A 55920-nucleotide genomic window follows, 5' to 3' on the forward strand; every position below is an offset into this window, starting at 1 on the left:
CGGTTCAGTTCACGCATAAACTGGCGGGTCGAATTGATCTGGTGTTCCAGCGGCAGGCTTGGCCCTTTGGCTAAAGTGGCGTAAAGCAGCATGGCGTTGGGTTTGGCGATCAGCATGCCGGTGGGGTTGCCGTTGCTGTCACGCTGAATTTCTCCTCCCGGAGGGTTTGGCGTGTCTTTGGTGTAACCCACCACTTTCAGCGCTGCGCGATTCAGCAGGGCGCGATCGTACAGATGCAGAACAAACACCGGGGTGTCCGGGGCGGCGGCGTTGATCTCATCCAGCGTCGGCATGCGGCGTTCGGCAAACTGGAACTCGCTCCAGCCGCCGACCACTCTGATCCACTGCGGGCTTGGCGTGCGTAACGCCTGCTCTTTCAGCATCTGCAGGGCGTCGGCCAGTGAGGGAACCCCCTCCCAACGTAATTCCAGGTTGTAGTTCAATCCACCACGGATCAGGTGCAGGTGAGAGTCGTTCAGGCCTGGCACCGCCGTGTGGCCGTGCAGGTCGATTACCTGTGTTTCTGGCCCGGCATGTTGCATAACGTCGTTTTCGCTGCCGACGGCAACAAATTTGCCGTCTTTGATCGCCACGGCCTGAGCGGTGGGGTTTTCGCGATCGACCGTATGAAATTTACCGTTGATGATGATCAATGATGCTGTGTGACTCATAACGTTTTCCTTTAATGGCGGGTGAGCCATTGATGAAACTGGCGCGTGACGAGCGGCATCCACAGGAATACCACCAGGGCAACCACGCTGGCATCGTTCAGTAAATGCCCGGCCAGGGAGCCGCTTAACCCAGGTAAGAGTTGGCTCCAAAACCAGGGCACCAGATTGGTTGAAGGGAAAATCACTAGCAGAGTGATTAAAAACTGCTTCCACTTGGCGGGGGTGCGCACGTTGGCACTGGGGGGCGTGAACCAGAACTCGGCACCAGGGCGGATTTCGATATGATCGCTGCCCAACAGCAATGGCGTGACTTGCTCGATGTACTGCACGCGCTGCGGGGAGTGGATCCAACGGTATAAGTTATCCAGATTATCGAAGCGCACCAGCACCGTATAAGCCTGCTCGCTGCCGGAAGGGCGGATGACGTTGACCCCCAGATGGCCGGTAAAGGTGGCCGCATCGGGCATGATGCGTTTTAACCAGGCTTCATAGGCTTGTTCCTGGCCTGGCGCCAGATGGTGAGTCACAACCAGCGTAACGTGTTGCTGATGAGGCATGGAACTGGCTCCTTAAAAATCCCGGCCGCGTGGGCCGGGCAAGGTTTTATTTCACACTGCGCGCCGGGGCGTGATGTACCATGGTATAGGCATAGTCAACGCCCATGCCGTAGGCACCGCTGTGTTCACGCACCAGATCCATCACGGCGTCATAGGTCTCTTTACGTGCCCAGTCGCGTTGGTACTCAAGCAATACCTGTTGCCAGGTTACCGGGATCGCGCCAGCCTGTACCATACGATCGATGGCACGTTCATGAGCATCGACGGAAGTGCCGCCAGACGTGTCGGTGACCACATAAACTTCATAACCGGCTTCCAGCGCCATTAAGGCTGGAAAGGTCAGGCAGACTTCGGTCCACAGGGCAGAGATCACCAGCTTTTTGCGGCCAGTGGCTTCTACCGCTTTGACGAACGCCGCGTCTTCCCAGGAGTTCATCGAGGAGCGCTCAATCGGGGTGATTTCAGGGTGAGTCGCCAACAGTTCCGGCCAGATATAGCCGCTGAAGCTTTCGGTTTCGACAGAGGTGAAAATCGTAGGCACATTAAAAATTTTGCCCGCCTTTGCCAGCGCAACCACGTTGTTTTTCAGCTGCTGGCGATCAATATTGACAACGCCAAAAGCCATCTGTGGTTGATGATCGATAAAAAGCAGTGCGGAATTTTTCGGATCAAGCAATTGAAACTTAGACATAATTTACCTTCCAAATCGGATTTTCGTGAATAAGACAGACAAGCTGTATCAGTGAAATGAATGGTAGGGAGATGCCGTTTTCAAAGAAAGCGTAGAATTTTTGTCTTCTTGTTAAGTTTTTTTATACACAGGGGTATGAGGTGAGAATAAATCTGGACGCATTACTGATCCTGGACGCTTTGGAACGTCACGGCTCATTTGCCGCCGCCGCTGCTGCGCTGTTTAAAACGCCGTCGGCTCTGAGCTATATGGTGCAGAAGCTGGAGAGCGATCTGGATATTACCTTGCTCGATCGTTCTGGACACCGGGCAAAATTCACTGATACTGGCAAACTGATGCTGGACAAGGGGCGGATCTTGCTGCGTGCTGCGCAAGATCTGGAGCAACAGGCGCGCTATGTGGAAAGCGGTTGGGAGAGCGATCTCAGTCTGGCCGTGGACGCGTCGTTTCCCTTTGAGCGTTTATTGCCGCTGATTGATGAGTTTTACCGCCATCATCATCACACTCGGTTGCGTTTCAGCCACGAGGTGCTGGCCGGTTCCTGGGAGGCGCTGGTTTATGGCTGTGCCGATATCATTATTGGTGCGATCTGCGAGCCGCCTTCCCGCGCGGGCTTTTCTTTCAGCCCGTTGGGGCGCCTGGAGTACATTTTTACCGTTGCCCCGCATCATCCGCTGGCGACGTTGCCGGAACCGTTATTAAAAACGACTATCCGCCAGCATCGCGCCGTGGTGGTACATGACACTTCACGCGTGAAGACGCCGCAAAGTCTGCACGTGCTTGATGAACAGGATCAACTGACGGTATTCAGCTTTGAAGCCAAGTTGCAGGCGCAACTGGCCGGGTTGGGCTGTGGCTATCTGCCGCGTTATCTGGCGGAACCCTATCTGAATACGGGCCAACTGGTCGCGAAAAATGTCGAGGCAGAACGCTACAGTGATACTGCGTATTTTGGCTGGCGCGAAAGTGCAACCGGCCTGGCGGCAGCCTGGTGGCGCGAGCGTTTGCAGGCTTATGTCGATGCAGGTTCTATTTACTCCAGCTTGTAAGACAGGCAAACCAGGGAGCAATGCGCTGATCCGCAGCCATCCAAGGCGCTGGCCGTGGCGCTTGTTATCCCTTAATCTGAACTATCATTTAATACACCATGATTTACCCCACCTGCGGTGGTACGGATTGTGCCAGGTGTATCTGGCAGAGCAACGGGCTTACCGGCAGCGCAGCCATGGGGTTATGGTTGCGGGATACGGCGCGTGGTTGGCTGGCTATGTTGTCACGCTGATTGCGGTTGAGGTACACCCGTTTGCCGCTGCGGATTTGACGAGTGATACACAGAATGACTGGCCGACGCTAGCGCTGACGCGTTGGGTTGGCGCTGCTCAGCATTTTCCAACCGATCCGGCGCCATAGCCGGAAAGCCTAATATGAAGAGGAACAAGCATGGCGATTAGCTCATTACGTGGACGTTTTCTGGCTTTGGCGCTGACCACACTGACGGTGGGTGCAGCACAGGCGGCGGATACGGTGCGCGTTGGTTCCAAGATTGATACCGAAGGATCGCTGCTCGGCAACATCATTGTGCAGGTGCTGGAAGCCAACGGCATCAAGACCACCAATAAACTGCAGTTGGGCACCACCCAGGTGCTGCGCGGTGCCATTACCTCTGGCGAAATTGATATCTACCCGGAATACACCGGCAATGGGGCGTTCTTCTTCTCCGATGAAAAAGATCCGGCATGGAAAGAAGCCAGCGCTGGGTTTGAGAAGGTGAAGAAACTCGATTACGACAATAACCATATCGTCTGGCTAGATGCCGCCCCGGCGAATAACACCTGGACCATCGCCGTCCGTCAGGATCTGGCGCAGGCTCATCATCTGCAAACCCTGGCGGATCTCAGCCAGTGGATTAACAGCGGGGGCAAATTCAAACTGGCCGCGTCGGCAGAGTTTATTGAGCGCCCGGATGCCTTACCGGCTTTCCAGAATGCTTACGGCTTTAAGCTCAATCAGGATCAGTTGCTGTCGCTGGCCGGTGGCGATACGGCGGTGACCATCAAGGCGGCGGCAGAGCAGACTTCAGGCGTCAATGCGGCGATGGCGTATGGCACCGACGGCCCGGTGGCGGCATTGGGGCTGCAAACGCTGCAAGATCCGAAGGGCGTGCAGCCTATTTATGCACCGGCACCGATTATTCGCGAAGCCACGCTGAAAGAGCACGCCAATATTGCTGAACTGTTGAAGCCGGTTTTCGCGACGCTGGATGGCCCGACCTTGCAGAAACTGAACGCGCAGATCGCTGTGGAAGGGCGGGATGCCAAACAGGTCGCAACAAGTTACCTTAAAGAGCAAGGGCTGATTAAATAGCCTTATACCCGTCATACTTCAAGTTGCATGTGCGTTGGCTTTCCTGCGGCTCGAATTATTTAGGGTATATACTCTAGGAATTGGGCCGCTAAAACGGCCCAATTGCGCCAATGGAGCGGGGATCTGCTTTGATTATTGCTTTAAAAAACCGCGTACTGCTGACCTTATTCATCATGCTGCTGGCGGCCTTTAGCCTGCCGTTTCTCAGCTATGCCCCTAATCGTTTGTTATCCGGCAAAGGTATTTCCCTGATATCCCTGTTACACGGCCCGGCGTTATGGCTGCTGTTGCCCCTGTCGGCACTGGCCGTTCTCAGTCTGCTGGCCCCGTTGCGGCGCTGGGCGCTGTTCACGGCGCTGACGGCCAGCATCCTGCTGGCCATGATCTTTTGGCTGAGTGGCGATGCGGCGCAGCAGTTGGCATTGCAGGGGGCGCCGCTGGCGCGCACCTCGTGGGGCAGCGGCTGTTGGCTGATGGCGGCGCTCTGCGGATTGATTGCCGCCGACGCCATAACGCGCATCACCCCTTCACACCTGTGGCGCATGTTGGGCAATCTGTTGGTGATGCTACCGGCACTGTTGCTGCTGTTCAGCGGCCAGTTGGATCAGCTTTCGCTGCTCAAGGAGTACCACAACCGGCAGGAGGTGTTCGACGCGGCGCTGTTGCAGCATCTGAGCATTCTGTTGGCCACCATGCTGCCCGCATTGCTGATCGGTGTGCCGCTGGGCGTGCTGTGTTACCGCTCTGAACGCTGGCAAACGCCGATCTTCTCTACGCTGAATATTATCCAGACCGTGCCTTCTATCGCGTTGTTTGGCCTGCTGATTGCCCCGCTGGCCGGGCTGGCGGCGGCATGGCCGTGGCTGGCGAAGTTGGGCATCAGCGGTATTGGGATGGCACCGGCGATCGTCGCCCTGGTGCTGTATGCCTTGCTGCCGCTGGTACGCAGCGTGGTGGCGGGCCTGCAAAGCGTTCCGGCCAGCGTGATCGAGTCGGCCAGCGGGATGGGCATGACGCGTGGGCAACTGTTTTTGCGCGTACAACTGCCGTTGGCTTTGCCGCTGTTTCTCACCGGTGTGCGCATTCTGGCGGTGCAAACCCTGGGGATGGCGGTGGTGGCTGCGCTGATCGGTGCCGGGGGTTTTGGTGCCATCGTGTTTCAAGGGTTGCTCAGCAGCGCACTGGATCTGGTGTTGCTCGGGGTGTTGCCGGTGATCGCCATGGCGGTGATCGTTGATTCGTTGTTCAAATGCATAATTTCACTGCTGGAAGTGACACACTGATGATTCGCTTTGATCGGGTAAGCAAGGTTTTTCAAGGTAAACCGGTGGTTGACGATCTCTCGCTGCAGATTGCCGAGGGGGAGTTTACCGTGCTGATCGGCACCTCTGGCTCCGGTAAGTCCACCACGTTAAAGATGATCAATCGGCTGATTGAACACGACGAGGGCAAAATCTATTTTGCCGGTGAAGAGATCCATAAATTCAAACCGCAGGATCTGCGCCGCCGCATGGGGTATGCCATTCAATCGATCGGCCTGTTCCCGCATTGGACGGTGGAGGAGAATATCGCCACCGTGCCGCAGCTGCTGAAGTGGCCACGGGCACGCATCCGCGATCGGGTCACCGAGCTGATGACGTTGCTGCATCTGGAGCCGGAACGCTTTCGCCGCCGCTATCCGCATCAGCTTTCAGGCGGGCAGCAGCAGCGGGTTGGCGTGGCGCGTGCGCTGGCCGCCGATCCTGAGGTATTGCTGATGGATGAACCCTTTGGTGCGCTCGATCCGGTCACCCGAGTGACCTTGCAGAAAGAGATTGCGCGGATTCATCAGCTTTCTGGCCGCACCATTGTGCTGGTAACCCATGACATCGACGAGGCGCTGGGGTTGGCGAACCGCATTGTGCTGCTTGAGCAGGGGCGGGTAGTGCAGCAGGGCACGCCGTTGGCGCTGTTGACCGAACCGGTGAATGACTTTGTGCGCGACTTTTTTGGCCGCAGCGATCGCGGCATCAAGCTGTTGGCGCTGGGCACGGTCGCTGAACGCCTGCGCCCGGGCAGCGCCGAGGGGGAACCGATTCAGGCGGCGATGAGCCTGCGCGATGCGCTGTCGGTATTCGTGGCCCGTGGCAGCGAACGCCTGCCGGTAGTCGGGGAGCAGGGGGAAGCGCTGGGTGTGCTGCATTTCAGCGATCTGATCGCGCAAAAGGCCCTGTCATGAAAATCTACTCCAGTTGGTGGCGCGATCCGCTGCCTTGGGCTGTCGCCTTGCTGCTGGCGCTGGTGTTCGGCATGAACCATTTGCGCTGGCTGTTTGTCGCCTGGTTCCCAGAGCTGGACAGGCCGGTGTACCAGCAGGACAGCTTTTTCTCGCTGGTGGAAGCGCATTTGCTGCTGGTGGGGGTATCGAGTTTGATTGCGGTGCTGATTGGCGTCAGCGCCGGAGTCGCGGTAACGCGTGGGGCGGGGCGTGAGTTCCGCTCGCTGGTAGAGACGGTGGTGGCCGTCGGCCAGACCTTTCCGCCGGTGGCGGTGCTGGCGGTGGCGGTGCCGGTGATGGGCTTTAGCGAACAGCCGGCGATTATTGCGCTGGTGCTGTATGGCCTGTTGCCGATCCTGCAGGGGACGCTGACCGGGATCGAGTCCGTGCCAGCCGCCACGCGCGAGGTGGCGCAGGGCGTCGGCATGAACCGCTGGCAGATCCTGTGGCGCGTTGAGCTGCCGCTGGCAGCGCCGGTGATTGTGGCGGGCATTCGAACTTCGGTGATTATCAACATCGGCACGGCGGCGATCGCCTCCACGGTGGGCACTAAAACGCTGGGATCGCCGATCATCATTGGGTTAAGCGGTTTTAATACCGCTTACGTGATCCAGGGGGCGGTGGTGGTGGCGTTGTTGGCGATCATCACCGACATGCTGTTCGAGCGCTGGGTGCGTTACCTGACGGCCTGGCGCGCGCTGTCATCTTCCGCGGGGTAAAAAATGCTGACTGTGTCATTGCCCATGTATGGCGTCAGCCATCAACAGGTTGAACCCTTCTGGCAGGCGTTGCGCGATAAACTGCGGCAGCTTGGGATGGCCGAGGTGCCGCAGGCCTTGAGCTGGCCGCAGGATCTGCTGGCGCACTGGCAGAGCCCGGATCTGCTGCTGAGCCAGACCTGTGGTTACCCGTCAGCGGCGTTGCTGCCGCAGGTTCAACTGGTGGGTACCTATCATTATCGCGTAGAAGGGTGCAGCGGTGCGCATTACAGCAGTTGGCTGGTGGTGCGGGATAACGAACCGGGGGAGCGGCTGGCGGACTTTCGTGGCCGGGTGGCGGCCTATAACAGCCGGGATTCGCAATCCGGCTACAACAGCCTGTTGACGCTGGTTGCGCCGCTGGCGCAGCAAGGGCGGTTCTTCCGCCAGGCGATTGCCTCCGGTGCTCACTATGAGTCAATGAAGATGATCCTGCGCGGGCAGGCCGATATTGCGGCTATCGATTGCGTCAGCTTTGCTTTGCTCAAACGCGCGCAGCCGCAGGCGGTGGCTGGGCTGAAGATTATTGGCCGCACCGCCGCGGTGCCAGGGTTACCGTTGATCACCGCGGCGGGTACAACGCCACGGCAGTTGGCGCTGCTGCGCGCGGCGGCCAGCGCGATGGTCAACGATCCGGCCAGTGAAAACCTGCTGATTGGTGATTTCAGCCTGGTGCCGCGCGAGGCCTATCGGGTGATTACTGAACATGAGCAGCAAGCGGTGGCACGGGGCGTGACGGCGCTATAGCGCTGCATTATTTAGTCTGCAGCGTGGTGGCCGGTGCCTCGCTGGTGGCCGGGGCTGCTTCATGTGGCGTGGTGGAGCGGGTGTAGATATTCAGCCCGGCAAGGAAGACACCGCCCAGAGAACCCAAGGCGCATAGGGCGATGATGATGACGAACGCTTTTTTCAGCATGAGTTATATTTCGCAGGTGAGTCAGAACAGCGGGAATTATAGCCCCTTCACCGGGTGAAACAATCATCATTTATCTTACTCGGGCGCTTTCACTGCTGGCGCACGTTGCACCTTCGCCGTGTGGCCGAACAGGTACTTACCCAGCGTTACCAGCACCACCGCAGAGACGATCACCACCAGCGCCAGCCATTCACGCGTCGCCAGCGTTTCACCGGCAAAACCGACGCCGAGCAGCACCGCCACCACCGGGTTCACGTAGGCATAACTGGTTGCTACTGCCGGGCGCACATTCTTCAGCAGGAACATATAGGCGCTGATCGCCAGCATTGAACCGAAGACAATCAGATAACCGAGGGCCAGAAAGCTGCTGAGGCTGGGCATACGATCAAGATGTTCACCGCTCAGTTGGCTGGCAACCATCAATACCACACCGGCCACCAGCATTTCTGCCGCACCGGCCATTGGCCCGGTGGGCAATGAAATGCGTGAACTGAGCACTGAGCCAAAGGCCCAACTGGCGGAGGCCAGCAGGATCAGCAGCGCACCCATTGGGTTACCCACCAGGTTGTTACCGGTATTCAGCAGCACGATGCCTAACAGGCCGAGCGCGATGCCGGTCCACTCCAGCCAGGTATTGCGCATTCCCCATAACATGCTGAAACACAGGGTAAACAGCGGCACCGTTGCCACCATCACGGCGGCAATGCCGGAAGGGACGTTCTGATGTTCTGCCACCGTCACCAGGCCGTTACCGACCGCCAGCAACAGGATGCCGATAGTACCGGCGGCCACCCACTGTTTTAGCGTTGGCAGAGCGTGGCCGCGCAGCACCAGGAAAGCGAACAGGGCGATCCCTGCTACCAGAAAGCGGATACCGGCCATCATCAGCGGCGGCCAGCTTTCTACCCCAACGCGGATAGCAAAGTAGGTCGATCCCCAGACAATATATAACGTGAACAGCGCGCCAACTAATGGCAGGACATGACGGTTTTGTTGGCTCAGCATGGGTTCTTTATTCGGCAGGGTGAGATTTCGTTAGGACACTCAGTAAACCCTAACGGGGGGAGAATAAGCAATGCATTTTTGTGCCTGCGGCAGGAGTGGGGATTGGGTAGTCATGCCACATAAGGCGGCCCTCTCCAGTGGGAGAGGGCTGGGAGTGACTATTGTTTTTCGAAAAATAGCGTCACTTTAGCGACTTCTAGCCCAAACTTGCGCAGCGATGTCACGTTAAATAGACGCTTTTCATCCTGGCGAAACAGCCAGTCGTCAAAGTGCAGCTTTATTTTGCCGTTATCGGTTTTCACGTCCATATCGTAGCGCCAGTTGAAGGCGTTGCCTGCGGTATTGCCGTGCGCCACACCGATGATATCGCCTGCCGTCCCCTGATAGCTGCCATCTTCATTTCTGATGATGTGCCAGACGCGAGTTTGACGCTCGCCGTCGTCATATACGAACTTTTCGTTTAACGTCAGGGTATTACCGACGACATCACCCTGGATCACCACTTCAAAACGGCGGATCTGCTTGTTCTGGTAATCCTGTACCATCCCCCAGGCGCGGGTTTCACCGCTGAAGTAGCCGAACAGATCGAAGGTGGGTTTGCTGTGCTGATAGTCACTGACCTCCGCGCTGCATCCGGCCAGCAAAAACAGTAACGCCAGTAACAGATTTCTGATATTCATCATGAAGCTCCCGTCAGTTGTTGGCGTAGGGTGGGGTATTGAGTAGCGGGTGACAGCCATATTGCGAGAAAAGCATCGCGAAAAGCGCCGTCGAAGCGTTCGCCGATCGGTTTAACCGGCTGGCCCGGCCGCGGGCGATAATAGAAGCGGCCTCCGTCATGGTCGCCGACAAAGGTGAGTTGGCTACCGGGTTGCACAGAGGGCCAGATGGCACTCATCTGGCTGAGCCAGCGCTGCTGCTGCGCAACTGGCACCGTGATTTGCATTGCCTGCCACTGTTCCTGCGTGGCTTTCACCAGTTCATCGGTGCTGATGTTGCGCTGGTAATTAATGCTCAGCGCCTGCGGCCAGTTGCCGGCCTGATAGCGCCCGTCTGGCGTGCGTAATACCGAAAAATAGATATCAAACGGCCCCCAGCGCAGCGTGGCACTGCCTACCGTCGGCCAGGCGGCCCATTCGCTGGCCTGTGCTGCCAGGCTGCTCAGGCAGAGCAGCAGGGTTAACAGCATCTTCATGATGGCGTCCTCCCACGTAACATCAGCCAACTGATGGCTGGTAGATAAATTGCCCAAGCGCATGCCAGGGCGAGCAGCATCACTTCCGGTGCAAGCTGCGGTACCATTGCGTTGAGTTGCCAACCGATCGCGTATGCCAGTGGACCACTCACTGCGCCCAACAGCACCAAGATTGGCAGCGTCAGCCTGATCCGGCTCAGCAACCAGCACCACCAGCAAGCGAACGTGAGCCACAATGCGCACATCCACAGCGGTACGCCGTTTTGGCCGCTGAATGCGAACAGGCCGACGTAGCACCACAGGGCATCCATGGCAATGCCGAGCAGCGCCGCCAGCAGCACCCATTTACGCTGCTTGGCCGGGGTGAAGGCCAGCGCCAGCGCCGCACCCACCAGTAGTAGCGGAAACCCGCGTTCGCGCCAGAGAACGGCCAGCGTCCAGTAGGCATTGAAGCCGAGGCTGGTCAGCCAGAATCCCGCACCTAATTTCATCGGCGTTCCGCGCTGAGCTGTACCGTGCTGATGGTGCGTGCCAGGAAACCGGCTTCGCAATAGCACAGGTAAAAACGCCATAGCCGCTGAAAACGCTCGTCAAACCCCTGGCTGTGCAGTGAAGGCCAGTGGTGCTCAAAACGCTGGCGCCACTCTTGCAGCGTGCGCGCATAGTCGCGGCCAATGTCGAACAGATCGCACATCACCAGATCGCTGTGGCGCGTCAGGGTTTCGCATAAGGCGGTGACCGAGGGCAGAAAACCGCCGGGGAACACGTAACGCTGGATAAAATCCACGCTGCGGCTGTATTGCTGGTAACGCTGATCGGTAATGGTGATCGCTTGTAGCACCATTTTGCCCTTGGGTTTGAGCAACTGCTGGCAGCGCTTTACAAACAGCGGCAAAAAGCGTTTGCCTACCGCTTCGATCATTTCAACCGACACCAGCTTGTCATACTGGCCGCTGAGCTGGCGGTAATCCTCAAACAGCAAAGTGACGCGATCCCCAAGCCCAGCTTGCTCGATGCGCTGGCAGGCATAATCGTACTGCTCCTGTGAGATGGTGGTGGTGGTGACCCGGCAGCCGTATTCGCGCGCGGCAAACTCTGCCAGCGCCCCCCAACCGGTGCCGATCTCCAGCAGGTGATCTTCCGGTTGCAGATCCAACTGCTCACACAGGCGGCGCATTTTGGCCTGCTGTGCCTGCTCCAGCGTCATTTCACTTTCGTGGTATAACGCGCTGGAGTAGAGCATTTCACGATCGAGAAACTGTTGGTAAAAATCGTTGCCCAGATCGTAGTGCGCCGCGATGTTACGCCGTGCCTGCCGCTGGCTGTTGCGGCGCAGCAGGTGTACTAACCCGTGCCAAGGGGCGGTCAGCCAGCTTAAGCGTGCTTCCAGTTTATCCACTAATCGCATGTTGCTGGCTAACAGCTGCAGGAGGCCGGTGAGATTGGGGCTGCTCCAGTCACCGTCGATATAGCTTTCTCCGGCAGCAATGCTGCCCCCAAGCAGGAGCCGCCGGTAAACGCGCAGGTCATACACTTCCACTTCGGCCTGTAACGGCGCATTGGCATCACCAAACTGGGTTTCACCAATGCCCGGCTCACGCAGTAACAGGCCGCCGCCCTGCAACTGCTGCAGTAAAGTAAAAATTATACGCCGCGCGCCTTTACTGCGGCCGGCAATAGCTGTGCTGCGGCTCAAAGAGTATTCCTGTGAACTCATAGTTTATCCTTGCCGCCAGAGGCGGGGTGAGGGTAGATAGGGGCGCGTTTCAGCCATAATTTCAGGGCTTGCCAGTAAATCGCCGCGGCGGTTTTCAGCGTCATCAGCGGCAGACGCCACAGTTGTTGCCGCAGTGTAGCCCGCGTCAGCGGCTGCCGGTAAAGCAGCAGGGTGGCGTCGAATTCGCGGCTGGCACGATGATTTTCGATGTGTACGCGCAGCCGCTGCGCAGGGGGAGAAAGCCGCCAGCGGTAGGTCATGTCCATTGGGTTGAACGGCGAAACGTGAAAGATTTTGTCTACCGGCAGCGTGCCGTCTGGCTTTACCGCGTAGGTGTGGCGTTCATTCCACGGGGTATTGCGCACCTCAGCCAGCAGCCAGCGCAGTTCGCCGTCGTCGTTATACAGGTAATAAAAATTGACCGGGTTGAAGTAGCAACCCAGATAGCGCAGCTGGCACAGCAGCATCACGCGGCCGTTTGGCCTTTCGCCGGTCAGTTCGGCAATGCGTTGCTGTGCTTTGGCTTTAATGTCGCCGCCGCCCAGATAGTCGCGGCGGTAAAACGCCGCTGGAGCAAAGCGTTCCAGCGCAATTCCTTGAGCGGGCAGTTGCGCCAGCTCGTCGAGATCGATCAGCGGCATGAAAATGCGGTAATCGAAACTGTGCTGTACCGGGCTAAAGCGGCGGTGACGCACGTGGCCGACGTACAGGGCGCTGTTCATGCGGCTTGCCCCTGCAGCAGCGCCTGCGTGACGTCCAGCGCGCTGCGCACGCCATCTTCATGAAAGCCGTTGTACCAGTATGCGCCGCAGAACCAGGTATTCTGCTGCCCGTTAATCAGCGCACGCTGCTGCTGTGCCAGCGCGCTGGCCTGATTGAACACCGGGTGGTGGTAGCTGAAGCGGCGCAAGACGTGCGCAGGGTCGATCGGTTGCTGCGGATTGAGCGTCACACAGAAGGTATGCGGCGCGTGCAAGCCTTGCAGGATGTTCATATTGTAGGTCACGCTGGCACGCTGGGCTTCTGCCTGCTCGCTGGCGGGCAGCAGGTAGTTCCAACTGGCCCAGGCACGGCGCTGACGCGGCAGCAGCCGCACATCGGTATGCAGCACTACCTCATTGGCCTGATAGGGCAACTGAGCCAGAATGCGTTGCTCCAGCGGATTGGCATCGGCCAGCAACTGCAGGGCCTGATCGGCATGGCAGGCAAAGATCACCTGATCAAAATGCTGTTCACCCTGAGCGCTGTGGATCACCACCCGCTGGGGCTGGCGCTCCACCCGCTGAACCGGCGTGTTCAGGTACAGGGTCAGGCGCTCTGCCAGCGCCGCCAGCATGCGGCGTACATATTCACGCGAGCCGCCGGGCACGACAAACCATTGTGGACGGTTGGCGATGTCTAACAGGCCGTGGTGATCGAAAAAGCGCAGGAACAGCGCCAGCGGGAACTGGCGCATATCCGCCATGGACGAGGACCAGATGGCCGCCCCCATCGGCAGCAGATAATGTTGGGCAAAATAGGGTGAGAATCCGGCCTGTTGCAGGAAGTCATTCAACGTTTCGCTACCTATGCCGCCTGCGGCCAGGCGTTTTTTACACTGGCGGTTGAAGCGCACAATCTCCGCCAGCAGGCGATAAAAACGCGGGTTAAGCAGGTTACGGCGCTGGGCGAATAGCGTATTGAGCGTATGACCATTGTATTCCAACCCGCTACGCGGATGGGTGACCGAGAAACTCATTTCCGTTGGCTGGCCGCTGATGCCGAGCTCTGCCAGCAGCGCAATAAATTGCGGATAAGTCCGCTCGTTGTAAACAATGAATCCGGTGTCGATGGCATAGCTGCGGCCTTCCAGCGTGACGTCCACGGTAGCGGTGTGGCCGCCGGGATAGTCGTTGGCTTCAAACAGCGTAACCTGATGTTCAGAGGCCAGTTTCCAGGCACAGGTCAGGCCGGAAATTCCGCTGCCAATAATGGCGATTTTCATTAAGTTACCTCACTAGGCGCGTGGCGAACCAGCGTTGCACGGCCTGTGGTAGTAAGGCTGTCACCCGTAATAGTGCGGCGAACAGCGGAGGAAAGGCGATCTCAGCAGCCCCTTTTGCCAGGCCACGGCGGATATAGCCGGAAGCCTGCTGCGGGGTGATGATCATCGGCATAGCAAAATCGTTGCGATCGGTGAGCGGCGTGGCGACAAAGCCGGGTAGCACCAGCGAAATAGCGATACCGCGTTTCGTTAAGTCTACGGCGAGGCTGCGGGCAAAATAGGCCAGGGCGGCTTTTGAGGCACCGTAGGCTTCGGCGCGCGGCAGAGGCACCAGGCTGGCGGTTGAGCCCACCAGGGCAACCCGCGCACCGGCTGCCAGTTGCGGCAGCAGGGCATCCAGGCAATTGACCGGCCCCAGCAGGTTGGTGCTGAGCACGCGGGCCACCTTTTCTGCCTCTACCACGCCGTTATCCAGATATTCACAGGTTCCGGCGCACAGGATCGCTAACTCGACCGGGCATTGCGCCAGTGCCTCACGGGTGGCGGCGAGATCGGTAATGTCAAAACGACGCGAGGCGATGTTGGGATTCTGCACGCAGAGCGCTTCAAGCCGCGTGGCATCGCGCCCGCAGGCGATCACCTGCCACCCCTCTGCGGCGTAGTCGAGCGCTAGTTGTTGCCCGATGCCGGAACTGGCTCCGGTGATCAGTACGCGTTTCATTATTGCAACCTTTGTTTCAGGTGAAGCACGGCCGGGCCGATCAGTGGTATATGTTCATACAGCATAGCCCCCAGATCGTAATAGTCGCGCTGATAAATGATGCGCTGCTCGGCAAAGCGCAACTGACTGACGCCTTCCAGAGTGAGGACGCGGCCTCGGTGCAGGCGTGGATGGGCATAAGTCATATTCCAAGAAGCGTAAGCTTGCCGATCGTTATGCTGAAGATCGGTGATAACAAAATAGCAGTAGCTCATTGTACTGAGTGACTGGCGAAAATAGGCATCCAGCGCCTTCAAGCCCTGGTGTTCCTTAACTGGGTCGATAAAGCGGATCTCGCTGTGATACACCTCGGGTAATTCGGCCAGCCTGCTCTCATCCAGCGAGCTATAGAAGCGCTCAAAACGCGCTAAAAGTGCTTCAGGGGTACTCATGGCTATGCTCCAAGGGTAGGGGTAACAGATCGTTATTGTTGATCAGTGTGATATCCAACTTGGCATCACGCCAGGCGGCCAACTGCCTGCGTTTGGCCGTGTTGAGCACACCTTCGCTATAGATAAAATAGCGCTCGGCCTTGAACAGGGTTAGCTGCGGATTTTCCAGGGGGGCCGGCAAGATATCGACGCGCATGTCGTTTGCGGCCAGAATGATGGCAGCCATCCATAGTTCAGTGCGATCGGTGTTGCCCCAGCTCAGCAGCAGCACGTTAGTGCCGGGTTTTTTGCGGGCCACGAGCAGGCAAAAAGCGGCGTATTCGATGATCACACCGTCCAGCAGGTTGAGGAGCATGTGCAACAGTTCGTGATGATTTTTGAGCTGTGAGCGCAGTGGGCGCAACACATACTCGATCAGTGCCTGAGGGGGATATTCGCGGCCTAATTCAAAGATCCGGCTGCGCAGCTTGGTTGGGGCAGGGATTTGCAGGAGGGCTAGCAACTGCCGTTGCAGCATTGCCCAGTTGGTGCTGTGATCCGGCACGGCGCAACCGTCTAGCAAAGGTTTGATCTGGCTGACCGGTACACCGCGCTCGATCCAACGCAGAATATTGCGGATGCGGGCAACATCGTCATCATCGAATTGCCGATGGCCACCTTCGCTGCGTTGCGGTTTCAGCAGGCCATAACGCCGCTGCCAAGCGCGCAAGGTGACCGGGTTGATGCCGCATAGCTGTGCGACTTCACCAATACTGTATAACGCCATGCCATTTTCCTTACCTGCAACACCAGTACATTAACCATAGTGGGTTAATGCAAAGTTGTACAAAAAAATAATTATTGTACAACTTCAGGCAAGGGGGAATGACGGCTACTGCGCTAAAATCCGGTAGGCGCAGCGGCGTGCGCCGGTGAGAATATGTTCATAACGTTCAACCCGTGCCTGTAGCACCTCGCTGAACACGTTCAGTTCCGCCCGACAGAACGCCTGGCAAACCCGGGCGGCGGTGCAAATCGGGCAATGGTTTTCCACCAATAGAAACGTTCCGTCTTGCTGTTCACTCCATTCGGCCATATAGCCTTCATGGCAGCGAATGTTTGCCAGCCGCGCAACGCGTTCGCGTAGATCGGTGGCACCCATCATTGCCTGCTGGTAGCTGAGGCGGGTTTCCTGCTCGCGGCTGTCGATCAGTAATTCTATCGCCTGTTCACCCAGCTTGTTGCGCACGGTGCGCAGCAGTTGGGCCGTTAGCTCGGCATGGGCATCGGGAAAATGGGCATTGCCTGCCGGGGTCAGATGCCAGAGTTGCACCGGGCGGCCAACGCCACGGGTTTCGGCTTTGGCCTCAACTAGCCCATCTTTCGCCAGTTTGACGAACTGCTGGCGTGCGGCTTCGCCGGTGGTGCCCAGCACCTTCCCGGCCTCTGAAGCCTGCTGCGGGCCGCAGGTTTTCAACAGCTTTAGCAGACGATCGCTGACCGAATGTGCGGTGCACTCGCCATTTTCCAAGCTAATTCTTGACATATTACCTCACCTCGGGTCTTACTTATTCCAAGATATTACTTGTTAAATTTAACGTAATACTGCAACTAACTCAACGTCATTACTCTCACAACAGGACGATAACTGTGATAACCGATGATAAAAGCCGTTGGAGCGATCTCTTTTCTGGCAAAAATAGCGCTATTGCCATTGCTCTGTCACTGGGCGTCGCGCTGCATGCGATCAATATTCTGGTAGCAAGCACCATCCTACCCTCTGTGGTGCAAGATATCGGTGGCCTGGATCTCTATGCTTGGAATACCACACTATTTGTAGTGACATCAATCTTAGGATCTGTGCTGTCGGCACGTTTACTGCATCGTAACGGGGCGCGTGGTGCTTATCTGGTGGCATCGCTGTTTTTCATTCTGGGCGCCATGCTGTGTGCGCTGGCCCCCTCCATGCCGGTGATGCTGGTTGGCCGCACCGTGCAGGGCTTTGGCGGCGGGCTGATTTTTGCTTTGTCTTACGCGATGGTGAGTCTGGCGTTTGAGCAGCGGCTTTGGCCGCGAGCCATGGCGTTGATCTCCGCGATGTGGGGAATCGCCACGCTGGTGGGGCCTGCCGTCGGGGGGATTTTTGCTGAACTTCACATCTGGCGTTGGGCCTTCGGGATTCTGTTGCCGATTATGGTGCTGTACGCCGCGTTTACTTTCTACATTCTGCCGCCAGGAAAACCACAGCAGCAGGGCGCTCCGTTACCCGTGCTGCAGTTGTTGCTGCTGGCCGCCGCCGTGCTGATCGTGTCGGCGGGTAGCCTGGCGGCCCGCGGCTGGATCAATGTGGGCGGCATTGCTCTGGCTCTGCTGCTGATGGTTTGGCTGATCCGGCGTGAAGGGCATGCCTATGCTCGCCTGTTACCTTATGCTGCGTTGCGCCGGGGTTCTGCAATGGTTTCGCTGTATGCCACCCTATCATTGCTGGTGGTCGGCATGACCAGCGAGATTTTTGTCCCTTACTTTCTGCAAACGTTGCATGGCCAGTCACCGCTGATTTCTGGCTATATTGCGGCCACGATGGCTGCAGGTTGGACATTAGCGGAGGTTCTCAGCTCTGGCTGGCGTGGGGTGGGGATCCGCCGGGCTATCGTCAGCGGCCCAATACTGTTGTTAATCGGGCTGTTAGCGCTGGCGATGCTGATGCCAATACCCTCTGGCGGTGATTGGCAGACGTTAGCGTCGATAGTGGCAGCCTTAACGTTGGTCGGCTTTGGTATCGGCTTCGGCTGGCCGCACCTGCTGACACGTATCCTGCAGGTGGCTCCTCAGGCAGATAAAGGCATCGCTGGTGCTTCCATCACCACGGTGCAGTTATTTGCCACGGCGTTTGGTGCAGCGCTGGCGGGGATGGTGACTAATCTTGCCGGTTTCACTGCGCCAGGCGGGGTTGCCGGTGCGGCTTCTGCGGCCTATTGGCTGTTCCTGTTGTTTGCACTGGCCCCGCTGTTGGCAATTTACACCGCCTGGTGCAGCAACGAGGTGGGGCATGTTGAGCAAATACCTGATACCGGGGCGCGCCAGGAGCAAGCATGATTTATGTTGAGTCACGGGTATAAATGCGCAAACAGATGCAATACTCGTGGCCCTTCCTGCGTTATTCTGTTCCTTCGTTCGAAGGAGAATATGAATGAGTTACCAATCAACGCTCGCAGAGCCACCCATGTTGCGTCTGCGCCCGGCATTGCAGGGGGCGGTGGCGATCTTACCACTCTGCCTGGCGGTCTTGCCTTGGGGGATTCTGGCGGGCTCAATGGCTATCCAAAGCGGCCTGACCGGGGCTGAAGGGCTGGGCATGTCGGCGATAGTTTTTGCCGGTGCCTCACAGTTGGTCGCGATGGGGATGATCAAAAGCGGAGCGGGCTTACTGGCAATTTTAGTTACCACCTTTTTTGTGACCGCGCAGCACTTTCTGTATGGGTTACGCCTGCGTGAATGCATTGCCCCACTGCCATTGCGGTGGCGCATCCTGCTGGCTTTCCTGCTGACCGATGAACTGTTTGCCCTGACCGGTAATCACAGCCCGGCGCGCTTCAACCGTTGGTATGCGCTGGGGGCCGGGCTGGCGTTTTATCTGTGCTGGTTCTTTGCCACGCTGCTGGGAGTGGTTGCCGCCAGCAGCGCCAGCAATCTCGATAGCTACGGGCTGGATTTTTCGATCGCCGCCACCTTTATTGCCATTGTGGTGCCGATGATCCGTAATCTGCCGGTGCTGGCCTGCGTGCTGACGGCGCTGGTGTTGTCGATCGGCCTGCACCATTACCAGGTGCCGGGAGCCTTGATTATCACGACCGTGGCAGCCATGTTGGTCGGGCTGCTGTGCAGCAGGGGGCACAGATGATTTGGCTGACTATTGTGCTGATGGGAGCGATCGTCTTCTTCAACCGCTACTGTTTTTTGGCCCCGAGCCTGCCGGTGCGTTTATCGCAGCGCATGAAAACTTTGCTGAGTTTCTCTGTACCAGCGGTGCTGACGGCGATTTGCGGGCCGATCATAGCCTTTAACGGTGATGAGTGGCGGGCTTTGCCCGAGAACCCTTATCTGTGGGGAGCGGTGTTCGCGGTGGTTCTGGCTTTCTTCCTGCGCAATATGCTGGCGGTGGTGGTGCTGAGCATGCTGATGTTTATACTGTTGCGCAGCTGGTTGTAAAAAACCGGTTGATTGAAGGCACGCTCGACGTTGGCGCGGTGATTCTCTACGACGCGCCCTCCGTGCCAGGTTTAGAGCATCACTTATGGATGCTCGGTGGGGCGCTTGAGCTGACGCTGGAACAGCGGATCTTCAAGCTTGAGCCCGGCGACTGCCTGCGTTACCGTCTGCTTGGCAGTTCAAGATTTTACGCGTCTGGCCCCGAGCCAGCCCATTACACCCTTGTGATCTGCAGGCCATAACCATGATTGAGATACAGCAACTGGATGCTAACGCGGCGCAAATCGCCATCCCTGAACTGGCCGAGATCTTACATGCCAGTGTATTACAGGGGGCCAGTATCGGCTTTGTACAACCTTTTACTATCGAGCAGGCGGCAGATTTCTGGCTGCGCCTGCTCCCGGCGATCGAGCGTGGCGAGCGCCTGCTACTGGTGGCGCGCGAAGCCGGCCGGGTGACGGGCACAGTCCAACTGCTGCTGGATATGCCAGATAATGGTCGCCACCGGGCGGAAATCGTCAAACTGATGGTACACCCGCATGCCCGGCGTAAAGGGATCGCCCGCCAGCTCATGCAGCAGGTTGAGCTGCTGGCAATGGCTCATCAGCGGCAACTGTTAGTGCTGGATACCTTGAGCGGCGATACGGCGGAAGGCATTTACCGTTCACTGGGATACCAACTGGCTGGAATGATCCCGAGCTACGCCCGCGCCAGCAACGGCGCTTCGCTGGATTCAACCAGCTATATGTATAAATTGCTGTGATGCTGACGATTCAGGAGCAGGGAATGAACATTGAGGTGATCAGGGCCGATTACGGCAACCCGCAGCATGCCGAATCGATCGTCGAATTGCTGGATCATTATGCCCGCGATCCGATGGGGGGCGCGGAGCCGTTGAGCGATTATGCCCGCACCCATCTGGTCGCCGAGCTGGCAAAACGGCCGTTTGCCCTCACGTTGCTGGCCTTGGCTGATGGCCAGGCCGCCGGGTTGGCCAACTGTTTTGAGGGTTTTTCCACCTTCAGTTGCCTGCCGTTGCTGAATATCCACGATCTGGCGGTTTCTTCTGCGTTTCGTGGGTTGGGGATCAGCCAGCATTTGCTGGCGGCGATAGAGGCAGAGGCGCGTCAGCGTGGCTGCTGCAAAATCACCCTGGAAGTGCTGGAAGGGAATGCCGTGGCGCAGGCCAGCTATCGTAAATTTGGCTTTGCCGGTTATCAGTTACAGGAAACTACCGGGCGAGCGTTGTTCTGGCAGAAAACATTGTCATGAAAAAGCCGGGCGCAGCAGGGCCCGGCGAAGTCATTCAATAAGCAAATTTATACCCGTTATACTTCAAGTTGCTTGGGTGTTGGCTGCGCACCATCGCCCCAGTCACATAGTTGACTATGCTCCTGGGGTCTCCGTTGCTGGCCGCCTACAAGCAACTCGAATTATTTTGGGTATACAGTGGTGGTTATCTGACCAATTAAAACTGGTAGGTTAAAGCCACGGCAACCACGTTGTCCGTTTTCAACCCCAGCTTATTATCACTGTTGAGCCGATTGATTTTATAATCGACATAGGTAGACATATTTTTGTTGAAGTAATAATAGGTTCCGATATCAAAATATTTCACCAGATCGGTATCGCCGATATTTTCAATGTCTTTAGCTTTGGACTGCACGTAAGCCAGTGATGGGCGCAGGCCAAAGTCAAATTGATATTGGGCAACCAACTCCACATTCTGGGTTTTATTGGCAAAACCGCTGACTTTGCTGGCCGCATTATTAATGGTTGCAGTGCCTGAAATAGGCGTCAGGTTATGGGTTTCGGCATAGTTGGCCGCCAGATAAACGCTGTTGGCATCGTATTTCAGGCCGGTGGCCCAGATTTCAGCCTTATCGCCCTTGCCGTAGTTGCTCAATTTCTGGTCTTTGGTTCGATTGGAAGCCGCATAGGCGGCGGCAAAAGTCAGGCCATCAATGATTTCATAGCTGGAAGAGAGGCCGAAACCATCGCCATTGGCTTTGCTGAGGTTGTCGCTGCGATCGTTCTCGTTTTTACCCTGATATTGCAGAGCAAACTTCAGGCCATCGACCAGGCCAAAGAAGTTGGTGTTACGGTAGGTCGCTAGGCCTGTGGCACGGCCGGTCATAAAGTTGTCGGTCTTGATAAAGGAGTCTGCACCAAACTCTGGTAGCACGTCGGTGAATGCTCCAACATCATAAATGACACCGTAATTACGGCCATAATCAAATGAGCCAACGTCTTTCATTTTTAAACCGGCAAAACCGAGACGGGTTCTGGTATCTCTGGTACCGTCGGCTTCACTGTGGTTGGCTGCGATCTGATATTCCCACTGGCCATAGCCGGTCAGCAGATCGTTAACCTGTGTTGCACCTTTGAACCCGATACGGGCGTAGGTTTTATCACCATCACTCGCGTTATCATCAGAAAAATAATGCAGTGCCTTTACGCGGCCATAAAAATCAAGCTTATTACCGTCTTTATTGTAGATTTCTGCCGCCTGTGCAGTTTGAGCAATTAAAAGTGCCGGAATAATAACGGCAAGAAGATTAGGCTTCATGGTTTTCCCTGCTTTATACGATTGAAAGACGCTTATCATCAGTTTTATTACTGCTTGAATGTATTGCCTGAATTTTCGCAACGCAGAATTTTTACCGCAGTTGTGTGATGTATTTATGACAGATTATTGATATCTGTGTGGCAGGGGAAAAATAGCGTTATTGTCTGCACCACTCGGCAGTGGTGCAGTGTGTTATCACGGCAGTGGGTTAAAGCTGTTTTAACAGTGCCTCGGCGGTGGCATCTGAAGAGGCTGGGTTTTGCCCGGTGATCAACAGGCCATCCACCACGACGTGGCTCTGCCAGTTTTCGGCACGGCTGTAGTGGCCACCGTTCCCTTTGAGCATCTCTTCCACCAGGAAAGGCACGACCTGCGTCAGCTGTACGGCTTCTTCTTCGCTATTGCTGAAGCCCGTGACCTGTTTTCCCATCACCAGGGGGGTACCCGCAGCATTCTTGGTATGACGCAGGACCGCAGGCGCGTGGCATACCGCCGCAACCGGCTTGCCCTGTGCCTGGAATTGCTCTATCAGCGCGATAGAGTGGGTATCTTCTGCCAAATCCCACAGCGGGCCATGGCCGCCTGGGTAAAACAGAGCATCAAAGTCATCGGCGTTAACATCCTGCAGCTTCAGGGTATTGGCCAGCGCTTGTTGTGCGCTGGCGTCCTGGGCGAAGCGCTGGGTTGATGCTGTCTGCGCATCTGGCTGGCTGCTTTTCGGATCAAGAGGTGGCTGGCCCCCTTTTGGCGATGCCAGAGTGATATCTGCACCCGCATCGCGGAAAACATAATAAGGCGAAGCAAATTCTTCCAGCCAAAAACCGGTTTTTTCACCCGTGTTACCCAGCTTATCGTGAGAGGTCAGTACCATCAGGATTTTCATTATTTATCTCCGTTGAATGCGATAGTGCGTGAAGCAGCGAACTGGATATCAGCTTAGAAGACTGACTATAATTCTAAAAATGAAAAGTGTTTATCTCAGGTATTCAAAAAATGAATATTGCTAATAAAGACCTCAACCTGCTGCTGTTCTTCCATGTGTTATATCAGGAACGTAACGCCTCGCAGGCGGCGGTGCGGATGTCGCTGAGTCAGCCTGCAATGAGTCATAAGCTTAGCAAGTTACGCCATGATTTTGGCGATCCTCTGTTTGTCAGAGCGCCACGGGGCCTTGCCCCCACGCCACGCGCCCATCAGCTGGCGCCTCAGGTGCAAAAGTTGGTTGAAGATATAGAGACGTTTTACGATCAATGTGAAGGACGTGATTTTCTTGCCCGGGCTGAGCGGATCCATATCTATACGACCGACTATATGGAGCAGATCCTCCTGCCGGGGTTGTTGCCAATCTTGCGGCAGGAGGCCCCCAATCTGGTGCTGATAACCCATAACACGCGTGGCATGCTGCCGCGTGAAGAGCTTGAAAAAGGAACCTGCGATCTGGCGATTGCCGGTTTTTATGAGCAGCTACCAGAGACTTTCCATCAGCAGCGTTTGCTGAGCGAGGATTTTGTGGTGCTGGCCGCGGCAGACCACCCTCTGCTGCTACAGGGGCTGGATCTGAATGGCTATCTGGCTTGCGAGCATGTGCTTACCACATTGACCGGCGATCTGAACGGGTTGGTTGATCGCGATCTTCAACGCCAGGGGCTGGCGCGCAAAGTCGTTGCAGGGTTATCCAGTTTTCTTGCACCAAGCCGCCTCATCCGAGGCAGTGATTTATTACTTACCTGTTTGCGCTCGGTGGGTGAAGAGGCGGTTGCCCGCGATCCTGAACTGCGCCTTTACCCGTTGCCTTTGGCGCTGCCGCGTATCGATGTGATGCAGATCTGGCATGAGCGAACACATAGCGATCGGCTACGCCGCTGGCTGCGTTTAAAAATTCATCAGCATGCTCAGGCCGTAGCTGGAGGCCATACTATGCTTGATACAGCGCATGATTGAATGCGGTTCTCACATCGTTGTTGGCAGGGGAGATATGACAGAACTCAGGCTCATTTTAGGCGATCAGCTCAATCCCGAGCACTCCTGGTTCAGGCAGCAGTCAGATCACGTTGTTTATGTGATGCTTGAGCTGCAGCAGGAAACGCGATACGTCCGCCATCATGCGCAGAAGATTATTGCCATCTTTGCTGCTATGCGCGAATTTGCCCGTCAGTTGCGTGAGCAAGGCCACCGGGTGCGCTATGTCCAGCTTGACGATCCTTCGAATCGCGGGTCGCTGACGGATAACCTTGATGCGCTCATTGCCTATTACCAGGCGGTAACATTCAGTTGGCAACTCCCCGATGAATGGCGTTTGGACGAGCAGCTAAAACGCTGGTCTGCAACCTGCGCGATAAAGACCATCACCGTGGACAGCGAGCACTTCTTTTGTGAGCGCCATGAGGTATCAGCGTTTTTTGGCCAGCGTAAATCTTGGCGCATGGAACATTTTTATCGCGAGATGCGCCGCCGCGAACGGGTGCTGATGCGCCCGGACGCTACGCCAGAGGGGGGAGAATGGAACTACGACGCCGAAAATCGCAAACCATGGAAAGGCCACCCTGCGCCGCCGGACGATCATCGGCCGATGCACAACCATACTGCACTCTGGCATACCCTCACCGCGCTTGAGGTGCCGAGTTTCGGTGAGGCGCATGCCGGTGATTTCCGCTGGCCATTGGATCGAAAAGAGGCATTGGGGGGGCTGGAACGCTTTGTCCGCGATGATCTTCGCCACTTTGGCGATTGGCAGGATGCAATGCACACGGACTCCTGGCATCTGTTTCATTCCCTGATCTCCTTTGCACTGAATACTAAAATGCTCTCTCCACGGGAAGTGGTTGCCAACGTGCAGGCGGCTTGGCAACGCGGCGAGGTGCCCCTGGCCTGTGCAGAGGGGTTTATCCGGCAGGTGTTAGGCTGGCGTGAGTATGTGAGAGGCGTCTATTGGGCAAAAATGCCCGGCTATCGCGATAACAATTTCTTCCACCACCAGCGCCCGCTTCCTGACTGGTTCTGGAACGGCAACACGAAAATGAACTGCATGGCACAGGTTATCGGGCAGTCGCTGGATCATGCCTATGCGCACCATATCCAGCGGCTGATGATCGTCGGGAATTTTGCATTACTTGCCGGGCTTGCGCCTGCGCAGGTTCACGAATGGTATTTAGGCATTTATATCGATGCCTTTGAATGGGTTGAATTACCCAATACGCTTGGGATGAGCCAGTTTACCGATGGTGGTTTGCTGGCGAGTAAACCCTATGTTTCCAGCGCAGCCTACATTAATAAGATGGGCAATTACTGCTCACAGTGTAAATATAACCCACGAGAGCGCACCGGGGAAAATGCCTGCCCATTCAATGCGCTTTACTGGCATTTTTTTATTCAGCATCAGTCGGCGTTGGGGCACAACCCACGTCTGTCGATGGTCTATCATCAGATTAAAAAATTCTCACCGCAGGAGCATGAAAATATTACCCAGCACGTGAAAAACCTGCTGATAGATATAGAAAAATTATAATCACCTCCCCATCTGGCGTGAGCCTATGCCGATCACAGCGAAACGCGAGACTTATTGCGCGGCACTGCGCATTGTTGGCGCGCCTTGCGTAACTCGGGCTGACGCCGCGGGCAGTCTGTGGGACAATAGCGCCATCATTTCGTTTAGATAAGAGTTGAATGGCGCTCTCCTCCGCAGTTAAAGATCAGATCGGCCAGTGGTACAAAGCCCTGCAACAACAAATTCCGGACTTTATTTCCCGCGCTCCGCAGCGGCAGATGATCGCCGAAGTGGCGAAAACCCTTGCGGGGGATTATGAGCGCCATCTGGCGATCGAAGCCCCGACCGGCGTGGGCAAAACGCTCTCGTACCTGATCCCGGGCATTGCCGTCGGGCGTGCCGAGAGCAAACCGCTGGTGGTCAGCACCGCCAACGTGGCGCTGCAGGATCAGATCTACAGTAAAGATTTGCCGCTGTTGAAGAAGATCATTCCGGATCTGAAATTCACCGGCGCATTTGGCCGTGGGCGCTACGTTTGCCCACGCAATCTGGCGGCAATGAGCACCGACGTGGCCGAGCAGGGCGATCTGATGCTGTATCTGGATGAGAACGAACTGGCACCGTCCAATGGGGAAGAGCAGGCGCTGTGCCAGAAGTTGTCGAAAGCGCTTACGCGCCATGAGTGGGATGGCCTGCGCGATCATTATCAGCTATCGATCGACGATCATCTCTGGGCCAAGCTGAGCACCGACAAGGCCAACTGCCTGGGCCGCAACTGCCATTACATCCGCGAATGCCCGTTCTATATTGCGCGTAAAGAAATCGAGACCGCCGATGTGGTGGTGGCGAACCATGCCCTGGTCATGGCGGCGCTGGAAACCGAATCGGTGTTGCCGAACCCGAAAGAGCTGCTGCTGGTGCTGGACGAAGGCCATCACCTGCCGGAGGTGGCACGGGATGCGCTGGAAATGGAAGGGGAGATCACCGCGCTGTGGAGCAACCTACAGCTCGATATGATCCTGCGCCAGGTAGAGCAATGCATGACGCAGTATCGCCCCAAGAATCCGCCGGGTTTGGCCAACAGTGAACGCCTGAAAAACCACTGCGAAGAAATGCGTGAACTGATCCAGATTTTCGAACATCAGGTCAACGCATACCTACCGCCAGACAGCAGCAATGCCGAGCACCGTTTCGAAATGGGTGAACTGCCTGCCGAGATGGTCGAGATCTGCGCGCGCCTGTTTAAACTCACCGACGGGCTGCGCGGGCTGGCCGAATTTATCCTTAACGATCTCACCGAGCAAACCGGCAAGCACGACATCGTGCGTTTGCATCGGTCAATTATCCAGATGAGCCGCACGCTGGGCTACCTGGAAGCCATGAGCAAGCTGTGGCGGCTGGCGGCGCTGGACAAGTCTTCCAATGCGCCAATCTCCAAGTGGGTGGCGCGTGAGCTGCGCGATAACGTCACCCACCTTTATCTGCACTGCGTGGGCATCCGCGTTAGCGATCAGTTGGAAAAACTGCTGTGGCGCAAGGTGCCGCACGTGGTGATCACCTCTGCGACGTTGCGTTCGCTTAACAGCTTCTCGCGCTTGCAAGAGATGAGTGGGCTAAGCGAGAAAGCGGGGGATCGCTTCGAAACCCTGGATTCACCGTTTAACCACGTTGAGCAGGGCAAGATCGTTATTCCCAAAATGCGTTTTGAACCGGCCATGGCCAATGAGGCCGAGCATCTGGAGGAAATGGCGCGTTTCTTCCGTGGTGAGCAGGCCAGCGGTAAGCACAAAGGGATGCTGATCCTGTTCAGCAGCCACCGGGCAATGCAGACCTTTTTGAGCTATGTGACCGATCTGCGTCTGATGCTGCTGGTGCAGGGCGATCAGCCGCGCTATCGGCTGGTGGAAGAACACCGCAAACGGGTAGAGAAGGGCAGCGCCAGCGTGTTGGTGGGGTTGCAGTCGTTTGCCGAAGGGTTGGATCTGAAAGGGGAACTGCTGACCCAGGTGCATATTCACAAGATCGCTTTCCCGCCGATCGACAGCCCGGTGATCCTGACCGAAGGCGAATGGCTTAAATCGCTGAACCGTTACCCGTTTGAAGTGCAAAGCCTGCCAAGTGCGTCTTTCAATCTGATCCAGCAGGTAGGGCGCTTGATTCGCAGCAACGAATGTCACGGTGAAATCGTGATTTACGATCGCCGCCTGTTGACCAAAAGCTACGGTTCACGTCTGTTGGCAGCGCTGCCGGTGTTCCCGATCGAACAGCGCGAGGTACCTGAAGCCGATAAGGCGCATCTGGCGGCGCTGGCATCTGCCGCCAGCGCGGCAAAAAAAGAGAAAAAGCGCAAGAATCCGTTCGCCCGCCGCCGTGCACGTTAATTAGTGCAGGGGGGGAGGCGGCGTTTTACCGGCGTGGTTTTCACGATTGAGGTGTTGCACTGTGCGCTCTCGGCCAGCTTATCCATTACCTGATCGAGCTGTTCCATCGAGTGTGATACCAGTCGGGCGATAAAGCAGTCTTCACCGGTGACTTTGTCGCACTCAATCACTTCCGGTATCTGTTGCAGCATCAACTCCACTTTTTTCAACATACCGGGTAAGGGCTTGAGGCGCACCAGCGACTGAAAGCTATAACCAAGTGCTTGCAGATTGACGTTCAGCGTATAACCCTGGATCACACCGTTCTCTTCCAGCCGCCGCAGCCGTTCTGAGGTACTGGGGGAAGAAAGACCTGCTTGAGCACTCAACGCTTTCAGCGAAATGCGCGCATCCGCGGCCAGAATGGTCAAAATCTGGCGATCGATATCATCCATAGCTTCTCCATTAGGTAAATTCGATTATTAGCCTGTGATATAAAGGCAGTTAAGCATATTGACCTTTTTTATGCCATGTAAAACTAAACCGGAAAGCTGCAAGCTAATACTCAATTTCTTTGGAGGAGTTGAGGATGAATGCAGAGATAAAACGCGGTTCGCTGGAGATGGTGGCCGCCATGCTGATCTCCGGCAGCATTGGTTGGTTTGTGCTAATGTCTGGCCAGCCAGTCATTAATGTGGTGTTTTGGCGTTGTGTTATCGGCGCACTGGTGTTGCTTGTGGTATGTGCCCTGCTGGGCCAGCTAAAGCGGGATTGTTTAACACGTGCCACCTTGCTGTTGGCGATTGCCGGTGGCGTGGCGCTGGTGGTGAATTGGCTATTGCTGTTTGCTGCTTACTCATATGCCTCTATTTCCATTGCTACTGCGGTGTACAACACCCAGCCCTTTATGCTGGTAGGGCTTGGGGCATTGTTTCTTGGTGAGAAGTTGACGGCACGTAAACTACTTTGGTTGCTGCTGGCCTTTATCGGCATGGTGCTGGTCGTGCTGGCACAACCCAACTTGCCGGGTGGGCAAAAGCACTACCTATGGGGGATTCTGCTATCGCTCGGCGCTGCATTTTTCTATGCGCTGATGGCGTTAGCTGCAAAACACCTGAAGGGAATGCCACCCCACCTGATAGCCTTAATTCAGGCTACGGTGGGGGGAGTGATGCTGTTGCCGTTTTTCGATTTTCACGCACAGGCTAACTCTGCACAATGGGGCATATTGGCTACGCTTGGCATAGCGCATACCGGTTTGATGTATGTGCTCTTGTACGGTGCTATTCAGAAACTACCGACCCACCTGACTGGTTCGTTGTCGTTTATCTATCCCATTGCCGCGGTGGGAGTGGATTGGCTGGCGTTTGACCATCATTTGGCGGTGCTGCAGTTTGCCGGAGCAGCAATGATTCTGCTGGCTGCCGCTGGGATGAATTTGCTCGGTGAGCGGAGTATGCGGCGGCTTAGGCAGGGTAAGTCGTTAGTGTAGTGGCAGAAATAAGTTGCCTGGGTGTTCTGGTAAAAAAATGCGGTCTGATTAATAGTAAGCCTTCGTTTTCCTGCCGCATCATCCGTTCAGGTGAAATATGATTGACGCTTCTACATTGCTGCTCTTTACAGGTGCCTGTCTGGCGCTGACGGTGACCCCAGGCCCGGATATGCTGCTGATTGCTTCCCGCAGCCTTAGCCAGGGGCGGCGCGCCGGTTTTGCTTCGCTGGCGGGGATTCAGGTGGGTACTTATTGTCATGCGCTGGCGGCGGCGTTGGGCCTTTCGCAACTGTTTGTTGTCGTACCGTTGGCCTATGATGCGCTACGTTTATTGGGTGCAGCCTATCTGCTGTATCTGGCAGGGAAAACGCTGCGTGTGGGGAGTAACTTGCAGCTATCTGCCGGTCTACAGACCATTTCAGCCAGGCGGATCTTCCGACAAGGGTTACTGACTAATATCCTAAACCCCAAAATGGCCCTGTTTGTGCTGGCGCTATTTCCGCAGTTTATTGATCCGCGGGCGGGTTCGGTAGTGTTACAGATGCTGGTTCTGGCAACCCTGCTCAATATGATGGGGTTGGTGGTTAACGGTGCGGTAATCCTGATGGTCAGCGGCATGAAAAGCCGCTTTGCAGGCCAGCAATTCTGCGCCCGTTGGCCTCATTATCTGCTGAGTGGCGTCTTTGCCGGGCTGGCCTGCAAGTTGATCTTTGACAGCCGCAAATAGTTGCTGTGCGGTTACGCAGCGTGGATGGCTTTGGTGGCGGAATCTTTACCAGCCGCCGCCGCCGCCGCCCCCTGATCCACCCCCTGACGATCCGCCGCCGGAAGAGCCGGAGCCGCTGTAGCTGGAGCCTGAACTCGAGCTCGAGCTGCTGCTGCTGGGACGATCCATAGAGGATGAGCGGCAGGATTGGCTAAAATGATGCACGTTGTTCCAATCTGCATCGGCGAACACCTCCGACATGGCTCCGCTGGTGCTCAGGTATTGTGCGAAGGTATTTGCCCAGGTTTTACCCACACCGAGCGCCAGCGCATAGGGGAGCATACGTTCAAAGTGGGAAACCAGCTTATCGGGTGGATAGAGTGCCTGATAGCGATACTTCTCTGCCGCGCCAAGATACAGTTTCAGCCCTTGGGCAGTGGCTAAATCATTCAGCCCCCGCTGTGTGTAACGTGGTACCCGCCAAGCAAAGGCCACGCAGAGCAGAATCGCGACCAGCAGAGCGCCAACGTACCCAGCGGGAAATTGCGTCAAAGGCAGCATGCCAAACATGAAAACACCGCTGAAAAAGGTGGTAAAAGCGCCAAATATCAGCGAGAGAAGCAGAGGAATAGCTCCCCAGGTATTCAATATTGTTCTCGGGCTAAATAAGAATTTCAGCGGTAAAGAAAGTGACGTAATACCGAATAACAGGAACAATAAGGCTGGAATAGTCACTATTGCAGCACCGGCGTTAAATAATGTGCCGCAGATAACGGGGATCAGCAACATGAGGTATATGCCGCGCCGTAGAGGCTTCGCCCATTTACTGAATAACAATTCCTGCTGGTTTTCACAGCGTTGCTCTAACCATTTACGGGCGTTCTGCATTGGCCTTTGGTAGGCCTTGCTGAGATTAATGTTCTTACGATTACTGACAAACAGGGTGCTCAGCAATTTTTTGTCATTAGCATTTAGCGGCTTGCCATTCCCACTAGGCTGTAGCGATAACCACTGCTCTTCCACCTTGCGGCCTTTGGCAAACCACACCCCTTCCGGTTGACTCTGTTTTACCGTCATAGCCACCGCGCGTTTAGCCACGAGATCCAGCAGATCGCTACTGAAAGCAACGTCATCGTACTTTCGCCGAGTAATATAGCGCAGATAACCCGGTGACATCTCTGCTGGAAGCGCGAACAGAGGCACGATAGGCGGCATTTTCAGCCCGATAGCAGTAACATTTTTACGCCACCAAAGCAGGTAATAGCCAATAATCAGAAACAGGGGGATCCATAATGCACCGGTTTTCACCGTCGGCAGCAACAAATGCGCCAACGGTGAAGCGGCTTCCGGTGCGGGGGCGCTGGCAAGAATGCTGCGTGGCCAGGTATAAACAACGGTCAACCCAGCACCTTGTTCCAATGGTTGTATGGTCTGCACGCTGCCATCGGGTAAAATCTTGGCATTTTGCTCTTTGGCACCTTGCAGACCGGTATAGATATCAATGGATCGTAACCGGGTGTCTTTGCCTGCGCCATTCAGAAATGCGCCCGCTTCGGGCAATTCCAGATGAAAACTAGCGTGATCAATCGCATAGGCCCAGTCGTTGCCGGTCACATTCCAGTAAAGTTCATCCCAGTCTGGGAAGCGGCTAAAGTGGTTACGAATTTGGTATTGGATCTCATAATGGTAAATGCCGGGTGCCAAGATGTGTTCTGCGCTGCCAATACGAACGGTGAGCGTTTTGCCTTCTTTAACCACGCTGAAAGGTTCGGCGACGCCATCGCGCAATACGTTCTTGATCTGATAGTCGACGCTGAAAATTTTACCGTCTTGCCGGTTCCAGCTTAATGGCAGCGTACGGAAAATCCCCCGGCGTATTTGTTGGCCCAAGGACAATACCTTGATGCTTTCGCTCACCGCCATGCTGCCGTCCGTCTCAAAACGCGCCCGGGTATCGAACGATAAAATGTGCTCATCGGCACGAACGCGGTGAGAGGGCACCGCTGCTTTGCTCTTACTCTCGCTCGCCGCGGCGGCGGCGGGTATGCTGATGGCAATATCATTATCATCGGGTACTGCTGAGATGACGGCCGTGCTGCTGGCAAGATCATCGGTTGTCGCCTGAACGGCTCCCGTCGCCAGTAACAAAAACAGCCAGAAAATGGTGAGTATTCTGCCAGACCAACTTGCCATGCTGTCACTCCATCCGTGGTAACTTGGCATCTTCAGGATCCTCAAGCTCAAAAAACGCGTCCACGTTAAAGTTAAACAAACGGGCCAGTAATAAGCTTGGGAAAGACTCCACCAGAATATTGAAATCGCGCACCGTGCTGTTGAAATAACGGCGTGCCATCTGCAACTGTTCTTCTATTTCTGCAAGAGATTGTTGCAGGGAGAGGAAGTTCTCGTTGGCCTTCAGCTCTGGATAGGCCTCGGCCAGGGCAAAAATACGCCCCAAAGTGCCTGAATATCGCCGCTCGCTTTCAGCAACCTGCTGAGTATTACCCACCAGATTGTTGCGCTGGCGAGTGATTTCCTCCAGTAACTCTTTTTCATGTTGAGCGTAGCGTTTGACCAGACTGAGCAGGTTCGGTGCCAGATCGTGGCGGCGTTTGAGCTGTACTGCGATACCGCTCCAGGCTTCGTCTTTAAAACGGCGCAGAGAGATAAAGCGGTTATAGGTAACGATTGCCCAGATAAGCACTGCAGCAATCACGGCTAAACCGATATAAATTTCCATTTTTCCATCCGTATTGGCAGAAGAGACATAATTCCTTTCAATATATGCGGATATTATCCTATTCGGGTGTCTGCGGTAAATCGTGATACATATGTGAAACTCCCCTGATAACAAGGATGCGGCTCGACATGTACCAACCTACCTCATTTCGTGAAAATGACCTTGATAGCCAATTAGCCTTAGTGCGGGCCAACCCGCTGGGGCTGCTGATCAGCCACAGTTCGCAGGGCTTGCTGGCAGATCCTGTCCCCTTTCTTGTCGACGTCGATCGGCAACAACAGGTGATATTGAGAGCCCATGTGGCACGCGCTAACCCCCATTGGCAACTGTTGCAAAGGGGGCAGGAGTGCCTGGTGGTGTTTCAGGGTGCGGAGGGGTACATCTCGCCAAGCTGGTATGAAAGCAAACGCCAGCACGGCAAGGTGGTGCCAACCTGGAATTATGCCACAGTGCAGATGTGGGGTGTGCCCACGGTGATGGAAGATCCGCTCTGGCTGCGCCAGCAATTGGCTGGGATAACAGGATTAAACGAGAATCAACAGCCGCAGCCCTGGAGCCTTGATGATGCCCCAGCCAACTATATTGCCAGCCAGATGAAGGGCATTGTTGGCATTGAAATTGTCGTCACGCGCCGGGAAGGTAAATGGAAAATGAGCCAGAACCGCAGTGCAGAAGATGTAAACGGAGTAATTGCCGGGCTACGGACAGGCGATAGTGCACAACAGCAGTTGGCCGATGAAGTTGAGCGGCGTCGTGGATAAGATATGCTATAACAAAATGAACCAGCGGAACTGAACCATGGATTACAGCAAAATTATCAAAGAAATAGGTCGTGGTAAGAATCATGCGCGCGATCTGGATCAGGAAACCGCGTTTCAGCTTTATCAGGCGATGTTGGCGGGTGAGGTCCCTGAGCTTGAGCTGGGGGGCATACTGATTGCCATGCGTATTAAAGGAGAGGCCGAGGCGGAAATGCTCGGCTTCTATCGGGCGATGCAGCAGCAGGTGATGCGCCTGCAAACCCCACAGGGGCGCCCGATGCCGGTGGTGCTGCCAAGTTACAACGGAGCACGCAAGCAGGCTAATCTGACGCCGCTGCTGGCGTTGTTGCTGGCTCGGGTAGGATTACCGGTCGTGGTACATGGCGTACTGAATGACAGCACGCGGGTGACCAGTGCGGAAATCTTCCGTGCGCTCGGTGTGCCTTGGTCTGAAGATCCTTTTCATGCACAGCAGCGATTGGAAAACGGTCAGCCCGTTTTTATCCCGATATCTGCGTTTTCCCCGCCAATGGCCGCCCAGCTTGATCTGCGCTGGAAAATGGGCGTGCGTAACAGTGCCCACACGCTGGCCAAGTTGGCTACGCCGTTTGCTGATGAAGATGTGCTGCGTATCGCCAGCGTTTCGCACCCGGAATACGTTGCGCGTGTGGCATCGTTTTTCCGCCAAATTGGTGCGCGTGGCCTGCTGATGCACGGTACGGAAGGGGAAGCCTATGCCAATCCGCAGCGATGCCCGCAGATTTATTACATCGCCAGCGGTGAGCAGCAAGTTTTATTGCAACGGCCAGAGCAGGATATGCCGGTTGCACTGCCCGCAGCAAAGGATGCTGAAACTACCGCGCGCTGGACTGAACGCTGTTTAGCGGGTCAGGAGGCCATTCCTGAGCCCATCTTACGGCAGATTGCCTGTTGTCTGCTGGCAACCGGTGTGGTGGCTACTCTGGAGCAGGGGTTGGCCCGTCTGCGCTGAGAACTCGCCTTTTGCCTTGCCTAAAAACGGTAAGCCCTAGCGATTAATGTCGAAGCATGGCGTTCAGCGATCGAAATCTGGGATGTTTTGGTGGAGTTGCACTGTTTATCAACAAGAAAACTTTAAAAACGCAGGTGTATAACTTTACAAAAGTGGATTACACTCAAAAGGCACTTTGGGGGAGTGGGTGATATCTGCCTGATGAACCTCGAAATACATCCATTTGGTGCGAGACACTACTCCTGCTTCAGTGAGTTCACGGTTGTAAATCAGGGTTCGCAGACTAATATATCTAAACTATAGGATAAGCTGCTCTGAACTGGCTTGCGTCGTAATGTAATACATATTTTGGGCTATAAAACACGTTGTTAGCATGAGCTATTTGCATGCATTGCATAGAATGCGAAGTCTACTCTTTATAGGTATGGATGATGAGCAAATATGATGATGTTCAGCAGTTCAAAAAGAAAATCAATATGAAAGATATTGATTATAAAGAATTTCCTAAGGAAGATAGTTCATTGGCTCTGCACCGCTGGCCTATTGTTGAGCAAGTGGCAGAAGAGGGGAATGGTACGTTTTCCAGCATTGAACGCAGCATGCAACCAACCCCCGTGAGTGCCAATGAGTTTTCCCAGCTCTCATCCTCAAGTTCGCATCAGCCCGCGCAACCCAGGGTTGCTACAACCCAGAATCAATCATTGCCAGGGCAAGCTTCCCACGATTTTAGACATAGGATCCCACCTGTTTCTGTGCCAGATCGGGATGAACAGCTTGCCGCGCCTTTGGCTGTTACGCTGCCACCAACACCTGTCCAGGCGCAGGATACTCAGCGTTTTAAAAAAATGTTCAGCAAGAAAGCCTCTTCTGGAGAAGCTGGTAATGTTGGCCGTAATGCATTACTTAAACCACTTTTAGAGATCATTGCCTCATGCCGTTAGTCTGTGTTTGTTCTCCCAAGGGAGGGGTAGGAAAAACTACAGTTGCTGCTAATTTGGCTTATGCTTTGGCCCGCAGCGGCAGTAAAGTTTTAGTGGTGGACTTCGATACGCAAAATGCGTTGCGCCTTCATTTTGGTGTGCCTATTGCCGATAATCGTGGCTTTGTTGCTCAATCAGGAACGCTATCGGATTGGAGCCAGTTTATCCTCAAAGTCGGGCCTAATCTGTTTGTTTTACCCTGTGGCGAAGTGACTGAAGACGAACGACTTCAGTTTGAAGATAACCTGATGAATGAACCTATGTTCATTCAACGTGGCCTCAGTGCAGTGCTTAAAATTCCGGATATGGTGGTGATTGCCGACATGCCCCCTGGCCGTAACGCGGCGCTGAAAGCCATGGAGTCCGTGGCGGATATGCGTATCGTTGTCTTGCTGGCCGATACGGCCTCTCTAAGCCTGCTGCCGCTTGTCGAGCAGCATAAGTTTATGAATAAACCGCGTAGCCATAGTATTGGTGAGTACTATGTGGTGAATCAGAGTGATATGAGGCGCACTTTGAGCCGCGACGTGACGCATTTTTTTGAGCAGCGCTTGCGGGATAAATTGTTGGGTACGATTCATCGCGATGAATGCGTGCCCGAGGCAAACGCATCGCAGCGGGCGATCATGGACATCAGCCCCGTTTCGGCTGCCGCATTTGATGTCGATCATATAAGTAAAAAAGTAGCGGTTATTTTAGGGCTAAGCGTGGGCGATGGTGCATATCATCATACTGCGTCTATTTATAGTTCTTAATTAGGGCGGTTTGGTCAGCTATGAATAAATTACTTTTCTCTTTTTTACTGCTGTTGGCCTTACCTCTGATTGTACTGATTATCATTGCGCCGATGAGCAGTGATAATCAGTACATCTTTGGTTTCATTTGCATCGCCATCGTATTTATTCTTGGGGTGAGTAAAAGCAAGAAGATCACCCTGATCATGATTGTTATGTCAACGATGATGTCATTGCGCTACATATATTGGCGTGCGACGGAAACCTTGCATTTCAATACTACCCTGGAAGCAGCGCTGGGGATTGCGCTATTTATGACCGAACTGTATGCCTTGGTCATTTTGTTGTTTGGGTATATACAGACTACCTGGCCACTAAAAAGAACCATAGAGCCTTTGCCTGAGGATATTTCACTGTGGCCAACGGTGGATATTTATATCCCCACCTATAACGAAAGCATGGATGTGGTGCGTGATACGGTGCTTGCGGCACAGTGCATCGATTATCCCAAAGATAAAATGAAGATCTATGTGCTTGATGACGGCAAACGTAACGAATTTGCCGTATTTTGTGCCGATGCTGGCGTAGGCTATATCACCCGAAGTGACAACAAACATGCCAAAGCGGGCAACCTGAATAACGCCATGAAAGTGACCCAGGGCGAGTTGATCACGGTGTTTGACTGCGATCACGTGGCTACGCGAGCCTTCTTGCAGGCTACGGTAGGCAGCTTCCTGGTTGATGAACGTTTGGCTTTGATTCAAACTCCGCACTATTTCTATTCGCCAGATCCTTTTGAACGCAACCTGTCTGAGGCGAGTAAAGTGCCGAATGAAGGGGCACTGTTCTATGGGCCGGTACAACAGGGTAATGACAACTGGAACGCGACATTTTTCTGCGGCTCCTGTGCGGTTATCCGCCGCACGGCGTTGGAGCAGGTGGGGGGCTTTGCCGTTGAAACCGTAACTGAGGATGCCCACACCGCGTTGAAAATGCAGCGTTTGGGATGGGGATCGGCATTTTTGGCACTCCCTCTGGCAGCCGGTTTGGCCACCGAGCGTTTGGGGTTGCATGTTATTCAGCGAACTCGCTGGGCACGCGGAATGACGCAGATTTTCCGCGTGGATAACCCCATGCTGGGGCGTGGCCTGACCTGGCAGCAGCGTTTGTGCTATCTGAACGCCATGCTGCATTTCCAATATGGTTTGCCGCGCGTCATATTCTGTATCGCGCCGTTGTTTTATCTGCTATTCAACCTGAATATTATTGCATCATCGGCGGGGTTAATTTTCGCCTACGTATTGCCCCATCTGGTGATGTCGATTTATATCAACTCCAGGGCAACAGGGCGTTATCGTTATTCGTTCTGGGGGGAAATATATGAAACCGTCATGTGTTTCCACCTGGTTATCCCTACCATGCTGGCGATGATTTCACCTAAGCATGGTAAATTCAACGTGACGGATAAAGGGGCATTACTGGACGATAACTATTTTGACTTCCACATTGTGCGGCCACACATCATTGCGGTATCCCTGTTATTGCTGGGAACCGCATGGGGAGCTGCGCGTCTGTTTATACCCGATCACTATGGGGCAAACCCTCAGGTTATTATACTGAATATCGCCTGGGCCAGTTTCAGTATGATCATATTGCTCGCCTCTATTGCGGTGGCGCGGGAAACCCGCCAGATCAGAAAAACCATTCGTGTTGAGGCCTCAATTCCCGCCGTTCTCTATTTTGCCAGCGGCGCGGCGATGCGCACGGAAACGATAGATCTTTCAATGGGGGGCGTGAGTTTGAAAACCCCGGATGAGCGTTTCCTGGATGACCCTATTGAAGAGGTTGAGCTGGCATTGAAGTCTGGCACCGTGAGTTTCCCGGTGGAAGTCATTAACGTTGATAAATCCGTGACCCGCTTGATGTTCCAAGAATTGCCGATCGAAAAGCGACGCGAACTGGTGAGGGTAGTTCTGGCACGCGCTGATGCCTGGATCCGCGATAAGCCCCACGCACCCGATCGGCCATTGCGCTCATTCCTTGGGATTCTGCGTTGTATTTTTGAACTGTTTTATTTCTCCTGGCAGGATCGCCGCGAAAAGAAACGCCGGAAACAGCAGGGCAAGCAGCTAGAGCTAAAACAGGGCCAGGACAAGGAACAGACAATATGAGAGTAGTGGTAAGAACGCTACCAACCGCCATGCTTCTGGCAAGCAGCCTGTTTTTGTGGGCCTGCCTGCCAGGTGTATTGAGTGCCGCCGAGCCAGTGATTCCCGTGCCACCTGGCAGCGAAGTTCCGGGATTGCCATCGTTACCTCGCCCAATTGATCTCCCGCTGCAATCTGGAGCTATGCCGGGGAATGAGGATCAGGCCGCTGCGGGGAGCACTCTGGCTGACAATCCGGCATTGCAGCCCGTTGCGGCGCAACCCGTTATAAATCAGGTTGTTGAATCCACGCTCAGCATTGCCGGTATGGGGCAGCCTGCGGGGTTGATGCTGAATAACTGGCAGCGGCAATCGGGGATCACCTTTACTTTACCGAGCGATTCGGTGGTGACGGCTGCAACCCTATTGCTTGATGTCGAAGTGTCACCAGCCTTGATGGAGGGAGACGCAGAACTGCACCTGATGCTCAATGGGCAACCTCTGAGCCAGCATTTACTGAACAAGCAGCATAAGTCCAAGGTAACCTATAAGGTTGCTGTTCCGGCAGCCATGGTGGTGGCGCGTAACAACCTGAGCTTCAGTATTAAAAGCAGTAATGATGCGGCTATGCAGTGCGAAAAGGGCGCGTCCGATAAATACTGGGTAAAAGTATTGCCGAGTAGCCATTTGCAGTTGGAAGGCCAGGTACTGAATATCGGCCAAAATCTTGGCCGTTTCCCGCGTCCATTTTTCGATCCGCAGGCGATGCAATCTTCTGTCGTGAATATTGTCTTCGGCCAGGCCAAGAGGCCGGAGGATGTCGGGGCTGCGGCAATAGTCAGTTCTTATCTGGGCATATTGACGCGTTATAACAACCTTGATTTCCACGTATTACAGGATGCGCTACCTGAACAGAATGGGATTATTTTTGCCCGGCCAGGGGAGCAGATCGGTGAACTGACCTTACCGCAGGCCGATGGTCCCACGCTTCAGCTGATAGATAACCCGTTAAACCCGGTTTACAAGCTGTTGCTGGTGATGGGCAATAGCAGTGCTGAGATGCGTCAGGCGGCTTACCGCCTTGTCAGCCAACCGTTACCGGAGAAAACGCCGCTGCTGGCGGTGAAGCCTGTGACGATCCCTGCGCATGTGGCCTATGACGCGCCTCGCTGGATCAACACCACCCATCCAGTCAAGTTTAGTGAACTGGTGGCCGATGTTGATGAACTTACCGTCAATGGCGTCTTCCATGACGCGGTACGTATTCCATTCCGCGCTGCACCGGACCTGTTTATCTGGGATGGCCGAAATGTGCCATTGCAAATCAACTATCGTTTCCCTACCGATAGCTGGATTGACGAAAATAAGTCGCAATTGAGCGCGACGCTGAATGGAACCTTTTTGCGTAACTTGCCGGTTAATAAATCGGGGTTGCTGGAATTGCTGTGGCGCAAATTTGGTGGGGATACCCGCCAGGAGAGCTATAGCCTTCCTTTACCACCTTACCTGATTTACGGCGATAACATGCTGGAGCTCTATTTTTCTATCGTGCCTAAAAACGGCTCCTCCTGTAACCCTGCCGATAGTGACAGCATCAAGAGCCGTATCGGCCCCGATTCTTACATCGATCTGAGTAAAACATATCATTTCACCGAACTGCCAAATCTTTCTTATTACGTCGGTGCCAGCTTCCCATTCACCCGATTAGCTGATTTTTCGCAAACCGTTCTGTTATTAGCTGAAAAACCGACTATAAATGAAATTCGGACTCTGCTTGATCTGGCGGCGCGGGCAGGTGCTGCAACCGGAAGTGCCATCAGCAATGTCGACATCCGATTCGGGTTGAAAGGCAGTGAAATGGACGATCCTGAATACAAGGGGCGGGATGTGCTGGTGGTGGCCTCATTGGCCCAGTCAGCGTTCTATCAGCGCCTGCTGCAGGATGCGCCATTTGCCATGGATAGCGATGGTTTGCTGACGGTGAAGCCACAGCCGATGCGCGAAAGACTGCAGGCTTATCTGAAAGGCAACTGGCAGACGCAGGGTATTGATGCGGACCGTTACCTGTCGTCACTCTCCGACTGGCGTGGTTTTTTCAGCTTCCGCTCCGCTTGGGATCCACAGCGGGTGGTGGTGGTTGCCAGTGCAACGGATGATGAGGGTTTAAGTAAGATCTATACTGACCTGAAGTCCTTAAAGATTAACGCCGGGATCCGTGGCGATCTGGCGGTGATTACCGACCAAAATGGAGTGAACAGTTTTCAGGTTGGCGCTCAATTCCCCAGTGGAGAGTTGCCTTGGTATCTGATCTTTATCTGGTACGCCAGTAAACATGTGGTGCTTTTATCTCTGGCTGGTTTAGTGATTTCCGTGGTGCTGGGGTTGAGTCTTTATGTTCTGTTAAGAAGGCATGCAGCCAAACGTTTAGGAAGAGATGCGGAAGATGAAGATTAAAACCTGTCTCGACCCGGTGTTATACAGGAGCTGTCCATGGAATATAACCAATTGAACATACTGCTGAAAAAGAAACTTTATTCGGCCTTTTTGGCCGGGCTGACGGTATTTTCGGTCTCGGCGATGGCCGATGACAGTAACCCGGCGTTGAAAGCCCTCTTTGAGCAGGCAGCCTATTGGCATGATAAATCTCATGATGATTTAGCCCAAGGCGCACTGCAGAAAGTTCTGCTGATGGATGAGAACAATACCGAGGCGATGTATCTGCTGTCTTTGTATGCCATGCAGGGCGGTGATAAAGAGAATGCTGAGCTATGGCGAAAAAAACTGAGTAGCGTGGCACCTAACGATCCACGCCTGAAGGCGTTGGATGGCAATACCGTGACCCAGTCGCCAGCGGCTAAAAATCTGTTGGCGCAGGCGAGGCAGTATGCTGCGAAGGGAAATTTCCCTCAGGCAATCGCCAGTTATCAGGCTATTTTCAATAGTAAAACCCCGGTTGATAACCTGGCTAATGAGTATTACCTCACGTTGGCAGGCACCCCGGAGGGGCGGCAAGAGGCGATCGATGGCCTGAAGCAGCGTGTTGCCTTGCAGCCCAGTGACGCTCAAACCCAGCTCGTTCTGGGAAAGGTAATGACTTATCAGGAATCGACGCGCCGGGAAGGGATTAGCAGGCTGGCTGCGATGGCACCCACCAATAGCGAGGCCGACCAGGCCTTGAAGCAGGCTTTACTGTGGCTGGCACCACAGCCTGCAGATAAGCCGCTGTATGATGCCTATCAGCAACGGCATCCGGCTGACAAGGCGGTTGCCGCCTATTACCAGCAGAATATTGCCGGTGCAGCAAAGAGCGCCGGGTATGCCGAATTGAATAAAGGGCAGTTGAGCAGCGCGAAGAGCCAGTTTGAAAGCATTCTGGCCAGTAACCCGAATGATCGGGATGCCTTGGCAGGTATGGGTTTTACTGCGATGCGCAGTGGTGACTTCAGCCAGGCAGAGAGCTATCTGACCCAGGCGGCGAAGCAAGGTGGCCCACAAAGTGCGCAGTGGAGCGCATTAGCCCAGGATGCCAATTTCTACGGTTCATTGACCAAGGCTAAACAGGCGGTCAGTGCCGGTCAACTGGATGAAGCTTTAGCCCTCACGGCACCGCTGGCCAATGCCACCGGTGATAAAGGTAATGCCGTGACGCTGTTCCGCGCGGATGTTTCGCGCAGAAAAGGGGATTTTGCAGCGGCGGAACAGGATTATCGCGGGTTGCTGGCGCAGAACCCACAGAATAACGATGCAAAGCTGGGGCTTTATTACCTGTTACTGCAACAGCGTAACAAGGATAAAGAAGCCGAGCTGGTTCTGCAGACGATACCTGCCAATCTGCGGCCTAAAGTCATGCGGGCAGTTGCAGGCGTCAACGTTGAGCCATTGCGTAAAGAGGCCGCATTAGCGTTGCAGAATAATGATTCCCCGCGCGCGCTGATGGTTCTGCAGCAGGCGTTGGAAAAACAACCATCGAATGTCTGGGTGCGCTTGGATATGGCACGCATTATGTATAAGCAGGGGCAGGAGCTTCAGGCTCAAACTTTGATCTCCCCGCTAATGCAGATGGGGGCCTCGCCCGATGGGCTCTACGCTGCCGCGCTGTTTGCCTCTGAGCGTAATGACTGGCTGAACGTTTCTACGCTGATGGCGCGTATCCCGGTCTCGAAGCAGACGCGCGATATGCGAGAATTAGCCGCAGTGGCCTCTGTCAATCAACAGCGCGCAAGTGCTGAAAATTATCTGCGCCAAGGCAACACCGCCAGTGCCGCCGTGATCCTGCGCCAAATGGCGCAGAAACCCCCCACTGAACCTGCAGCGCTTGGGGAGTTGGCTAAAGATCTGATGGCGGTCGGTGATACCTCCATGGCGGTGCAACTGGTGCGTGAGAATATGCGCCAGGGCGTCAAAGGGAGTGCGGGTGATTATGCTGCCCAGATCGCGGTGCTGAATCAGGCAGGATTAAGCCAGGAGGCCGATGCCTGGTTAAATAACCCGGCATTGCTGGCGAAAAGTTCGGCAAGAGAGATCGGCCAGTTGCGAAACGGTGGTGTGATCAATGAAGCCGACAAACTGCGCCTGCAAGGCCAGTATGGCGCCGCCTATGACAAATTAATCGCGGCCTTGCAGAGTGATCCACAGAATACGGACATCATGCTGGCCATGGGGCGTCTCTATCAATCTGGTAACATGAACAAGGAAGCTGGTCAGGTTTATAACTACCTGCTGAGCCGCAACAGCCTCAACCAAGGGGCACGTGAAGGGGCGGCAGGCGTTGCTCTGGCAGACGGGGATGTCAGCAAAGCTAAACAACTGCTGGGTGGGTTGCCCGCGGTAAAAACGCCAGATCAACTGTTGCTCGCTGCCCGCGTAGCCCAGGCAGATGGCGACTACACACAAGCCATGTCTCTGCTGCGTGAGGCGAAAAGCCGCCTGAGTGGCGTAAGCGTCTCATCGCCAGGGAATGGGCAGGTGTTGGTCGGTGGCTTAAGATTAGCGGATAACCCGTTTGCTGCGCAGGTGGCCACACAATCAACGCTGAGAACCACTAGCCCGTCTGTCTATGGCGAAGTTTTACCTTGGCAGGTGGCAAGCCCTACTCTAACAGGCAGTTACGCTAATAATATCTCACGCCAACCGGCCAAGAATCCGACCTTGCAGCAGATCGAAAAGCTGATGGATGAGGTGCAAAGCAAAACGGCAACCTGGGTGCAGGGCAATATCGCATTGCGTAATAACAGTAGCGGTGAGAATGGGCTGAGTAATATTACGGAAATAAAAAGCCCAATCAGCGTGTCGGGTATGCCGGTCGATAATGGGCGGGTGACATTTAATGTGACTCCGGTCATGTTAAAATCAGGAACGCCGTCTAACAGCGCCAGCGTTCGTTTTGGTACCGGGGCTTTGCAGCAGGCCAAGGCCGTTGAGGCAGCAACGCAGGCTTCGATTATTGCTTCGCAGAACTCTATCGCTGCCGCGCAGGCAGCCGATCTGCGCTATCAGGAAATTCACGCGACGCGGGATCACCTGTGTTCCATTGATTCCACCTCAGCAGAATGTGATGCAGCGACGATTGCGCAGGCGCAAGCTTATGAAGAAAAACAGTTACTTGATGGGCAGATAACGCAGCCGCAGAAATTTAACCCGAATGATTTCTATGCTGATTCCCCAGGGAAACAGCAGGAAACCGGTGTTGAACTGGCTCTGGCATTGAGTGGCGAGAGCTACAAACTGGACGTTGGCAGCACGCCGCTGGGGAGCGGAATCAGTTCGGTAGTCGGTGGTGTGAAATGGTCACCCAAAGTTAGCGAGCATTCCACGTTGGATATGACGTTGGAACGCCGGGCGATGGCTGATAGCCTGCTCTCCTATGTCGGCACTGAGGATGCGATCACCGGTAAGAAATGGGGAGCCGTGACCAAGAACGGTGGCAGCCTGAACCTGGGGTTCGATGACGGTACCGTAGGCGCTTACGGTGGTGCGGGTTATTACAGTTACCTGGGTGATAATGTTGCCAGCAACAAAAGCATCAATGGATTGTTGGGTGCTTATATCCGCCCCTATAAAGATGATGAGAATGAGCTCAAAGTGGGTGTCAACGTTAATTATATGAACTTTGACAAAAACTTGAGCTACTTCAGCTATGGTCAGGGTGGATATTTCAGCCCGCAGGATTACGTCAGTATTTCGCTGCCGATTGAATTTACTCAGAAGCAGGATGAGTTCACCTATACGTTGGGTGGCACGGTGGGGTATCAGTCTTATCACAACAAGGAAAGCGAGTATTTCCCTAATGATCCCGATCTCCAGTCGCAATTAGAGGGGTTAGTCAGCCAAGGCTACGGTAAAGAAGCCATATATGCCGCTGAAGATAAAAGCGGTATTGGCTATAGCCTGAAAGCGGCGGGGACATATAAAGTTGCGCCAAGTATGTTGGTCGGAGGGCAGTTGGGTTATGACACTTTCGGCAGCTATTCCGAGAGCACGGCTTTGCTCTATTTTAAATATCTGTTAGATGGGAAATAACCATGCAAGATATTAATAATGCGTCTTATGAACTCGATTATTATCGTCGGCAGCAGTTTAAACCAGGCTGGCAGAGTCTGATGGAAGTGGTTTTTTCTGGCATTCTTGCTTCGGCCGATGAGGCGGATAGTCGAGACTTTTTGCGTTTGATGGGGAGCCAACTGGCAGAAAAAACGCCGTTGCCCGAGGCGGAAACGGTGGGGGATCTCGAGGATAGCATCAACGCGGTGTTGAGCCAGTTTGATTGGGGGTGGGTGCAGGTTGATGCCAGCGAACAAGGAATATTGCTGACGCATTATGCTTATCCGCAAGCGCCCGATCCTGATAACGAGTCGCTGTGGAGCATCTCTTTTGCCACCGTGCTGGAAGGAGCATATGCCACCTGGCTGTTGGCTCAGGGTGGGGCACCGCATGTTGCTCTGCGCCAAAGCCAGCAATCTCAGGATCATACATTAGTCTTTAGCTACAGAAACGAGCAATAAAGGTGAATATGGTGGCTAAATATACTCAGAGTTGGGTCAGAATATTAGCTTTACTAACCGGGTTACTGTTTTCCTTTGGTTCCGTTGCGCAAGATAATGCTTGGGCGCTCTATAAACAGCGTTTTTTATTACCTGACGGACGCGTTGTTGATACCGGCAATAATAATATCAGCCATACCGAAGGACAGGGGTATGCCATGTTGCTGGCGGTATATAATAATGACCAGCAGGCTTTTGACAGTATGTGGCAGTGGACTAACGCGACGTTATACCGTAAGGATATCGGGTTATTTTCCTGGCGCTATGAACCTGGCAAAGCTGTGCCGATAGCGGATAAAAATAATGCCACCGATGGCGATATCTTTATTGCCTGGGCACTATTGGAGGCAGGGAAAAAATGGAACGTCAGGGAATATCTAAGGAGCTCATCTGAAATACAGCGCTCATTGCTGCGGCATACGTTAGTAAAATATGCTGGTTATAACGTGATGCTGCCAGGGGTAACCGGTTTTAAACAGGCTAATTCGATCACGGTGAATCCTTCCTATTTTGTTTTCCCCGCTTGGAAGGCGTTCTTTGATTATACCCATCTGCTGGTATGGAAACAGCTGAGCGATGACAGCCTCGCCATGCTCAACAAAATGTCATTTGGTAAAGCACAGCTCCCGACGGATTGGGTCACGCTGTCTGCCGACGGCCGCATGACACCGGCGAGTGGTTGGCCGCCTCGTTTCGGGTTTGACGCGGTACGTGTTCCCTTGTATGTCCATTGGTATCAAAGTGACAGCCCGGCTCTGGCTCCCTTCGTAAGGTTCTGGCAGGGTTATAATCGCCAGGCGGTGCCTGCCTGGGTGAATGTGATCACCGGTGCACGCTCCGGGTATAACCAAAGCCCCGGCATGATGGCGGTCAGAGACCTGGTGCTCGGCGCTGGCGGGCAATTGACTAACCGCTTGACCGCCGACGAGGATTACTATTCCGCCAGTCTGTATCTGCTGACCTATTGGTCCGTCGCCAGCCAGCGTTAATCTTTGGTGTAGCGTTCAGTTTGCGAGGATCGCAGCCTGAACGCTGAGTTCAAGGCTTACGCGCATCCGGGCGCACCAGATCAAAGCGGTGCTGCTCGGAGATGCCGTAATAGGCAGTAGGGCCTCCGGCGCGCAGTACCGGCTGCGCGGCTGCGGTTTGGTAGACGCCCTGTTCGTCCAGCAATACCGGGTCGATATGCACCGCGACCACTTCCCCCAAGACCAGCCAGGTTTCGATGTTTCCCCCAGCGGCATTTAGCAACTGAATGCACTGCGTCAGACGACATTCAAAATTTACCGGGCTTTCCGCGACCAGCTCTGCTTTCACGCGTCGCCCAGGGATTGGTGTCAATCCGGCGAAGGCAAATTCGTCTTCACCGCGCGGCAATGAGGCCGAACTGTTGTTCATGGCCTCTGCCAATGGCCGCGTTGTCAGGTTCCACACAAACTCACCGGTTTCTACAATGTTGGCAACGCTGTCTTTCCAGCCAGTGCTGGCAAAGCCGATAATCGGTGGGCGGTAGTTGAAACAGTTGAAGAAGCTGTAAGGTGCCAGGTTACGTTGACCAGCGGCGCTGAGTGAGGAAATCCAGCCGATCGGCCGTGGGCCGACGATGGCGTTCAGTGGATCGTGGGCCAGGCCATGGCCTGCGGCAGGTTCATAGTAATAACGGGGTTTGCTGCTCATAATCACTCTTATCGGGAAGGATCCTGTTGCCATTTTGACGTTTTTCGCCTTGGCTGCAAGCGCCTTGCCGCTCTTTTAGCGGGCTTTGTGCTATCTTACGCGCTAGAAAACCCTTTCAGAGAGCCCGTTACGGTGGAAAAAAAGAAAAGCTTCCCGCAGCAGAAAAGCGGCCTGCATCCGCGCAATCGCCATCGTTCACGCTATGATTTTCCGGCCTTGATAGCCAGTTGCCCGGCGCTGGAGCCGTTTGTGAAGCCCAATGCCTGGGGTGATATCTCGGTGGATTTTGCCGATCCGGCGGCGGTTAAAATGCTTAACCGCGCGTTGCTGCAACATTTTTACGGTATTGAGCACTGGGATATTCCAGCCGACTATCTTTGCCCGCCGATCCCTGGGCGTGCTGATTATGTACATCACCTGGCCGACCTGCTGGCAACCAGCAACGGCGGCGAGATCCCACGCGGTAAAGGGGTAGCGATCCTGGACGTCGGCGTCGGGGCCAACTGCATTTACCCCATCGTTGGGCTGCGCGAATATGGCTGGCGCTTTACCGGTTCGGAAATCGATCCGGTTTCCTTGAATGCGGCCAAAATGATTGTTGCCATGAACCCGACGCTGAAGAACAGCGTGCGCCTGCGTCAGCAAAAGCAGCCGGAGTTTATTTTCACCGGCATTATCGGTGCTGCTGAGCGTTTTGACGCCACGTTGTGCAATCCGCCGTTCCACGGTTCTGAGCAGGAAGCGCGCGCCAGCACGCGCCGCAAGCTGCACAAGCTGGGTAAAGGCGAAGTCGCCGATAAACCGGTGCAAAACTTTGGCGGCAAGAATAATGAATTATGGTGTGAAGGCGGGGAAGAAGCTTTTGTGCGCAAAATGGTGGCGGAGAGCGTCAGCAAGGCGCAAAACTGCCTGTGGTTTACTTCGCTGATTTCCAAAAACACCACCTTACCGGCTATTTACGCTGCGTTGAAGCAGGCTGGAGCGGTTGAGGTGCGCACTGTTGAAATGGCGCAGGGGCAGAAGATCAGCCGTTTTGTGGCCTGGACCTTCCATAATGGCGAGCAGCAAGCTGCTTGGGCGGCAGAGCGTTGGCAATAAAAAAAGCGGGCACGTTTAATGCCCGCTGGTTTGCTGCGGTCGATCAGGAAACGTGTTGCAGGAACTCACGCAGGCGCGGGCTCGGTGGATGGTTGATCAGATCGTGCGGGTTGCCATCTTCGGCCACTCGCCCTTTATCGATAAAGATCAGACGTGACGCCACTTTTTCAGCAAAGCCCACTTCGTGAGTGACGATCACCATCGTCATGCCTTCTTCTGCCAGATCCTGCATGACCTTCAACACTTCGTGACGCAGTTCCGGATCGAGGGCCGAGGTGGGTTCATCGAACAACATCATTTTTGGCTTCACCGCCAGCGCACGGGCAATCGCGACGCGCTGCTGTTGGCCACCGGAAAGCTCAGAAGGATAGTGGTGAGCACGTTCAGCCAGCCCGACTTTGGCTAACAATTCGCGCGCCAGCTTTTCGGCATCGGCCTTTTTCAGGCCACGCACGCGGATCGGGCCGAAGGCCACGTTTTCCAGCGCGGTCAGGTGCGGGAACAGGTAGAACTGTTGGAAAACCATGCCTGCCTCCTGACGGATCAGGCGATCGTCCACTTTCGGATCGTTAACTTTCAAACCATCGACAATCAATTCGCCGCTGGTGATTTCTTCCAGCTTATTGATACAGCGCAGCAGGGTAGATTTACCGGAGCCGGAAGGGCCGATAATTACCACGACTTCACCCTGAGTAATTTTCAGGTCAATATTGTGCAGCACCTGGGTTGGGCCAAAGTGCTTGGAGACATTTTTAAATTCAATCACAGGATTTTCATCCTTCTTTCCAGCCGACGCAGAACGAAGCTCAGCACCAGGGTAATAATCAGGTAAATAACCGCCACGGCACTCCAGATTTCCAGCGCGCGGAAGTTACCGGCAATAATTTCCTGGCCTTGGCGGGTCAGTTCCGCCACGCCAATCACGATAAACAGCGATGTGTCTTTGATGCTGATGATCCACTGGTTACCCAGCGGCGGCAGCATGCGGCGCAGCGCCAGTGGCATGATCACATAGCGGATGGTTTCACGGCGTGACAGCCCCAAAGCCAGCCCAGCCTCACGGAAACCGTTGTGGATCGACAGCACCGCACCGCGCGTGATTTCCGCAATATAGGCACCGGAGTTGATCATTATGGTGACCACGGCGGCGCTGAACGGGTCGATACGTAAGTTGCTGAACGCCATCGGCAAGGCGAAGTAGATGAACATCACCTGTACCACAATCGGCGTACCGCGGATCACTTCGATGAATACCAGTGCCACGTGGTTGGCGATCCAACCGCCGTAGGTACGGGCAAAACCGGCAACAAGGCCGATGAGCAGGCCACCAATCAGACCGAGGACCGAAATCCACAGGGTCATTTTGGCGCCTTCTAACAGAATGGGAATGGCAGGCCAGATGGCATTCCAATCGAACTGCATAATCATTTCTCCCGGTGATCCCAAACAAGGGAATCAGATACAACAAAGCGCAGGGGTGGGTACACCTCCCCTGTGCTTAACTTAGTGGTTAACCAATTGAATAAATTACTTAGGCTCGGTACCAAACCATTTTTTGTAGATTTCGTTGTAGGTGCCGTTGTCACGCAGGGTTTTCAGCGCGGCGTTGACTTTCTCACGCAGTTCATCGCTGCCTTTCGGGAAGGCGATGCCATATTGCTGGGCTTCCAGTGATTCGCCTACGGTTTTGAACTTACCGGCACCGGCAGTCTTGATAAAGTACAGGATGTTTGGCGTGTCGTGCAGTACGGCATCAGCACGCTGGGTACCCAGTTCCATATAGGCGTTGTCGATGTTCGGGAACTGGCGCAGATCTTTGGTTTTGATGTGCTGCTTGGCGTAATCCACCGAACCGGTGCCGCTCTTCACTGCCAAGACCTTGCCATCCAGATCGGCAATGCTTTTCACGCTGTCGTTATTGGCGTTCACCATCACCAACAGACCGCTTTTGTAATAACCATCTGAGAATTCGATCGCTTTCTTACGCTCTTCGGTGATGGTGATCCCCGCCAGCGCTAGATCTACGTTCTTGGTTTGCAGTGCAGGAATAATGCCGCTGAAGTCCATTGGCTTCAGGGTGTAATCCAGCTTCAGTTCTTTGGCGATAGCGGCCCACAGGTCGATATCAAAGCCAACGTATTGATCACCCTGCTTGAATTCGAATGGAACGAAAGCGGTGTCAGTGGCGACAACCAGTTTATCTGCGGCGTGGGAGCTTACGGCGAAGGCCAGGGAAAGTGCGGCCAGGGAAACTTTAAAAATCGACTTCATGAGAGGAATTCCTGTACAGGTTGCGGATTACCCATTTTCTATGTTGCATTTGGTGCTATGGAAGAATCATGCCAAGTTTGCAATCATTCAAAAAACAAAGGGTTGTGTCGTTATGCTATGCCCAGAATGATAAATCTTATCGTTATGCACCATTATTGGGCACCAAAATGGTGCATTATGACGACCTTGGTGCATCGGCCTATCATTAACCAAAGAATGGATGTGAAACAACCGATAATTAACAGTTATGCTTCAATTTTGATAACTAACTCTAACTTTGCTCCTGCAATATGTTTATCTCTGGTGCAGGAATGTTCGAATTGCATAATAAAATGAAAAGAGAGAGCGAATAAATTCGCCACCTTATCAGAATCAGCGCAACTGGCTATCTTTACTACCACGGCGGTTATACAGGCTGTTCACCGATTGCCGTTGATCCAGCCCAGTTTGGCAGGCCAGGCAATAACGCACGCCGGCTAGCGCTTTGCGCCGGGCTTCAGGGATCTCCTCCCCGCATTCTAGGCAGTACTGTTCGCTTTCACCATGCCCCAGTGCCTGGCGCGCACGCTGAACGGCATCCTCCACCGTGGAATCGATTTGATCCTGAACCGCGCCATCTGCTGCCCATCCGTTTGCCATGCTCACCTCGCTGCAGTGTATTCATTGAGTGTAATGTGGGTTGTTTATTATACAATCCGGTCTGCGAATAAAAGAAATACCGTTGGCGTATGGCCGCGATGAACCCAGCCCAGTGCGATATTTTCCTCTGTTAATTCATGCTGATATACTTGTCACCTTTCAATTGCGTGGGCCGAAGCAATGAAAGTTAACGTGGTAGGAACCAGCGGCAGCGGCAAATCCACCGTGGCGCGCCAACTGGCGCAGAAGCTGGCAGTGCCTTATATCGAAATGGATAAGCTTTATTGGCGATCAGGCTGGCAAGGAACACCGGGTGATGAGTTTCTGGCACGGGTTAATCTGGCGCTGGCAGAAGCCGCTGCAGGCTGGGTGCTGGATGGCAACTATACCCGCACCAAAGCGATTAAATGGCGGGAGGTCGACTGGGTGGTCTGGGTCGATTACGGTTTCTTTCGCACGCTGTGGCAAGCCATACGTCGTGCAACACTGCGTTCCTGGCGGCAGAGCGAGTTGTGGCCCGGCACAGGAAACTGTGAGAGTTTCCGGCGTTCTTTCTTCAGCCGGGAGTCCATCATCTGGTGGACGCTAAAAACGTATCGCCAGAACCGTAGCAAGTATTTGGCCGAGATGCAGGATGCGGATAATGGTCACATTCGTTTTATCCACCTGCGCTCACCCGCTGAAACGGCTTCTTTCCTTGCCAACGTCCAGAGGTGATTGAGCCGGCCAATCGACCGGCTCAATATTGCTACAGCAGTAACTCGTAATGCACTTTCACCACCACTTTTTTGATACTTTTTGCCCCACGCACCTGACAACCGGGCTTATGGGGCTCCAGCGGGAAGAAAATCACATACATACCGGGGGTGAGGTTCAAGGTTTGCGGGCTGCGTTTGATATCCAGCATTTGCAGGTCCTTGCTGGCATCGTAAGGATCGTCGCTGTCCCAACTGCCGGGTAGACCATAGTCAATCCGCTCCTCGCCGCCGATCAGGATCTGAATATCCAGATACTCCTGATGAATCTCTGCGCGTTTGCTTTCGGCGGGCTCCGTCACCAGTTCCATCACATTCATAAACACGCGATCGCCATCGATCTCATGTCGCCCCAGCGCCAGGCCGGGTAAATCGTATTGGCGAACGGTGTTGAGGATATTGGCTAATACTGGTGAGAGGCCGCGTCCAAAGCGAGGATTGTACAAACTACCGTATATCATCCTGATTCTCCGTAATGAACTATAGGCGGCGCCGTTGGCTGCGGCCTGCAAGCTCCTGGGTATATAACGTAATGAAATTAAAAAAACTAACACAAAGGACTTGTTGCAAGTATGGCCATTGTCAAACCAAAAAACAGTTAAGTCGATTGCAATCACATCACGGAATCAGGATTTATTTACTCGCGGCTGCGCGCAGCAACAGGTCATGAAAGGCTCTCAATCTGCGGCTTGGGTTTAATGGTCAGTGTCGCCCCCATTGAAGCGGCAATAATGGCGGCCAATGCCAGCCATTGCACATTGGTGAGGTGCTCATTGAGGAAGATCATGCCAGAAAGCGCCGCCAGCGCCGGTTCCAGGCTCATCAGGGTACCAAAGGTGCGCGCCGGGATCTTGGGCAACGCGATGATTTCCAGCGAATAGGGGAGTGCAGTAGAGAGAACGGCCACCGCCAGCGCCACGGGGAGAATATCCACGTTCAGCAACGCACTGCCCGTTTGCCAGGCGCCGATCGGGCAAAATACGATCGCGGCAACCAGCGAGCCAATGGCGACGGTGCCAGGCCCGTGATCGCCACCGGCCTTCTGGCCAAAGATAATGTATATCGCCCAACAGGCACCGGCACCTAAAGCGCATGCGGCACCAAGAGGGTCGATACTGCCGATATCGTGGCCGAGAGGCAACAGAAACCCGAGGCCGATAACCGCTAATGCCACCCAGACAAAATCGATAGGGCGGCGTGAAGAAAACATCGCCACCGCCAGCGGGCCAGTGAACTCCAGCGCTACGGCGATGCCGAGCGGCACCGTGCGCAGGGAAAGGTAGAACAGATAATTCATTGCCCCCAGCGACAGCCCATAGATCAGCAGCGGCAGCCGGCTACCCGCAGCAAAACGCATCCGCCAAGGGCGGAAGATAATAAACAGAATCAACGTGCCAATTCCCAGGCGCAGGGTGGTGATCCCTTCGGCTCCGATCAGTGGGAACAGGCTTTTCGCCAGCGAAGCACCGCTCTGAATCGAGATCATCGCAACGATCAGTAAGCAAATAGGCAACAGCGCGGAAGACGCTTTAGCAGTAACAGACGAAGACATCTCTTCAAGCCTTATGGGCGCTTCTCAGCTCTTGAGAAGGCGTAACGAAAACGAGTGAACATTAAGTGTAAATGAATTGGTATGGAGGTGTCTGCAAAAGCCTTTCAGCGAAAGTAAACTGTCAAATTTTTGCACAAAGATCGTGCAAACGCGCAAAGAACAGCCACCCTCAGCGCGTTTTAGCACGATTGAATAGGTGATTTTTGTCACAAAAAAGCGTAGGATGCAATTGAAAATATGGGTAAATTAAGCGGCTGTAGTATTCTTGTAATTTTCTGTTACACGATACAAAGCTTTAGACACTGTTTTGAAGGCAGAGTTTCACGCTGATTTTTGCTATATTTTCAACGTATGAACAAATGGTTGTACTTAAAAATAAAACGTGTTTGAGGTGGTTTATGAAAAAAATTGCATGTCTTTCCGCAGTAGCAGCTTGTGTACTAGCAGTTAGCGCCGGTAGCGCATTCGCCGGTGAGAGCACTGTATCCGCTGGTTATGCCCATGGTGATTTCCAAGGCGTAGCTAACAAAGCTGATGGTTTCAACCTGAAATACCGTTACGAGTTCGACAACAGCCCGCTGGGTGTGATTGGTTCCTTTACCCATCTGGAAAAGAACGGTACTGAAAGCGGTTTCTACAACAAAGTACAGTACAGCGGCATCACTGCTGGTCCTGCTTACCGCTTCAACGACTGGGCGAGCATCTATGGCGTGATCGGTGTGGGTTACGGTAAGTTCACCAGCAACGCTAAAAACGGTTCTAACGACAACAGCAACAGCGATTACGGTTTCACTTACGGCGCTGGTCTGCAATTCAATCCAATGCAGCAAGTTGCTCTGGATGTAGGCTACGAGCAGAGCCGCATCCGTAGCGTTGACGTTGGCACCTGGATGGTTGGTGCAGGTTACCGCTTCTAAGTTTTCTTCACGCCCGTTGGTGTGAATGTGTGGCCTTGGTTGCTGCACCTATTGAAAATCCGCCTTCGGGCGGATTTTTTGCTTTTGACGCACGTGAACTGGCTGATTCGCAGTCTCTTTCTCACAACAAACGCTGCATCACCACGATAGGCTGCTGGTGATACTCGCTGTGGTGGCTTTCGGCAAAGCCAACCTTCTTGGCCAGCCCGTGAGAGGGGCGGTTTTCTGGGGAGATAATGCAGACCGTTTTGCCCTGCGGAAAATGCCCGGCAGCCCAGGTTAGCGCAGCCTGCAGCGCTTCGGTGGCATAACCTTTGCCATGGGCAGCACTGGTTAGCGCCCAGCCCATTTCTGGTGCATCAAGCGCAGGCTCAATGGCGCGATGAAAATCGGCAAAACCAATGTCGCCAATATAGTTGCCGCTGGTTTTTTCACGCACAGCCCAATAGCCGTAACCCAGCAGTTGCCAGTGGCCAAGGTAGCGCAACAGGCGGCTCCAACTGTCCTCCGCGCTGCGCGGTGTGCCGCCGATATAGCGAACAACGGCAGGATCTGCCCACATGGCCGCCAGATCGGCAAAATCGTCCAGCCGGTGGGCATCCAGTATCAGGCGTTCGGTAATCAGCGTGGGTACAGTGTTGATGGTGGTCATGATGAGCTTCCTGAATAAGGCGCATACCCGTCATACTGCAAGTTGCATGTGCGTTGGCTTTGTTACTCGCCCCTTCGGGGCCGCTGCGTCGCCGCCTTCCTGCAACTCGAATTACTTTGGGTATAGATGTAGGGGCGAATTGATTCGCCCCTACTAATTTACCCTATATAGCGGTTCTCGGGCACCATCAGCAACGCGTTATACCACCAGCCACAGTAACCAGGTGAACAGGAAGCCGCTCAGGCCCAGTAGGGTGGTCAATACCGTCCAGGTTTTCAGACCATCGGCCACTGAAAGGCCCAGGTATTTGGTGACAATCCAGAAACCTGAGTCGTTCACATGCGATAGCCCCAGGCCGCCAAAGCAGGTGGCGAGCGTCACCAGCACCAGCTGTAGCTGATTGAGGCCGGTAACTGCTTCGGAAAGCAGCCCGCCGGTGGTCAGAATCGCCACGGTGGCAGAACCCTGTGAGGCACGCAGCGCCAGGGAGATGATAAACGCCGCCGGGATCAAGGGCAGGCCAATGGTGGTGAGCACCTCTGCCAGCGCTTTACCAACGCCAGACTCCACCAGCACTTTGCCAAACACCCCGCCCGCACCGGTTACCAGGATCACCACCGCCGCGGTCGGCAGCGCAGCACCCATGATGTCGCTGGTATGTTGCAGGCTCCAGCCACGGCGCATCGCCAGGAAGTAGAATGCCAGCAGCAGGGCAATCATCAGGGCCACCGCCGGAGCACCGATCAAAGATAAAACATCGCGCAGCGCCGAACCCGGTTCCAGCAACGTGGCTGACACGGTGCCGAGCATAATGATGGCGATAGGAATGACAATCAGCGCGGCAATCAGCCCGGCACCCGGTGGATTGATGCGATCGCTGAGCGGTGCGTTGCTATCAGAG

Annotated in this window: 58 protein-coding genes (2 of these 58 cut by a window edge); 29 read left to right on the top strand and 29 right to left on the bottom strand. The window is 54.6% G+C overall.

The genetic code is table 11. From position 1 onward, the window contains the following. The 3 genes in view from BMI79_RS05320 to BMI79_RS05330 are tightly spaced (at most 46 nt apart) and all read right to left on the bottom strand, a layout consistent with a single transcriptional unit that may run on beyond the window. On the bottom strand, positions 1 to 671 hold the start of the coding sequence (locus tag BMI79_RS05320; RefSeq protein WP_076941080.1) for an amidohydrolase. It extends 1201 nt beyond the left edge of the window; the window shows 671 of its 1872 coding nt (coding positions 1-671); it begins with the start codon at positions 669 to 671; its stop codon lies off the left edge, out of view. An 11-nt stretch (positions 672 to 682) separates the two neighbouring features. Then, positions 683 to 1228: an antibiotic biosynthesis monooxygenase gene (locus BMI79_RS05325; RefSeq protein ID WP_076941082.1), complete on the bottom strand. Its 546-nt coding sequence runs from the start codon at positions 1226 to 1228 to the stop codon at positions 683 to 685. A gap of 46 nt (positions 1229 to 1274) precedes the next feature. Beyond that, on the bottom strand, positions 1275 to 1919 hold the full coding sequence (locus BMI79_RS05330; RefSeq protein ID WP_076941084.1) for a hydrolase: 645 nt from the start codon (positions 1917 to 1919) through the stop codon (positions 1275 to 1277). A gap of 140 nt (positions 1920 to 2059) precedes the next feature. On the opposite strand from BMI79_RS05330, the gene BMI79_RS05335 reads away from it, so the two are divergent. From BMI79_RS05335 to BMI79_RS05365, 7 genes are all read left to right on the top strand, one after another. Further along, on the top strand, positions 2060 to 2968 hold the full coding sequence (locus BMI79_RS05335) for a LysR substrate-binding domain-containing protein (RefSeq protein WP_076941085.1): 909 nt from the start codon (positions 2060 to 2062) through the stop codon (positions 2966 to 2968). Next, positions 2940 to 3329, top strand: coding sequence for a fatty acid desaturase family protein (locus tag BMI79_RS24180; RefSeq protein WP_076941087.1), 390 nt, complete (start codon positions 2940 to 2942; stop codon positions 3327 to 3329). The genes BMI79_RS05335 and BMI79_RS24180 overlap by 29 nt, the downstream gene beginning before the upstream one ends. A gap of 30 nt (positions 3330 to 3359) precedes the next feature. Beyond that, positions 3360 to 4283, top strand: coding sequence for a glycine betaine ABC transporter substrate-binding protein OsmF (gene osmF, locus BMI79_RS05345; protein ID WP_076941089.1), 924 nt, complete (start codon positions 3360 to 3362; stop codon positions 4281 to 4283). Positions 4284 to 4417: 134 nt separating this feature from the next. Next, positions 4418 to 5566 carry an ABC transporter permease gene (locus tag BMI79_RS05350; RefSeq protein ID WP_279626660.1) on the top strand — a complete coding sequence of 383 codons (1149 nt, stop codon included), beginning with the start codon at positions 4418 to 4420 and terminating at the stop codon, positions 5564 to 5566. Then, complete coding sequence (locus BMI79_RS05355; protein WP_076941091.1) at positions 5566 to 6501, top strand: ABC transporter ATP-binding protein; 936 nt, start codon at positions 5566 to 5568, stop codon at positions 6499 to 6501. Before BMI79_RS05350 ends, BMI79_RS05355 begins: the two co-directional genes overlap by 1 nt. Beyond that, positions 6498 to 7259 carry an ABC transporter permease gene (locus tag BMI79_RS05360; RefSeq protein ID WP_076941093.1) on the top strand — a complete coding sequence of 254 codons (762 nt, stop codon included), beginning with the start codon at positions 6498 to 6500 and terminating at the stop codon, positions 7257 to 7259. The genes BMI79_RS05355 and BMI79_RS05360 overlap by 4 nt, the downstream gene beginning before the upstream one ends. 3 nt (positions 7260 to 7262) lie before the next feature. Further along, positions 7263 to 8045: a phosphate/phosphite/phosphonate ABC transporter substrate-binding protein gene (locus BMI79_RS05365; RefSeq protein WP_076941095.1), complete on the top strand. Its 783-nt coding sequence runs from the start codon at positions 7263 to 7265 to the stop codon at positions 8043 to 8045. Between the two features lie 7 nt (positions 8046 to 8052). Here the strand turns inward: BMI79_RS05365 and BMI79_RS23985 are convergent, their stop codons facing one another. From BMI79_RS23985 to BMI79_RS05420, 12 genes are all read right to left on the bottom strand, one after another. Beyond that, on the bottom strand, positions 8053 to 8214 hold the full coding sequence (locus BMI79_RS23985) for a hypothetical protein (protein WP_167370512.1): 162 nt from the start codon (positions 8212 to 8214) through the stop codon (positions 8053 to 8055). 75 nt (positions 8215 to 8289) lie between these two features. Beyond that, positions 8290 to 9219: a drug/metabolite exporter YedA gene (gene yedA, locus BMI79_RS05370; protein WP_076941097.1), complete on the bottom strand. Its 930-nt coding sequence runs from the start codon at positions 9217 to 9219 to the stop codon at positions 8290 to 8292. A 158-nt stretch (positions 9220 to 9377) separates the two neighbouring features. Further along, entirely contained in the window at positions 9378 to 9899 is a 522-nt protein-coding gene (locus BMI79_RS05375) for a DUF3833 domain-containing protein (RefSeq protein ID WP_076941240.1), read from the bottom strand. Continuing rightward, on the bottom strand, positions 9899 to 10414 hold the full coding sequence (locus BMI79_RS05380) for a hypothetical protein (RefSeq protein WP_208611174.1): 516 nt from the start codon (positions 10412 to 10414) through the stop codon (positions 9899 to 9901). The genes BMI79_RS05375 and BMI79_RS05380 overlap by 1 nt, the downstream gene beginning before the upstream one ends. Beyond that, positions 10411 to 10905, bottom strand: coding sequence for a DUF2878 domain-containing protein (locus BMI79_RS05385; protein ID WP_076941099.1), 495 nt, complete (start codon positions 10903 to 10905; stop codon positions 10411 to 10413). The genes BMI79_RS05380 and BMI79_RS05385 overlap by 4 nt, the downstream gene beginning before the upstream one ends. Next, positions 10902 to 12131, bottom strand: coding sequence for an SAM-dependent methyltransferase (locus BMI79_RS05390; RefSeq protein WP_076941100.1), 1230 nt, complete (start codon positions 12129 to 12131; stop codon positions 10902 to 10904). Before BMI79_RS05390 ends, BMI79_RS05385 begins: the two co-directional genes overlap by 4 nt. Further along, positions 12128 to 12853 (bottom strand): DUF1365 domain-containing protein, encoded by a 726-nt coding sequence (locus tag BMI79_RS05395; RefSeq protein ID WP_076941102.1) that lies wholly within the window; start codon positions 12851 to 12853, stop codon positions 12128 to 12130. Before BMI79_RS05395 ends, BMI79_RS05390 begins: the two co-directional genes overlap by 4 nt. Beyond that, positions 12850 to 14115: an NAD(P)/FAD-dependent oxidoreductase gene (locus tag BMI79_RS05400; protein ID WP_076941104.1), complete on the bottom strand. Its 1266-nt coding sequence runs from the start codon at positions 14113 to 14115 to the stop codon at positions 12850 to 12852. Before BMI79_RS05400 ends, BMI79_RS05395 begins: the two co-directional genes overlap by 4 nt. A gap of 4 nt (positions 14116 to 14119) precedes the next feature. Continuing rightward, the gene (locus BMI79_RS05405; RefSeq protein WP_076941107.1) at positions 14120 to 14836 is read right to left on the bottom strand and encodes an SDR family NAD(P)-dependent oxidoreductase; all 717 of its coding nucleotides are present in this window, start codon (positions 14834 to 14836) and stop codon (positions 14120 to 14122) included. Further along, positions 14836 to 15267 carry a nuclear transport factor 2 family protein gene (locus BMI79_RS05410; RefSeq protein ID WP_076941109.1) on the bottom strand — a complete coding sequence of 144 codons (432 nt, stop codon included), beginning with the start codon at positions 15265 to 15267 and terminating at the stop codon, positions 14836 to 14838. The genes BMI79_RS05405 and BMI79_RS05410 overlap by 1 nt, the downstream gene beginning before the upstream one ends. Then, on the bottom strand, positions 15254 to 16033 hold the full coding sequence (locus BMI79_RS05415) for a MerR family transcriptional regulator (RefSeq protein WP_076941111.1): 780 nt from the start codon (positions 16031 to 16033) through the stop codon (positions 15254 to 15256). The genes BMI79_RS05410 and BMI79_RS05415 overlap by 14 nt, the downstream gene beginning before the upstream one ends. Before the next feature lie 105 nt (positions 16034 to 16138). Next, positions 16139 to 16792 (bottom strand): helix-turn-helix transcriptional regulator, encoded by a 654-nt coding sequence (locus BMI79_RS05420; protein ID WP_076941113.1) that lies wholly within the window; start codon positions 16790 to 16792, stop codon positions 16139 to 16141. A gap of 104 nt (positions 16793 to 16896) precedes the next feature. On the opposite strand from BMI79_RS05420, the gene BMI79_RS05425 reads away from it, so the two are divergent. The 5 genes from BMI79_RS05425 (at position 16897) to BMI79_RS05450 (ending at position 20727) form a co-directional block, all read left to right on the top strand. Next, positions 16897 to 18342: an MFS transporter gene (locus BMI79_RS05425; protein WP_076941116.1), complete on the top strand. Its 1446-nt coding sequence runs from the start codon at positions 16897 to 16899 to the stop codon at positions 18340 to 18342. 94 nt (positions 18343 to 18436) lie between these two features. Then, complete coding sequence (locus BMI79_RS05430) at positions 18437 to 19147, top strand: AzlC family ABC transporter permease (protein ID WP_076941117.1); 711 nt, start codon at positions 18437 to 18439, stop codon at positions 19145 to 19147. Next, positions 19144 to 19455, top strand: a complete 312-nt coding sequence (locus BMI79_RS05435; protein WP_076941118.1) for an AzlD domain-containing protein — start codon at positions 19144 to 19146, stop codon at positions 19453 to 19455. The genes BMI79_RS05430 and BMI79_RS05435 overlap by 4 nt, the downstream gene beginning before the upstream one ends. Positions 19456 to 19699: 244 nt before the next feature. Further along, positions 19700 to 20218, top strand: coding sequence for a GNAT family N-acetyltransferase (locus BMI79_RS05445; protein WP_076941119.1), 519 nt, complete (start codon positions 19700 to 19702; stop codon positions 20216 to 20218). 23 nt (positions 20219 to 20241) lie between these two features. Then, the gene (locus BMI79_RS05450; RefSeq protein WP_076941120.1) at positions 20242 to 20727 is read left to right on the top strand and encodes a GNAT family N-acetyltransferase; all 486 of its coding nucleotides are present in this window, start codon (positions 20242 to 20244) and stop codon (positions 20725 to 20727) included. 196 nt (positions 20728 to 20923) lie between these two features. Here BMI79_RS05450 and ompC read toward each other — a convergent pair whose 3' ends face one another. Then, complete coding sequence (gene ompC / locus BMI79_RS05455; RefSeq protein ID WP_076941121.1) at positions 20924 to 22024, bottom strand: porin OmpC; 1101 nt, start codon at positions 22022 to 22024, stop codon at positions 20924 to 20926. 208 nt (positions 22025 to 22232) lie between these two features. Next, positions 22233 to 22907, bottom strand: coding sequence for a type 1 glutamine amidotransferase domain-containing protein (locus BMI79_RS05460; protein ID WP_076941122.1), 675 nt, complete (start codon positions 22905 to 22907; stop codon positions 22233 to 22235). A gap of 110 nt (positions 22908 to 23017) precedes the next feature. On the opposite strand from BMI79_RS05460, the gene BMI79_RS05465 reads away from it, so the two are divergent. The 3 genes from BMI79_RS05465 to dinG all read left to right on the top strand — a co-directional run bounded on the left by BMI79_RS05465 (position 23018) and on the right by dinG (position 27889). After that, positions 23018 to 23965, top strand: coding sequence for a LysR substrate-binding domain-containing protein (locus BMI79_RS05465; RefSeq protein WP_076941123.1), 948 nt, complete (start codon positions 23018 to 23020; stop codon positions 23963 to 23965). Positions 23966 to 23999: 34 nt separating this feature from the next. Further along, positions 24000 to 25529 carry a cryptochrome/photolyase family protein gene (locus BMI79_RS05470; RefSeq protein WP_076941124.1) on the top strand — a complete coding sequence of 510 codons (1530 nt, stop codon included), beginning with the start codon at positions 24000 to 24002 and terminating at the stop codon, positions 25527 to 25529. Positions 25530 to 25687: 158 nt separating this feature from the next. Continuing rightward, on the top strand, positions 25688 to 27889 hold the full coding sequence (gene dinG, locus BMI79_RS05475; protein WP_076941125.1) for an ATP-dependent DNA helicase DinG: 2202 nt from the start codon (positions 25688 to 25690) through the stop codon (positions 27887 to 27889). Here dinG and BMI79_RS05480 read toward each other — a convergent pair. After that, complete coding sequence (locus BMI79_RS05480) at positions 27886 to 28323, bottom strand: Lrp/AsnC family transcriptional regulator (RefSeq protein ID WP_076941126.1); 438 nt, start codon at positions 28321 to 28323, stop codon at positions 27886 to 27888. The genes dinG and BMI79_RS05480 overlap by 4 nt on opposite strands. Positions 28324 to 28457: 134 nt before the next feature. Between BMI79_RS05480 and BMI79_RS05485 the strand changes: the two genes are divergently transcribed. Both BMI79_RS05485 and BMI79_RS05490 read left to right on the top strand, forming a co-directional pair. Next, a complete protein-coding gene (locus tag BMI79_RS05485) occupies positions 28458 to 29360 on the top strand; it encodes a DMT family transporter (protein WP_076941127.1) in 903 nt (300 codons plus the stop codon). A gap of 97 nt (positions 29361 to 29457) precedes the next feature. Beyond that, a complete protein-coding gene (locus BMI79_RS05490; RefSeq protein WP_076941128.1) occupies positions 29458 to 30087 on the top strand; it encodes a LysE family translocator in 630 nt (209 codons plus the stop codon). 45 nt (positions 30088 to 30132) lie between these two features. Here BMI79_RS05490 and BMI79_RS05495 read toward each other — a convergent pair whose 3' ends face one another. Both BMI79_RS05495 and BMI79_RS05500 read right to left on the bottom strand, forming a co-directional pair. Next, positions 30133 to 32259, bottom strand: coding sequence for a DUF2207 domain-containing protein (locus BMI79_RS05495; protein ID WP_076941129.1), 2127 nt, complete (start codon positions 32257 to 32259; stop codon positions 30133 to 30135). Positions 32260 to 32263: 4 nt separating this feature from the next. Beyond that, complete coding sequence (locus tag BMI79_RS05500; RefSeq protein WP_076941130.1) at positions 32264 to 32806, bottom strand: LemA family protein; 543 nt, start codon at positions 32804 to 32806, stop codon at positions 32264 to 32266. 128 nt (positions 32807 to 32934) lie between these two features. Between BMI79_RS05500 and BMI79_RS05505 the strand changes: the two genes are divergently transcribed. From BMI79_RS05505 to BMI79_RS05545, 9 genes are all read left to right on the top strand, one after another. After that, entirely contained in the window at positions 32935 to 33567 is a 633-nt protein-coding gene (locus BMI79_RS05505) for an FMN-binding negative transcriptional regulator (RefSeq protein ID WP_076941131.1), read from the top strand. 37 nt (positions 33568 to 33604) lie between these two features. Then, positions 33605 to 34558 (top strand): DNA-binding protein YbiB, encoded by a 954-nt coding sequence (ybiB, locus tag BMI79_RS05510; protein ID WP_076941132.1) that lies wholly within the window; start codon positions 33605 to 33607, stop codon positions 34556 to 34558. A gap of 431 nt (positions 34559 to 34989) precedes the next feature. Next, complete coding sequence (gene bcsO, locus BMI79_RS05515; RefSeq protein ID WP_076941133.1) at positions 34990 to 35499, top strand: cellulose biosynthesis protein BcsO; 510 nt, start codon at positions 34990 to 34992, stop codon at positions 35497 to 35499. Further along, entirely contained in the window at positions 35490 to 36293 is an 804-nt protein-coding gene (gene bcsQ, locus BMI79_RS05520) for a cellulose biosynthesis protein BcsQ (RefSeq protein ID WP_076941134.1), read from the top strand. The genes bcsO and bcsQ overlap by 10 nt, the downstream gene beginning before the upstream one ends. 20 nt (positions 36294 to 36313) lie before the next feature. Next, positions 36314 to 38443 carry a UDP-forming cellulose synthase catalytic subunit gene (gene bcsA, locus BMI79_RS05525; protein WP_076941135.1) on the top strand — a complete coding sequence of 710 codons (2130 nt, stop codon included), beginning with the start codon at positions 36314 to 36316 and terminating at the stop codon, positions 38441 to 38443. After that, the gene (gene bcsB / locus BMI79_RS05530; protein WP_076941136.1) at positions 38440 to 40872 is read left to right on the top strand and encodes a cellulose biosynthesis cyclic di-GMP-binding regulatory protein BcsB; all 2433 of its coding nucleotides are present in this window, start codon (positions 38440 to 38442) and stop codon (positions 40870 to 40872) included. The genes bcsA and bcsB overlap by 4 nt, the downstream gene beginning before the upstream one ends. 36 nt (positions 40873 to 40908) lie before the next feature. Further along, the gene (locus BMI79_RS05535; protein ID WP_076941137.1) at positions 40909 to 44937 is read left to right on the top strand and encodes a cellulose biosynthesis protein BcsC; all 4029 of its coding nucleotides are present in this window, start codon (positions 40909 to 40911) and stop codon (positions 44935 to 44937) included. Between the two features lie 2 nt (positions 44938 to 44939). Next, positions 44940 to 45419: a cellulose biosynthesis protein BcsD gene (gene bcsD, locus BMI79_RS05540; RefSeq protein WP_076941138.1), complete on the top strand. Its 480-nt coding sequence runs from the start codon at positions 44940 to 44942 to the stop codon at positions 45417 to 45419. Positions 45420 to 45427: 8 nt separating this feature from the next. Then, positions 45428 to 46447 (top strand): family 8 glycosyl hydrolase, encoded by a 1020-nt coding sequence (locus BMI79_RS05545; RefSeq protein ID WP_076941242.1) that lies wholly within the window; start codon positions 45428 to 45430, stop codon positions 46445 to 46447. 49 nt (positions 46448 to 46496) lie between these two features. On the opposite strand, the gene BMI79_RS05550 is transcribed toward BMI79_RS05545, so the two are convergent. Then, positions 46497 to 47135, bottom strand: coding sequence for a flavin reductase family protein (locus BMI79_RS05550; RefSeq protein ID WP_076941139.1), 639 nt, complete (start codon positions 47133 to 47135; stop codon positions 46497 to 46499). A gap of 132 nt (positions 47136 to 47267) precedes the next feature. On the opposite strand from BMI79_RS05550, the gene rlmF reads away from it, so the two are divergent. Next, positions 47268 to 48233, top strand: coding sequence for a 23S rRNA (adenine(1618)-N(6))-methyltransferase RlmF (gene rlmF, locus BMI79_RS05555; protein ID WP_167370513.1), 966 nt, complete (start codon positions 47268 to 47270; stop codon positions 48231 to 48233). A 43-nt stretch (positions 48234 to 48276) separates the two neighbouring features. On the opposite strand, the gene glnQ is transcribed toward rlmF, so the two are convergent. From glnQ to BMI79_RS05580, 4 genes are all read right to left on the bottom strand, one after another. After that, positions 48277 to 48999, bottom strand: a complete 723-nt coding sequence (gene glnQ, locus BMI79_RS05560) for a glutamine ABC transporter ATP-binding protein GlnQ (RefSeq protein WP_076941141.1) — start codon at positions 48997 to 48999, stop codon at positions 48277 to 48279. Further along, positions 48996 to 49655, bottom strand: a complete 660-nt coding sequence (gene glnP, locus BMI79_RS05565; RefSeq protein WP_076941142.1) for a glutamine ABC transporter permease GlnP — start codon at positions 49653 to 49655, stop codon at positions 48996 to 48998. Before glnP ends, glnQ begins: the two co-directional genes overlap by 4 nt. Before the next feature lie 105 nt (positions 49656 to 49760). Continuing rightward, entirely contained in the window at positions 49761 to 50504 is a 744-nt protein-coding gene (glnH, locus tag BMI79_RS05570; protein ID WP_076941143.1) for a glutamine ABC transporter substrate-binding protein GlnH, read from the bottom strand. A gap of 372 nt (positions 50505 to 50876) precedes the next feature. Continuing rightward, positions 50877 to 51143 carry a DksA/TraR family C4-type zinc finger protein gene (locus tag BMI79_RS05580; RefSeq protein WP_076941144.1) on the bottom strand — a complete coding sequence of 89 codons (267 nt, stop codon included), beginning with the start codon at positions 51141 to 51143 and terminating at the stop codon, positions 50877 to 50879. Positions 51144 to 51323: 180 nt separating this feature from the next. On the opposite strand from BMI79_RS05580, the gene BMI79_RS05585 reads away from it, so the two are divergent. Continuing rightward, the gene (locus BMI79_RS05585) at positions 51324 to 51860 is read left to right on the top strand and encodes a shikimate kinase (RefSeq protein ID WP_076941145.1); all 537 of its coding nucleotides are present in this window, start codon (positions 51324 to 51326) and stop codon (positions 51858 to 51860) included. A gap of 31 nt (positions 51861 to 51891) precedes the next feature. On the opposite strand, the gene nanQ is transcribed toward BMI79_RS05585, so the two are convergent. Further along, positions 51892 to 52359, bottom strand: coding sequence for an N-acetylneuraminate anomerase (nanQ, locus tag BMI79_RS05590; RefSeq protein ID WP_076941146.1), 468 nt, complete (start codon positions 52357 to 52359; stop codon positions 51892 to 51894). A gap of 203 nt (positions 52360 to 52562) precedes the next feature. Further along, positions 52563 to 53450, bottom strand: coding sequence for a threonine/homoserine exporter RhtA (gene rhtA / locus BMI79_RS05595; RefSeq protein WP_076941147.1), 888 nt, complete (start codon positions 53448 to 53450; stop codon positions 52563 to 52565). Between the two features lie 398 nt (positions 53451 to 53848). Between rhtA and ompX the strand changes: the two genes are divergently transcribed. Beyond that, complete coding sequence (gene ompX / locus BMI79_RS05600) at positions 53849 to 54367, top strand: outer membrane protein OmpX (RefSeq protein ID WP_076941148.1); 519 nt, start codon at positions 53849 to 53851, stop codon at positions 54365 to 54367. 121 nt (positions 54368 to 54488) lie between these two features. Here the strand turns inward: ompX and BMI79_RS05605 are convergent, their stop codons facing one another. Together BMI79_RS05605 and BMI79_RS05610 are read right to left on the bottom strand one after the other, a co-directional pair. Then, on the bottom strand, positions 54489 to 55019 hold the full coding sequence (locus BMI79_RS05605; RefSeq protein ID WP_076941149.1) for a GNAT family N-acetyltransferase: 531 nt from the start codon (positions 55017 to 55019) through the stop codon (positions 54489 to 54491). 198 nt (positions 55020 to 55217) lie between these two features. After that, positions 55218 to 55920, bottom strand: partial view of a GntP family transporter gene (locus BMI79_RS05610; RefSeq protein ID WP_076941150.1) — the 3' portion only. The gene runs 668 nt beyond the window's last position; 703 of the gene's 1371 nt are visible here — the last part of the coding sequence; its start codon lies off the right edge, out of view; the stop codon is at positions 55218 to 55220.

Source organism: Serratia oryzae, from assembly GCF_001976145.1.
Classification (GTDB): Bacteria; Pseudomonadota; Gammaproteobacteria; order Enterobacterales; family Enterobacteriaceae; genus Chania; species Chania oryzae.

Excerpts from the sequence above, each read along its gene's own strand:
- BMI79_RS05505 (WP_076941131.1), top strand. The coding sequence starts at position 32,935 with ATGTACCAACCTACCTCATTTCGTGAAAATGACCTTGATAGCCAATTA.
- osmF (WP_076941089.1), top strand. The coding sequence starts at position 3,360 with ATGGCGATTAGCTCATTACGTGGACGTTTTCTGGCTTTGGCGCTGACC.
- BMI79_RS05365 (WP_076941095.1), top strand. The coding sequence starts at position 7,263 with ATGCTGACTGTGTCATTGCCCATGTATGGCGTCAGCCATCAACAGGTT.
- BMI79_RS05450 (WP_076941120.1), top strand. The coding sequence starts at position 20,242 with ATGAACATTGAGGTGATCAGGGCCGATTACGGCAACCCGCAGCATGCC.
- BMI79_RS05500 (WP_076941130.1), bottom strand. The coding sequence starts at position 32,806 with ATGGAAATTTATATCGGTTTAGCCGTGATTGCTGCAGTGCTTATCTGG.
- BMI79_RS05405 (WP_076941107.1), bottom strand. The coding sequence starts at position 14,836 with ATGAAACGCGTACTGATCACCGGAGCCAGTTCCGGCATCGGGCAACAA.
- BMI79_RS23985 (WP_167370512.1), bottom strand. The coding sequence starts at position 8,214 with ATGCTGAAAAAAGCGTTCGTCATCATCATCGCCCTATGCGCCTTGGGT.
- BMI79_RS05545 (WP_076941242.1), top strand. The coding sequence starts at position 45,428 with ATGGTGGCTAAATATACTCAGAGTTGGGTCAGAATATTAGCTTTACTA.
- BMI79_RS05490 (WP_076941128.1), top strand. The coding sequence starts at position 29,458 with ATGATTGACGCTTCTACATTGCTGCTCTTTACAGGTGCCTGTCTGGCG.
- BMI79_RS05385 (WP_076941099.1), bottom strand. The coding sequence starts at position 10,905 with ATGAAATTAGGTGCGGGATTCTGGCTGACCAGCCTCGGCTTCAATGCC.
- BMI79_RS05580 (WP_076941144.1), bottom strand. The coding sequence starts at position 51,143 with ATGGCAAACGGATGGGCAGCAGATGGCGCGGTTCAGGATCAAATCGAT.
- BMI79_RS05330 (WP_076941084.1), bottom strand. The coding sequence starts at position 1,919 with ATGTCTAAGTTTCAATTGCTTGATCCGAAAAATTCCGCACTGCTTTTT.
- bcsO (WP_076941133.1), top strand. The coding sequence starts at position 34,990 with ATGAGCAAATATGATGATGTTCAGCAGTTCAAAAAGAAAATCAATATG.
- rhtA (WP_076941147.1), bottom strand. The coding sequence starts at position 53,450 with ATGTCTTCGTCTGTTACTGCTAAAGCGTCTTCCGCGCTGTTGCCTATT.
- BMI79_RS05410 (WP_076941109.1), bottom strand. The coding sequence starts at position 15,267 with ATGAGTACCCCTGAAGCACTTTTAGCGCGTTTTGAGCGCTTCTATAGC.
- glnP (WP_076941142.1), bottom strand. The coding sequence starts at position 49,655 with ATGCAGTTCGATTGGAATGCCATCTGGCCTGCCATTCCCATTCTGTTA.
- BMI79_RS05325 (WP_076941082.1), bottom strand. The coding sequence starts at position 1,228 with ATGCCTCATCAGCAACACGTTACGCTGGTTGTGACTCACCATCTGGCG.
- dinG (WP_076941125.1), top strand. The coding sequence starts at position 25,688 with ATGGCGCTCTCCTCCGCAGTTAAAGATCAGATCGGCCAGTGGTACAAA.
- ompC (WP_076941121.1), bottom strand. The coding sequence starts at position 22,024 with ATGAAGCCTAATCTTCTTGCCGTTATTATTCCGGCACTTTTAATTGCT.
- BMI79_RS05470 (WP_076941124.1), top strand. The coding sequence starts at position 24,000 with ATGACAGAACTCAGGCTCATTTTAGGCGATCAGCTCAATCCCGAGCAC.
- BMI79_RS05605 (WP_076941149.1), bottom strand. The coding sequence starts at position 55,019 with ATGACCACCATCAACACTGTACCCACGCTGATTACCGAACGCCTGATA.
- BMI79_RS05585 (WP_076941145.1), top strand. The coding sequence starts at position 51,324 with ATGAAAGTTAACGTGGTAGGAACCAGCGGCAGCGGCAAATCCACCGTG.
- ompX (WP_076941148.1), top strand. The coding sequence starts at position 53,849 with ATGAAAAAAATTGCATGTCTTTCCGCAGTAGCAGCTTGTGTACTAGCA.
- BMI79_RS05400 (WP_076941104.1), bottom strand. The coding sequence starts at position 14,115 with ATGAAAATCGCCATTATTGGCAGCGGAATTTCCGGCCTGACCTGTGCC.
- bcsB (WP_076941136.1), top strand. The coding sequence starts at position 38,440 with ATGAGAGTAGTGGTAAGAACGCTACCAACCGCCATGCTTCTGGCAAGC.
- bcsD (WP_076941138.1), top strand. The coding sequence starts at position 44,940 with ATGCAAGATATTAATAATGCGTCTTATGAACTCGATTATTATCGTCGG.
- BMI79_RS05550 (WP_076941139.1), bottom strand. The coding sequence starts at position 47,135 with ATGAGCAGCAAACCCCGTTATTACTATGAACCTGCCGCAGGCCATGGC.
- BMI79_RS05395 (WP_076941102.1), bottom strand. The coding sequence starts at position 12,853 with ATGAACAGCGCCCTGTACGTCGGCCACGTGCGTCACCGCCGCTTTAGC.
- BMI79_RS05390 (WP_076941100.1), bottom strand. The coding sequence starts at position 12,131 with ATGAGTTCACAGGAATACTCTTTGAGCCGCAGCACAGCTATTGCCGGC.
- BMI79_RS05380 (WP_208611174.1), bottom strand. The coding sequence starts at position 10,414 with ATGAAGATGCTGTTAACCCTGCTGCTCTGCCTGAGCAGCCTGGCAGCA.
- BMI79_RS05375 (WP_076941240.1), bottom strand. The coding sequence starts at position 9,899 with ATGAATATCAGAAATCTGTTACTGGCGTTACTGTTTTTGCTGGCCGGA.
- bcsQ (WP_076941134.1), top strand. The coding sequence starts at position 35,490 with ATGCCGTTAGTCTGTGTTTGTTCTCCCAAGGGAGGGGTAGGAAAAACT.
- BMI79_RS05480 (WP_076941126.1), bottom strand. The coding sequence starts at position 28,323 with ATGGATGATATCGATCGCCAGATTTTGACCATTCTGGCCGCGGATGCG.
- BMI79_RS05430 (WP_076941117.1), top strand. The coding sequence starts at position 18,437 with ATGAGTTACCAATCAACGCTCGCAGAGCCACCCATGTTGCGTCTGCGC.
- glnH (WP_076941143.1), bottom strand. The coding sequence starts at position 50,504 with ATGAAGTCGATTTTTAAAGTTTCCCTGGCCGCACTTTCCCTGGCCTTC.
- BMI79_RS05495 (WP_076941129.1), bottom strand. The coding sequence starts at position 32,259 with ATGGCAAGTTGGTCTGGCAGAATACTCACCATTTTCTGGCTGTTTTTG.
- BMI79_RS05465 (WP_076941123.1), top strand. The coding sequence starts at position 23,018 with ATGAATATTGCTAATAAAGACCTCAACCTGCTGCTGTTCTTCCATGTG.
- BMI79_RS05355 (WP_076941091.1), top strand. The coding sequence starts at position 5,566 with ATGATTCGCTTTGATCGGGTAAGCAAGGTTTTTCAAGGTAAACCGGTG.
- BMI79_RS24180 (WP_076941087.1), top strand. The coding sequence starts at position 2,940 with ATGCAGGTTCTATTTACTCCAGCTTGTAAGACAGGCAAACCAGGGAGC.
- BMI79_RS05435 (WP_076941118.1), top strand. The coding sequence starts at position 19,144 with ATGATTTGGCTGACTATTGTGCTGATGGGAGCGATCGTCTTCTTCAAC.
- BMI79_RS05485 (WP_076941127.1), top strand. The coding sequence starts at position 28,458 with ATGAATGCAGAGATAAAACGCGGTTCGCTGGAGATGGTGGCCGCCATG.
- BMI79_RS05460 (WP_076941122.1), bottom strand. The coding sequence starts at position 22,907 with ATGAAAATCCTGATGGTACTGACCTCTCACGATAAGCTGGGTAACACG.
- BMI79_RS05420 (WP_076941113.1), bottom strand. The coding sequence starts at position 16,792 with ATGTCAAGAATTAGCTTGGAAAATGGCGAGTGCACCGCACATTCGGTC.
- BMI79_RS05445 (WP_076941119.1), top strand. The coding sequence starts at position 19,700 with ATGATTGAGATACAGCAACTGGATGCTAACGCGGCGCAAATCGCCATC.
- yedA (WP_076941097.1), bottom strand. The coding sequence starts at position 9,219 with ATGCTGAGCCAACAAAACCGTCATGTCCTGCCATTAGTTGGCGCGCTG.
- ybiB (WP_076941132.1), top strand. The coding sequence starts at position 33,605 with ATGGATTACAGCAAAATTATCAAAGAAATAGGTCGTGGTAAGAATCAT.
- BMI79_RS05535 (WP_076941137.1), top strand. The coding sequence starts at position 40,909 with ATGGAATATAACCAATTGAACATACTGCTGAAAAAGAAACTTTATTCG.
- BMI79_RS05415 (WP_076941111.1), bottom strand. The coding sequence starts at position 16,033 with ATGGCGTTATACAGTATTGGTGAAGTCGCACAGCTATGCGGCATCAAC.
- BMI79_RS05360 (WP_076941093.1), top strand. The coding sequence starts at position 6,498 with ATGAAAATCTACTCCAGTTGGTGGCGCGATCCGCTGCCTTGGGCTGTC.
- nanQ (WP_076941146.1), bottom strand. The coding sequence starts at position 52,359 with ATGATATACGGTAGTTTGTACAATCCTCGCTTTGGACGCGGCCTCTCA.
- bcsA (WP_076941135.1), top strand. The coding sequence starts at position 36,314 with ATGAATAAATTACTTTTCTCTTTTTTACTGCTGTTGGCCTTACCTCTG.